Raw genomic sequence first — 55,989 nt, 5'->3', positions numbered from 1 at the left:
GCAGCGCGGATGACAAAGGCAATCTGCAGCGCAACCTCAACGACAACGGCTTCAACCGTATGTGGGAATATAACAACCGCGGCGTGGGAAGCAGCGTGGTCGCCGAGCCGAAACAGTAACGCGCAACAAGCGTGAACCATAATAAAAGAGAGGGCGATGCCCTCTCTCAGACTGCTGACAACGTGCAATCTTCAGGAATTGCCCGGCGGCGCTGCGCTTGCGCGGGCCTACAGCTAACTGCATAACGGTTTGATATTGAAGTCTTTCGTAGGCCGGGTAAGGCGAATGCCGCCACCCGGCAGAAATGCGAGCACAATGACGAAACAGGTTTGTCGTCAGCCAGAGAGGGGGCGATGCCCCCTTTTCTCTTTTGCGTACTGCACGTCACGCCGTCAGGCGGTCCGCCATTTGCGGGTCAGCGGTTTTTCCAGCTCCACAATCAGGAACATGGCGAAGCCGATGATAAAGGTGATCACCCAGTAGCGGAACGGCAGCCCGGTGGTGCCGAACAGCATCTGCATAAACGGCGCATAGATAATCAGCAGCTGCAGCACCAGCAGCACGCCGCTGACGATCCAGATCCCTTTGTTAGCCAGCAGACCTTTGGTCAACGAGAAACCATCCGACACGCGGCAGTTCAGCATATAGAACCACTGGGCGGTGACCAGAGTCTGCAACAGCACGGTACGGATAAACTCCGGCGAATAGCCGCGCGGCTGCAGCCAGGCTTCGAGAATAAAAGCGCTGACCGCAATCATCGACCCCACAAACGCCACGCGCCAGATGGCAAAGCCGTCCATCACGTGCAGTTTCGGGTCGCGCGGCGGCCGCCGCATAATATTTTTCTCACCGGCTTCAAACGCCAGACCAAACGACAGCGTGGCGGAGGTGGCCATGTTCATCCACAGGATCAGCACCGGCGTCAGCGGCAGTACGTTGCCCGCCAGCAGCGCGATCACGATCAGTAACCCCTGCGCAAGGTTGGTCGGCATGACAAAAAGAATGGTTTTTTTCAGGTTGTCATACACCCGGCGCCCCTCGCGGACCGCGCTGGCGATGGTGGCGAAGTTGTCATCAGTCAGCACCATATCGGCGGCTTCCTTGGTCACCTCGGTCCCCTTGATCCCCATCGCCACGCCGACGTCAGCCTGCTTCAGCGCCGGGGCATCGTTCACCCCGTCTCCGGTCATGCCGACAATCTCTTTCTTGCTCTGCAGAGCCTGCACCAGACGGAACTTATCTTCCGGGCTGGTGCGGGCGAAGATATCGTACTGCTGCGCGGCCACGCTCAGCTGCGCGTCGTCCATCACCTCCAGCTCGCGCCCGGTAATGGCGTTCCCCGCATTGCCAATCCCCAGCATTTTGCCGATGCTCATCGCCGTTTGCGGGTGGTCTCCGGTGATCATCTTCACGCGGATCCCGGCCTGCAGGCAGTCGGCAATCGCCGTGATCGCTTCCGGACGCGGCGGATCCATCATCCCGGCAACCCCTAATAAAATGACCCCCTGCTGTAGATCCTGATGGGTCAGCTCGGTCTGGCCTGCGGCAGCCGGCTTCCAGGCCGCGGCCACCATTCGCAGCCCCTCCCGGGCGTACTCTTCAATTTTGCTTTCCCAGTACGGGAGATCCAGCGGCTGCAACCCGCTGTCGCTCTGCTGATACTGGCACAGGCGGAACAGAACATCCGGCGCGCCGGTGACCAGCACCACCTCCTCTTCGCCCAGCCGGTAAAGCGTCGACATGTATTTATATTGCGAATCAAAAGGAATTTTACTGCACAACTCGCTGGGCTGCGGCGGCAGGGTTATCTTCGCCGCCAGCACCTTCAATGCCCCCTCGGTGGGGCCGCCGGTGATTTTCCACAGCCCGCTTTCCTCTTTGATAAGCTGGCTGTCGTTACACAGATCGATGGTGCGCAGATAGCGCTCAAGAAGCGATCCTGGCGCCACCGCAACCGGCGTCGGGTCGTCGATAGCATGGATTTTACCGACCGGCTCATAGCTGTCCCCTTCCACCCGATAGACGCTGTCCGCGGTGATCACCGCCTTCACCGTCATTTCGTTCATGGTCAGGGTCCCGGTTTTATCCGAACAGATAACGGTCATCGCGCCGAGGGTTTCTACCGTCGGCAGCTTGCGAATAATCGCTTTCTGGCGGGCCATCGCCTGCACGCCGAGCGACAGAATAATCGAGATAATCGCCGGCAACCCTTCCGGGACCGACGCCACCGCGAGGCTAATCAACGACAGCATCAGTTCGGAGACCGGCATATCACGGAACAGCAGGCTAAAGACGAACAGCGCCGCCATCATCACCAGAATCAGGATGAAGATGGCTTTGCCCAGCTTGTCCATCTGTACCAGCAGCGGCGTGCGGTGCTTCTCAATGCCCGCCATCATTTGGTTGATGTGGCCCAGCTCGGTATCGCCGCCGGTGGCCACCACGATCCCTTTCCCCGCCCCTGAGCTGACGGTGGTCCCGGAAAACACCAGGTTGCTGCGATCGCCGAGCGGTAAATCGCCGCTTAGCGGCTCGGTGGTTTTTTCCACCACCGTCGACTCGCCGGTGAGGATCGCCTCTTCCACCCGCAGGTTGTGCGCCTCAATCACCCGTAAATCGGCGGGGATACGGTCGCCGGCGCGGATCACCACGATATCGCCGGGTACCAGCGAGGTGGTGGGGATGGTTTCATGGTTGCCCTGTCGGATCACCACCGCCTCGCTGGACAGCATATTGCGGATACTCTGCAGCGATTTTTCCGCATTACTCTCCTGAATGAAGCCGATCAGCGCATTGACCACCGCCACCGCGAGGATCACTGACATGTCGATCCAGTGGCCCATTACCGCCTTCAGCAGCGCCGCCGCCAGCAGGACGTAGATCAGCACATCGTTAAAATGCACAATAAAACGCAGCCAGGCGGGTTTACCCGGCTTCTGCGGCAGGGCGTTTTCGCCATACTGCTGCAGACGCGTGGCCGCCTCTGTTCCGCTAATCCCGTCCGGCGAACTCTGTACGCTGGCGAGCGTCTCCTCGACGGAGCGCTGATAATAGGGCGCCCCCGGTTTATCTGTATTCATACTCTCTCCCTCGATTTCTGAAGCGGAAGTCAGGACGACATCCCGCCGTCATCAGCGCACAACGAAAACCGGTACATGGGCATAGCGCACGATATTGGCCGCTTCCGAGCCCAGCAGGTGAGTCTGAATCCCCGGATTGCGCGAACCGACAATCACCACGTCCGCTTGTAGCTCATCGGCCAGAGCAATCACTTGATCGCGAACATTGCCACTGCGCACATAAAGATGGCTGGCGTCTTCCGCAAGGCCATTTTTTTTGACCAGCTCAGTCAGTTTTTCCTTAGCGGTATTAATCAAATGGTCTTCCATCTTTCGCGCATCAGAGATAAATCCGCGCGTTAACACCGGAGAGAATGCCGGAATGACATGGACAAGGTGAATTTGCCCGGAAGAATGCTGGGCGAGGAATTTCGCATGAGAGAGGGCTTTGTCGGCCAGGCCTGCATCAAACACGTCAACGGGAACAACGATATTTTTATACATGAGATAATCCTTTTATTACCAATACAATGCGTAGTGATGAATAACCCCATACTTGGGGAGGAACGAAATCTCAACAACAGAAGCGGCGAGCGGAATAGATGTTATTAAACGTAGCACAGGAAAATTAACATTAGAAAATGACGGATTAATAGACTGAAAAATATTATAAAAACCACATATTCCCTGCAGATCTCCTGCGTTTTCCCCAACAGTGCCGCTGCCGCTCGCGGTATGCTCTTTTTTAACACTTCACCTTTTCTCCGACTATGCTGATTACAAGCAGGAGTGCCGCTCCGAATGTCCGGTGGTCACCGTGGGGGCCGAATTAAATGACATTCGCGGTTCGGGTGGGAGTAAAGGGAGAAAATCATGTTTGGTTATAGCCTGTTACGTCTGGGATTATTTGTCGCGCTGGCCATTGTCGCCTGCACGCTGGTGGGACTATTCACCTATCTGGTTGTCGCCGCCCTCGCCGAATAAGCGTGCGCCGCGTAATAAAAATGTAAAATAAATCCTGAATCTGAGGGGAATACTGTGAACCGTTATTTTTCTCTCATCCCGGTTGTTATTTTATTTACAACCGCTTGCGATCAGAAATCGCCGTCCGTCGAGTCCGCCCCGCGCATGGTCAAGGTGGCGCAGGTGACCGCCGTGGGCAATACCCAGCAGCGAACGTTTCCGGCACGTATCGAGTCTGGCGACTCCACCGAGCTGTCGTTTAAGCGGGGGGGCCAGGTGGAATCGCTGGATATTCGCCAGGGGGCGACCATCGCCCAGGGGCAAACGCTGGCGCGCCTGAATGCCCGCGAGGCCCAACAGCGGGTCAATGAGCGACAAACGGCGGCCACCCTCGCCCAGCGTCAGTTTGATCGCTTCCAAACCCTGGCGGGACGTCAGGCGATTTCCCAGGCGGAGATGGACGTGCAGCGCGCCAATCGCGATGCCGCCAACGCGGCCTTAAAAATCGCCCGTGAAGAGCTGGCGCAAATGAGCCTCACCGCGCCCTTCGGCGGGATTGCCGCCGGCGTGCATATCCGCAACCATCAGGTGGTCGCCGCCGGCCAGCCGGTGATCACCCTGACGCGTACCGACCTGCTGGATGTGGTCTTCAGCATTCCCGAAAATCTGTTCACCTCCCTGGATATCCGCAATACCGCCTACCGCCCCGTCGTCAGGATCAATACCCTGCCGGGCCGCGAATTTACGGCGGAATACAAAGAGCATACCGGCAGCAGCGACAACAGCACCCTTACCTGGCAGATCATTTTAACCATGCCGCGGCCGGATGATTTTCCCACCGTCGGCGGGGTCAGCGGCACCGTGACGGTCAATCTCGGCAATTTACCGGCCAGCGCCGGAAGGGAAACGCTCATGGTGCCGGTAGAGGCGGTGTTTAACCCGGATAACCGGCCGAAGAATGAACCGGTCGTCTGGGTGGTGAAAGGCGACAACGCGCATCGGTTTCTTGAGGAGCGCAAGGTCACGGTCGGCGAGGTGACCTCGCAGGGAGTGGCCATCACCGACGGTCTCCGCGCGGGTGAAGAGGTGGTCGCGGCGGGCGTGAGCGAGCTGCATGCCGGGCAGCCGGTGCGGATCTGGACGCGTGAACGAGGATTATAAATGGACATTTCCCGTCAGTTTATTAATAACCCGACCCGCGTCTGGTTAGCCATTCTGCTGCTGGGGGTGGGTGGTCTGTTCGCCCTGCTCAATATCGGCCGTCTGGAAGATCCTGCCTTCACCATTAAAACGGCAGTGATCGTGACCCACTACCCGGGCGCGTCCGCTCAACAGGTGGAGGAGGAGGTGACCCTGCCGCTGGAAAACGCGATTCAGCAGCTTCCCTCACTGGATAACGTCAGCTCCATCTCCTCAAATGGCTTATCGCAAATTACGGTGAATATCGCTTCGCAGTACCATTCCAGCGAGCTGCCGCAAATCTGGGATGAGCTACGTCGCCGCGTTGGTGACGCCAGCCGACTTTTCCCCCCTGGCGTAGTGACCCCCTTCGTCAACGATGACTTTGGCGATGTGTTTGGCTTTTTCTTCGCTATCTCGGGCGACAGTTTTACCAACCCCGAGCTGGTGCGCTATGCCGAACAGCTGCGTCGGGAGCTGGTGCTGGTTCCTGGGGTCGGTAAAGTCGCTATCGGCGGCGTCATTCCGCAACAGATCAATGTTGATATCTCGCTGGCGAAAATGGCGGCGCGCGGGATCACGCTCAACCAGCTCGCCGCTATCCTGACCCGGCTCAACGTGGTGTCCAGCGCCGGAGAGATCCGCATTGGCAGCGAATCGATCCGCCTACACCCCACCGGGGAGTTTCAAAGCATCGATGAACTGGGGGATCTGCTGGTCAGCCCTCACGGCGCCAGCGCCACCACTCGACTGCGGGATATTGCCACGCTGTCGCGCGGGCTGACTGACTCGCCGTCCAGTATTTATCATGCCAACGGCCGCCAGGCGGTGACCATGGGGGTCTCTTTTATTCCTGGCGTCAACGTCATTGACGTCGGGCACGCCCTTGAAGCCCGCCTCCAGCAGATGGCCGCCGACAAACCGGCGGGTATCGACATCGCCATTTTTTACGATCAGGCGGCTGAGGTCGCCCACTCGGTCAATGGCTTTATTACCAACTTCCTGATGGCCCTGGCGATCGTGGTCGGCGTGCTGCTGGTGTTCATGGGAGTACGCAGCGGGATCATTATCGCCCTGTCGCTGGCGCTCAACGTCCTCGGCACCCTGCTTATCATGTTTGTCTGGGGGATCGAGTTACAGCGGATCTCCCTCGGGGCGCTGATCATCGCCCTGAGTATGCTGGTGGATAATGCCATTGTCATTGTCGAAGGGGTGCTGATCGCCCGCCAGCAAGGATCGCCGCTGCTGGGCGCCATTAACTATGTGATCCGCCGCTCCGCCCTGCCGCTGCTCGGCGCCACGGTCATCGCCATCCTCGCCTTCGCGCCGATTGGCCTCTCGCAGGACTCCACCGGAGAGTATTGCAAATCCCTGTTCCAGGTGCTGCTGATCTCCCTGATGCTCAGCTGGTTCTCCGCCCTGACCATCACTCCGGTGCTCATTAAGTGGTGGTTGTTTAAACACGCCCCGCCGGCCGCCGCGCCGGAGGAAAAAGCCGATCCCTACCGCGGCCGCTTTTACCGTGGCTATCAGCAGACGCTGCGAATACTGCTGCAGCAAAAGACCCTGACCCTGGTGCTGATGGGCGCCCTGCTGGCCGCGGCGATCTGGGGCTTCACCTTCGTGCGGCAGAATTTCTTTCCGTCATCGAATACGCCCATTTTCTTTGTCGACCTGTGGCTGCCCTACGGTACCGATATTAACGCCACCGAGCAGATGACCCGCGATATTGAGCGGTCGATCGCCGGCCAGCCGGGGGTGGTCACCACCGTCGCCACCATTGGCCAGGGCAGTATGCGTTTTATTCTTACCTACAGCGGTCAGCGGCAGTACAGCAACTACGCGCAGATTATGGTGCGGATGGACGACCAGCGCGGCATCGCCCCCATCACCCGCCACGTCGAAACCTGGATCGCCAGAAACTACCCGCAGGTGAACGCCAGCACCAAACGCATTATGTTCGGCCCCTCCGGGGATAGCGCGATTGAAGTGCGCATTAAGGGCCCTGACCCGGATACGCTGCGCGCGCTGGCCAGTCAGGTGAGCGATATTCTCGCTGAGGATCCGGCGACCGACAGCGTGCGTAACGACTGGCAGAACCGCAGCAAGGTGATCCGCCCGCAGTACTCCCTAGCGCTGGGGCGCGAGCTGGGGGTGGATAAACAGGACATAGATAACGCGCTGGAGATGAATTTCTCCGGCAGTCGCGCCGGGTTATATCGCGAGGGCGCCGATCTGCTGCCGGTGATCGTCCGGCCGCCGGCAGCGGAGCGACAGGATGCCAACCATCTGCATAACGTGCTGGTCTGGAGCCAGAGCCGCCAGCAGTATATCCCGTTGAGTAACGTCATCCATGGCTTCTCCCTGGAGTGGGAAGATCCCTTGATTCTCCGCCGGGATCGCACCCGGGTGCTGACGGTCCAGACGGATCCCAGCCCGCAAAGCGGCCAAACCTCGGGTGATATTCTCGCCCGGGTGAAACCGCGCATTGACGCATTGACGCTGCCGCATGGCTATCGCATCGAATGGGGCGGCGATGCCGAGAACTCCAGTGAAGCACAGCAAGGGCTGTTCACGACCCTGCCGCTTGGCTATCTGGTGATGTTTATCATTACGGTGCTGATGTTCAGTTCGCTGAGAAACGCTGTCGCCATCTGGCTGACCGTCCCGCTGGCGCTGATCGGCGTCACGCCCGGCTTTTTGCTGACCGGCATCCCCTTCGGCTTTATGGCCTTAATCGGCCTTCTCAGCCTCAGCGGCATGCTGATCCGCAACGGCATTGTGCTGGTGGAAGAGATAGAGCAACAAAAACAGGAGAAAGATCAACGACAAGCGATCATTGATGCGGCAACATCTCGTCTGCGGCCGATCCTGCTGACCGCCTTCACCACCGTGCTTGGCCTTGCCCCGCTGCTGCGCGATGTTTTTTTCCAAAGTATGGCAGTGGTGATTATGTTCGGTCTGGCCTTCGCCACCGTGCTAACGTTGCTGGTTCTGCCGGTGATTTACGCCTGCTTTCACCATAAGGATATGACGCCTCAACGATGAACAGTACCGGCCTGAGCATTATTAAGACACTCGGCTGTATGACAGCGGTGACTTTTTTCACCATCTATAATACCTGGGATCGCTTTGATTATGACTATCACTGGATCCTCGGGCTGCTGACCTTTGTCTCGACCATCGCCACGCCGCTGTTTTTTGTGGTGGCCGGCTATCTTGATGCGCAAACGCGACACGACGCCAACTGGCAAATTGGTAAAATTAAAAGCGTGGTGATCGTCTTTCTGTTTTGGGTGACGGTCTATTATGTCTGGGAGCCTTACCAGCGCGGCTACCTGATCCAGCCCTGGTTTATTTTCGCCCTGATTGTCATCTATACCTTCCATCCCCTGATTGCCTGGCTCAGCCAGCGGCGCGGTCTGTTTTTCACCGTGGTCCTGACGCTACTGTGCTGCTCTTATGGTTACGACCTGCTCTCGGTGCTCTACCCGGAAAGACATCTTTTCAGCCTGGCGCCGCAGTATCGTCTGTGGACGTGGCTACTTTTTTATTTAACCGGGCAGTTGTTTAACGATCCGCGGGTCACGGAGTGGATACGCGACCCGCGGGTGATTAAAGCCGCCATTATCGCCCTGCCCTTTGTCTATTTATTTACCTGGTTTTATGAACGCCACTTTTTCTTCGCGCTGTTTAAAGCCGATCGCAATGCGTTCATTCTCACGGGGTCGCAGATTTATATTCTGATCGTCCTGCTGGTGATCGCCGCTAACGCCGTACAGTTTAAAAAGAACCGCGAGCTGAAGGAGGCCGTGCTGGCGACGGTTAGCAAAGCGATGACCGGGGTCTATATCCTGCACTACTCCGTTTTTCACCTGCTGGTGATGCTGATTCCTATTCACTCGTTAGCCACCAAGCTGGGAGTGATTGCCCTAACGTTTGTCCTGTCGGTGCTCATTTCCCTCGCCGCGCTCTCCAGTACGCTGCTCAGGAAGGTGATAACCCTGTAACAAACGACGCCGTAACTTAGCGGAAGCTCCACTGGATGCTGATCACAAACACGCTGGGAATAATAATGCCGCTCTCAAGGGCGAAATAGTCGGTAAAGTTGTACTGGATAGCATGGTAGATATAGGGTGAAAAGCCGATCCCGGTGGCGTCCTTAAAATCTTTATAGGAGCCATGATCGCCGCAATGCTCGAAGGCATCGAAGAAGAATTCGCCGGTATAGCCGTAAACGCCTTTGAAGGTCCACCCGCTGCCGTTGTGGTACCAGTCTCTTCTCACCCCCAGCGCCAGACAGCGATCGTCGAAACTGTTATTCATGGTGCCAATCAGCAGGCTATATTTCGAGTCGTCAGAGAATTTCCGCTCCACCGAGAAAAAGTGGTTCTCGAAATTCTCAGTATATTGACCGTGATTATTGGTCAGATGGTAAACATAGGAACCGGTATTCACCGAATAGAGGTTAATCTCTTTCGCCTGCGCGAAAGTCGCTAACCCGGCCAAGAGCATCACGCTTTTACCGCGCATTTCCCCTCCTCACACCTCTACGCCTGTCCATAAACAGACTGCCTTTGCCGTATTTACCGGTCGTGACAGGGGTAAAAGACCCGACAGGGAAATGGGAGAAAGATAACGATGCCGAACCCCCGCATCGCTAGTAAAAAGCGTAGCACACGCCTTATCCGCCAACAAACCGACGAAGGGTTAACGAAATGGCCGATGTATTGCCATTTACCTGATTGTGCAAAAAACAGACAAAACCTCACCTGATATCCGCTATGATCAGCGTCCGACGCGGAAGAAAGCCACCTGTCGACGACAGAGTTGCTGTGTACCTCTTCCTGCGTCGGCGCGATTTCATCCAACACGCCAGCCTGCACAATACCTTCCCATTGAGCTCACGCCTGTCGTCAGCCTCTTCCCGCTAGTTTTACAAGTGGATCCTGCACAAACCGGCTTTTATGTACAAGTTATACAGGAAATAGAATCCTTTAAAATCAACCACTAAAAACAAACATTAAAAATAAGCCGTTGCGTTGTACATATAGTTCTAAAAAAAGTTGTACATAGTGGGATCACCGTCTATAGTTTGGAGTGTTAACTGCTTGTTGCGCAACGAAGCGGGGATGTTTAACGGTGGCGCGGCAAGTCAGGCGGTGGTTCCTGGTTTTGCATTTCCTGTTCGTGACTTGGCGCGTACCAATGGTACGTAGCGACTTTTATTGTCAGTTTGCGTTATACGTGGGAGAGTTCGAGCTATGCATATTAAAAATACCATTCCAGCAGAGTTTGTCTTCAATTCGGCCCTGATGAAGAATATTGAAAATACGCTCATTAAGCAGCACAGAACGATAAATAATGAGCGGATGATTACGGAAATTCAGCATCGCCTGCAAACGGAAAGTAATGAAATACTCTCCGACCTCTATTTGCAGGCGCTGGATATGCTGTACAGCAAACCTCATCATTAATTAAACTCGCGGAGCTGGCAGCAGACTTAAGCCTGCGGTGCCGGCACGCCTGGGTCTCTATCGGCTAACTGAGGCAAATAAAATGTCACACCATAATACCTGCTATCGTACTGAACATTACGATCTGTGGTTTGATAATCGTTTTCTTCTCTATGGGATGTCGCTGATCCTGAATAGTCTGCCGGCATCTTACTTTCGCAAAAAACATGTTTTCTTTACCAGCGACAATTATTTCGCGGTACTGCAGCACAACTATAATCGTCGGGATACGTTATTTATTTTGTTAACCGAAGGCAACGATCTTAATTTTCTTAGTGAACTGCCTATGCTGCGCTTACCGGCCAATTCAACGCCGGAAGAGTTAAAGATATTTCTGCACCAGCCAACCCGCTACTATAAAACCCACCCGGCGCCGGGCGCCTCGGTGCAGTTTACCGAGCGGGAAAAGAAAGTTATTCAACTTATCAGCAATGGCGAAGCGGTCGCCAGCATTGGCCGGTCGCTGAATCTGCATATTAAAACCATTTATCAGATCCGGCTGAATCTGATTAAAAAGCTCGGCTGTAGCGGTAGGACCGATTTTTTTAATATCAGCCGCAGCGAAACCTTTAAATCCTGGAGCCAGATCCACCTGTAACCCGGCGCGTTAGCCCCGGTCTGCTTTGCGGATCGGGGCGATTAATTATTACCGTGAAAATGGATGCTGAAGCCCTGCTCCTGCCAGTGGCTGAGCAGCTCTTCCTGGAGAGGGGTGGCGGCGCGTCCGGTCCAGACGAAGATATGCTGCCCGGGGAACAGCTCGGGCCGCGGCGACTCCAGCGGTTCGGCGAGGACGTTGACGTGCCAGCCGCGCTGGGAAAGACGCCATGCCTCCAGCCACAGACGCGTCCTGTCCTCATTGCTCCAGCCCACCAGCAGCGTCTCCCTGCCGTTCTTCTTACGCGCTTCGGCGAGAAACAGCGCCACGCAGTCAATCAGCAGACCATCCAGCAAACTACTAATCACCAGAGAGGTATTCTGATCGAGCTTCAGACGCTGACGTACCGGCACTAACAGGCTGTCGATGAGCGTGTCGACGGGGTGTTGATGGCTTAGCGCCAGTAATTTGGCACGGATTCTGGCGGGCTGCATATAACGCAGAATGGACATCATCTCTTCCTGAAGATGCGCGGATTCGTCGCGCGCCGCCGGCAGGTTACCCTCCAGCAGCGCTTTGACTTTCCCGACGGATACGCCGCGCTCTATCCAGCGCTTGATCTCTTCAATGCGCAGGATATCTTCTTCATCAAATTGCCGATGCCCGCCTTCGCTACGCTGCGGTTTCAGTAGACCGTAACGACGCTGCCAGGCGCGCAGTGTGACCGGATTGATTCCGCAACGTTCGGCGACTTCACCGATACTGTAAAACGCCATAGCAGCCTCACATCAACCTGATACTTTAATACCTAAACTAACGAATTCAGGCATCCTGTACAACTCTATTTTCTTGTACAGATAAAGATAACAGGTTGTGGCTCACAGCGCTTGGGAAAAAGATGAAAAAATAGTTGGCTGATTTCGCGGTGGATTATTTTTTTTCCGGCCAGGCGACGGCGGGTAAGCCCCCCAGGCGCGCGCTGGCGAACAAATTCCCCTGAAACTGCGAAATACCGGCTGATTCCAGCCACATCCACTCTTCAGCACGCTCAACGCCGACGGCAGAGACCGCAATCTCCAGCGAAAAACAGCATTTGATAATCGCCTGTACAATTGACTGGCGCGGTCCATCCTGGTGGATATTGCGGATCAGCTCATGGTCGATTTTAATTCTGTCGGGCTGGTATTGCGCCAGCAGCGACAGCCCGGCAAACCCGGCGCCGAAGTGATCGATGGCAAGATTGATACCCGCCCCTTTTAGCTTTCGCACCGCATCGGTAAAATCATCCATCCGCGAAATCACTTCCCGTTCGGTAAACTCGACAATAATCTGTTCAGGAATAAGATCATTACGCTGAATTTGATCGAGCAGGAAACCCACCGCGTTCGGCGCTTTAACCAGCGTCATCGGCAGTAAATTAATACTTAACGCCTTATTACGTAAGCCTAATTGCCCGGCCAGCGACAGCGCGACGCGTTTACTGTGCAGATCGGCGAGATAAATATCGTCCCCGGAAAGCCCGGCAAAATAGGCGCCAGGCGACTGGCCGTCCGGTGTGCGTAACAGCGCTTCCCACGAAATAATTTCGCAGGCGAAAGGGTCGACAATCGGCTGGAAGGCAAAGGACCAGCTTTCCTTATTATCAATTATCGGCGTATCAGGATAGAAAGTATTCTGATCGGGGATAAATACCCAGCTGTCAGCGGAAGGAATCTCAAAATAGTTCGCTTTTTCTGTTGATTCGACAAAGGTGCGGAAAAATTGCAGTGCCCGGTCATCATAGGTGAGCTGATATTTTGTGGTCCCGCGGTCCATCACCGTCTGCAGCACCTCCTCGCGATCATGTTCCCGTAAATCAAACAGTTCCATGCCGACCTTACCGAAACGGCGGGACGGCGCACAATCGCACAGAAGCTCCACCAGGTTATAATGGCGGGGATCGCGGCAAATATGCTGATAAATATCCTGAACCTTTTCTTCAGGCCCCTCAATGAGTTGAAAAAAATGCGTCCCGTTAAAAAGTAAAATACCGGTGACGTCCGCCTGCCCATTTCTTTCGTTTGCCCTGGCAACCATGGCCTCGATCGATTTGAATGAGACATTGTCGCATATATGGCTGCGATAAATGATGGTGGTTAGCATAGTGATTCCAGATGGGAGGGTAAGCATTCACAGTAGCAGTTATCAGGCTAATCGTCTTGTAAAACTACGTTTTGTCTTAACAAAAAAGATACACTAAAAATCCCTTTTTTGTGCAAGGCTTTTTCATTTTTCTTTTCTTGTACAACGTGCACCGTTAAACCCTACCTTTACAAGCCAGAACCGCCCCAAACACATAAAAATAAATTATTAAAAATCAATGAGTTAACCGCGCCTGAATCATTATTGTTCAACTTTGTGTGTACAGGTTAACAATTATTGTATAAGTTTAATGGCAGTTAACAGATGAGTGAAATGTAAGGAGCAGATATGCAGCAGAATGGTTACATTCCAGATACAGCGAACGCAATTGCCCAGTATTTCAACAAAGCATCGTTACCTTCCCAGCAGGAAACGCTGGGTCAGATTGTGATGGATATTCTCAACGAAGGGCCTCATCTCAACCGCAAGGCGCTGTGCACTAAACTGTTGAGCCGCCTCGACCGGGCCCGTGCCCCCGAGGAAGAGAGTCACTATCAGACCTTAATTGGTCTGCTGTTTGCCGATCAGGAATAACGTCATCGATCGTCGCCTGTTGCAACCGCAGTAGCAGATGAGGGGCGATCGCTTCCATAAACCTGCTGCTGACCTGAATGCCCGTTCGCAGATTCAGGGAGAGAGTGGCATGCAGTGAGACGGTTATGAATAGCAGTGAAACTGAGGAAATCACCGATGAGATCATCGGCGAGGCGGTACTCGCGCTTCTGAAAACGAATCGCCCTATTACCACCCCGACCCTGCTGGTTCGACTTCGGTTGATGCAGGCGACAGAGTCAGACCGACAGCGAAGAAAGGTTATCGCTGCCGTGATTGAAGAAATTTGCGCGAAGCTTGCCCGTCAGCGGAAGCAAGCGCCTTTGCAGGTAAAGAAAATCAATGGCCGTTGGGAAACCCGAGGATCGCCGGCGCAAAGCGCCATGGCGCCGGAAGGTAAAAAGATCCACTGAGTATCCTAACCGTGGTGAATAACACAGAGTGAGAATGTGATGAGACAGACTATGCATCAGCAACCCGATATTTACGCAGGACTGCAGGACACCGCGCTCTCCGACTATTTCCGTAACGCCGGTGATAAGCTGGTTGATGAGTCCGCCGTGATGTCGCTGGCCATCAACAGTATTCTCCAGTCAGAAGGTCACCTGAACAATAAGGCCATTATTTTATGGCTGATTCAGGCGCTGGAAAGCACCGATGACGTGGTGACCGCAGACGTGATCCGTAAAACGCTGGAGATTGTCGTCGGCTACACCATGGACGATATCTAAGGCCGTCACGCTTCAGGCCCGCCAGGGCAACCCCTTTCCGACAGAGCCTGTCCGCTCTGTTAAAAAAAACCTCGCTGACGCGAGGTTTTTTCATTTACGCCTGACGGATCAGTGGGCGTTGACTACCACCCACATCGGCCCCTGCCCGACCGCATAGCGACCTTTCTCCTGCAGCAGCCCCTGCTCGCCGGTAATTTCGTACACCGCGATATGGTGCGACTTCTGCCCGGCGGCAATCAGATACTTACCGCTGTGATCGAGATTAAAGCCGCGCGGCTGGGTTTCGGTCGGCTGATAGCCCTCCACCGCCAGCACGCTGCCATCTTCCGACACGCTGAACACCGTGATGATGCTGGCGGTACGATCGCAGGCGTACAGGTGACGACCGTCCGGAGTGATATGAATATCCGCCGCCCAGCGCACGCCGGTGAAATCAGACGGCATCATATCCAGCGTTTGTACACATTCGATATTGCCATTCGGGTCTTTCAGCTCCCAGACGTCAATTGAGCTGTTTAGCTCATTGACGCAGTAACCATACTGCTGGTTCGGATGGAACACCATGTGGCGCGGACCCGCCCCTTCGACGGTGGTGACTTCCGCTGGCTCCTGGGCGGAGAGGAAACCATCCTCGCTGAGGGTAAACAGGCAGATGCGATCCTGCTTCAGCGCCGGCACCCACAGGGTACGATTGTCCGGGGAGATATTGGCCGAGTGGCAGCCTTCCAGCCCGTCCACCACGGTGATGGTTTCGCCCGGCAGGCCATCCTGCAGCGGGGTCACGCTGACGCAGCCCTGATTGTAGGAGGCGCTGAAGACAAAGCGACCATAATGATCGGTAGAGATGTGGGTCGGGCTGCCCGGCAGCGCCGCTTCCCCTGCGAAGGTCAACGCCCCGTTATCCGGCGTGATGCGATAAGCTAACACGCGAAACTCCGGACGAACGCCAACGTACAGATACTCCTTATTGGGGCTGACCACCATCGGCTGGACCTGCCCCGGGGCATCAACCACCTGCACCAGCGTCAGTTTGCCGTCCGCTTCAAGATTCCAGACGTGGATTTGTTGGCTTTCCGGGCTGGCGGTATAAACGGTTTGTTTCATGACTACTCCTTCCCTCACTGCACGTGGATTTTTCATTTTCAGGATAACTGCACCCTGAAAATTATAAGACATCCGCCCATGATACTCGCATCGCGCGCCGAATTACCGACGGACGGCGGCACAAAGGGCATACAGACATTCACGGCAGATGTGGAAAAATTGGTCCTGACGCCACGGCGGTGTACCATCATGGCCAGGTCACTTTTCAACATCAACCGGAAATAACACATGACAACACGCGTGATTGCCCTGGATTTAGACGGCACCCTGCTCACCAGCAAAAAAACCATCCTGCCCGCTTCGCTGGAAGCGCTGGCCCGCGCCAGAGAGGCGGGCTACCAGGTGATCGTCGTTACCGGACGTCATCACGTCGCTATTCATCCTTTTTATCAGGCACTGGCTCTCGATACACCTGCAATTTGTTGTAATGGCACTTATTTGTATGATTATCACGCAAAAAAGGTTTTGGCGGCCGATCCTATGTCGGTGGAACACGCGGTAAGCCTCACCGCCATGCTCGCCGAACAGCAGATCCACGGCCTGGCCTATGTGGATGACGCGATGCTTTACGAACAGCCCACCGGGCATGTGATCCGCACCCGCAACTGGGCGCAGGCGTTACCGGAGGATCAGCGCCCGGTCTTCAGCCAGGTCGACTCGCTGGCGCAGGCGGTCCGCGAGGTCAAGGCGGTATGGAAATTCGCCCTCACCGACGACGACATTCCCCGTCTGCAGCGCTTTGCGCAGGAGGTCGGCGAGACGCTGGGCCTCGAGTGCGAATGGTCGTGGCACGACCAGGTGGATATCGCTCGCGCCGGCAACAGCAAAGGCAAACGCCTGGCGCAGTGGGTCGCTGACCAGGGGCTGTCGATGCAGAATGTGGTGGCCTTCGGCGATAACTACAACGATCTGAGTATGCTGGAAGCGGCAGGCACCGGGGTGGCGATGGGTAATGCGGTGGACGACGTCAAAGCCCGCGCCAACGTGGTCATCGGCGACAATGAGTCCGCCAGCATCGCCGAGTTTATCTACCGTCAGTTGCTGTGATCAGGCGGCAATCGACACGCTTTTGATCTGGGCAAATACCTGCTGGCCTGGCGCTATCGCCAGGTCATCCCGCGCCCACGGACTGATTCGAGCCCACAGCGGATGGCCGCTCACCCTGAGCTGAACCTCAATCTGCCCGTTGACCTCCAGACACTGAACCACCTCGGCGCGTAAGATATTGCGGATGCTGGTTGCGGACGGCTGGGCCAGCACCAGCGAGACGTCCGACGCCTGGATGCGGATCCGCGCGCTCTCCCCGGCGGGACGATCGAGCCGGTTAACCCACAGCATTTGATCCCCCAGCGTCAGCGCGGTCATCGCGTACTGCGGATGCTGCGCGGCGACGGTGGCGCTGAGGATCGTACTCTGCTGTTCCGCCGGCAGCCAGGGGTGCATCACGCTGCTGCTCCAGACCTCCTCCAGCGGACCGAAAGCCTTCACCTTACCGGCCTCCAGCACCAGCACGCGATCGGCCAGATGCTGGATCTCGTCCAGCGAGTGGCTAACGTAGAGCATCGGAATATGGATCTCCTGCGCCAGCCGCTGCAGATAGGGCAACAGTTCGCGTTTGCGCGGAATATCCAGCGAGGCCAGCGGCTCGTCCAGCAGCAGCAGCTCCGGCGCGGTCAGCAGGGCGCGACCAATGGCCACGCGCTGCTTTTCGCCGCCGGATAACCGGCCCGGCAGCCGATCCAGCAAGGGCGCAATTCCCAGCAGTTCCACCAGTTTATCGAACTGGCTGACCATGGATTTCGCCATTCCGTACTGCAGATTGCCGCGCACTTTATAGTGGGGAAACAGGCGCGCATCCTGAAATACATAGCCGATCCGCCGCTGCTCCGGCGCCAGGCAGATACGCTGCGCGGTGTCGTTCAGCACCCTTCCATTGAGGACAATCCGCCCCGCCTGCGGCCGGGTCAGGCCGCTGATAGCGTTGATCAACGACGTTTTCCCGGCGCCTGAGACGCCAAAGATGGCGGTGATCCCGCTGCTGGGCAGCGTTTCACGGATCTGCAGACAGTGGCTGCCGAGGGTCTGGGTAAAGTCCAGCTCGAGCATCATGATCCTCCCATTCGCTGGCGGCTCACGCGGGCCAGCCATTCTGAAATCAAGAGCGAGACCAGCGCCAGACCGATAGCGATGAGGCAGAGGCGGGCCGCCGCCCCCTCCCCGCCCGGGGTCTGGATCAAGGTGTACATCGCCGAAGGCAGGGTGCGCGTTTCACCGGGAATATTGGAGACGAACGTGATGGTCGCGCCAAACTCCCCTAACGAGCGGGCGAAGGCCAGCACCGTGCCGACAATAATTCCCGGCAGAGTCAGCGGCAGCGTAATGGTGAAAAATACCCGCCAGCGGCTGGCCCCGAGGGTTCTCGCCGCCTGCTCCAGTTTGATGTCCACCCCCTCCAGCGCCAGGCGGATGGCGCGCACCATCAGCGGGAAAGACATCACCGCCGCCGCCAGCACCGCCCCGCGCCAGCTGAAGGCAAAGCTGATGCCGAACCAGTCATACAGCCAGCTGCCAATAAACCCGCGCCGCCCCATGGCCACCAGCAGCAGATACCCCACCACCACCGGCGGCAGCACCAGCGGCAGATGGAGAAGGCTGTCGAGCAGCGCCTTGCCGGGGAAGGTGCGCCGGACCAGCAGCCAGGAAAAAAAGATGCCAAAGGGCAGGCTCAGGGCCACCGCCAGGGAGGAGACTTTCAGGCTCAGCAGCACCGCCTGCCATTCGGGTTCGCTCAGAAACATCAGCGGGTGGTAAATCCGTAACGTTGAAAAATCGCCGACGCTTCCGGCCCTTTCAGGTAGTCATAGAAAGCGCTCACGGCCGCGTTGCGGTGGCCATCGACAATCGCCAGCGGGTACTCGACTTTCTGATGCGACGCCTCCGGGAAAGTGCCAACCACTTTCACCCCTTTGCTGGCCACGGCATCCGATCCGTAGACGATGCCCAGCGGCGCTTCGCTACGCTCCACCAGCGCCAGCGCGCCGCGCACGTCTTCCGCCGGGGCGAGCTTCGGCGACAGGGTCTCCCAGGCGCCCAGTTTCTGCAGCGCTTCTTTGGCGTAGATACCTGCCGGAACGTGCTGCGGATCGCCCACCGCCAGACGGCCCCCTTTCAGCAGGCTGGTCCAGTCGGTTTTCTCATCAATGGTTATCGGCCCCTGCGCGCTGGCTTTCGGCGCCACCACGACCAGGCTGTTGCCAAGCAGGGTGGCGCGGGTCGCCGGATCGATGGCCTTTTTGTCTGCCGCGTAATCCATCCACTTTTGATCGGCGGAGATAAACAGGTCCGCCGGGGCGCCTGCTTCAATCTGCCGCGCCAGCGTCGACGACGAGGCAAACGACGAGACGACCTCGACGTTTTTCGCTTTCTTATACGCCTGGGCGATATCCTGCATCGCGTTGGTTAACGACGCGGCCGCGAAAACGGTCACTTTCCCCTCTGCCGCCAGCGCCTGACCCGCGACGCACAGCGTGAGCGATACCCCGACCACCCCGCGTAACCAAGAACCTGTCATCTGAATCTCCTGTCAATGCGTTATGTACTCGATAATATAACGATATGCGAAGCGTTTTTATAGTGACGCAGGACAATAAAATGAAGGGAAATGATACAGGAGGGAAATAGCACAGCGCCCGGTTAAACCGGGCGCCGGGAAATCAATGATTTTGCTGGCTGCGATCTTTGTGGCCGACGCCGGAGAAGAGGTTGAACACTTCGCCAAGACCGTAAATCAATCCCAGGATGACCGCCATCACCACCGGTACCATGATGACCGCAAAAACCAGACTTTTCAAAAGCTCTAACATGGTTCACTCCAGATAGTATGATTCCCTGATTGTAACGGTTTCAGCCGAAAAAACACGCCCCATTTGTGCGGTGGTTAATGACAAACCGCGCAGAGAGGTTTTGCAACGGGGTGACTATCGGTCACAATACGCTTTTTTGTCAGGAAACGATTATGCAGGCCGAAATTCTTCTCACCCTTAAGCTTCAGCAGCGCCTGTTTGCCGACCCCCGGCGGATCGCCCTGCTCAAACAGATTGACCAGACCGGTTCGATAAGCCAGGGGGCGAAGCACGCGGGTATCAGCTATAAAAGCGCGTGGGATGCCATCAACGAGATGAACCAGCTCAGCGAACAGCCGCTGGTGGATCGCGCCACCGGCGGCAAAGGCGGCGGCGGCGCGCTGCTGACCCGCTACGGGCAGCGTCTGATCCAACTGTACGATCTGCTGGCGCAGATCCAGCAGAAAGCGTTTGATGTGCTCAGCGATGACGACGCCCTGCCGCTGGACAGCCTGCTGGCGGCCATCTCGCGCTTTTCCCTGCAAACCAGCGCCCGCAACCAGTGGTTCGGCACTATCACCGGCCGCGATCGTCAGCAGGTGCAGCAGCACGTCGAGGTGCTGCTGGCCGACGGGCAGACCCGCCTGAACGTCGCCATTACCGCCCAAAGCGCTGAAAAGCTGGGGCTCGATGAGGGCCAGGAGGTGCTGGTCCTGTTGAAAGCGCCCTGGGTTGGCATCACCCTCGACCCGGCGGTGGCCCGCCAGGCCGAGAACCAGCTGTCGGGTCGCATCAGCCATATCGAATGCGGCTCCGGGCAGTGCGAAGTGCTGATGACCCTTGCGGACGGCCAGACCCTGTGCGCCACCCTGCCGCAGGCCCAGACCTCTGGCCTGACCGAAGGGACGGAGGCGATCGCTTACTTCAACGCCGATCGCATCATTCTCGCTACGTTATGCTGACCCCATTGACATTGCGCGCCTGAAGTCGTATCCCTGATGCACATCGCTGCAAAAAATGGGATACATCATGTCATCATTGCAAATTTCGCAAGGCACGTTTCGCCTGAGCGATACAAAAACCTTAAAAATAGACCACCTGAGCGTGGCGGCGGGTGAAAGCTGGGCGTTCGTCGGCAGCAACGGCAGCGGCAAATCCGCCCTCGCACGGGCCCTGGCCGGCGACCTGACCCTGCTCAGCGGCCAGCGCGAAAGCCTCTTCTCCCGCGTAACCCGCCTCTCCTTCGAACAGCTGCAGAAGCTGGTCAGCGACGAGTGGCAGCGCAATAACACCGACCTGCTCAGCCCCGGAGAAGAAGATACCGGACGCACTACCGCGGAGATTATTCAGGATGAGGTGAAAGATCCGACCCGCTGCGCGCAGCTTGCCGAACAGTTTGCCATCAGCGCCCTGTTGGACCGCCGCTTTAAGTATCTGTCCACTGGCGAAACGCGTAAGACCCTGCTGTGCCAGGCCCTGATGAGCGATCCGCAACTGCTGATCCTCGACGAGCCGTTCGACGGCCTCGACGTCAACTCCCGCCAGCAGCTGGCCGCCCTGCTGGCCGACCTGCATCGCGCCGGCATCACCCTGGTGCTGGTGCTCAACCGTTTCGATGAGATCCCGGACTTTGTGCAATACGCCGGCGTGCTGGCTGACTGCCTCCTCAGCGAGACCGGCGAGAAGCACGCTCTGCTGCAGCAGGCGCTGGTCGCCCAGCTGGCGCACAGTGAAAAACTGGACGGTATCACCCTCCCGGAGCCGGATGCCCCACCGGCCCGCCATACGCTGACGGAGACGGCGCCGCGTATCGTCCTCAATGACGGGGTGGTCTCCTACAACGATCGCCCGGTCATCAACCACCTCTCCTGGACCGTAAACCCCGGCGAACACTGGCAGATCGTCGGCCCCAACGGCGCGGGTAAATCCACCCTCTTAAGCCTTATCACCGGCGATCACCCCCAGGGCTACAGCAACGATCTCACCCTCTTTGGCCGTCGGCGCGGCAGCGGCGAGACCATCTGGGATATTAAAAAGCATATCGGCTACGTCAGCAGCAGCCTGCATCTGGACTACCGGGTCAGCACCAACGTCCGCAACGTCATCCTGTCGGGCTATTTTGACTCGATCGGCATTTATCAGGCGGTGTCGGATAAACAGCATAAGCTGGTGCAGCAATGGCTGGATATTCTCGGCATCGATAAGCGCACCGCCGACGCGCCGTTTCACAGCCTGTCGTGGGGCCAGCAGCGGCTGGCGCTTATCGTCCGCGCGCTGGTGAAGCATCCAACCCTGCTGATCCTTGATGAACCGCTGCAGGGGCTGGATCCCCTCAATCGCCAGCTGGTGCGCCGCTTCGTCGACGTCCTGATTGGCGAAGGCGCCACGCAGCTGCTGTTTGTCTCGCACCATGCGGAAGATGCCCCGGACTGTATTACCCATCGCCTGGCGTTCGTTCCCAGTGGAGACGGTTACACTTATCAGCTCGGCCCCGTGGCCTGACGCCCCCTGCCGGGGATCGCAAGATCCCTGGTATTTTTCAGAAAAATAGCGCCTTACTCACCTAACAAGATGTATTTTAAACAAAATATATTAAACGATGCCGTTTCACTCTTGAGTGTAAACGATTCCACTAACTTGTTCTGTGTCACACTTTTCACTTCTTTGATATGCTATCTTCCTCATACACGATAAGCCGAATGGAGCGAATCATGAAAGTTCTGGTTACAGGTGGTAGCGGTTACATTGGAAGTCATACCTGCGTTCAACTGCTGCTGCAGGGGCATGAGGTGGTGATCCTCGACAATCTCTGCAACAGCAAGCGCAGCGTACTGCCGGTGATTGAGCGTCTCGGCGGCAAAGAAGCCACCTTTATTGAAGGCGATATTCGTAACGAAGCGCTGATGACCGAGATCCTCCACGATCACGCCATTGAAGCGGTGATCCACTTCGCCGGGCTGAAAGCCGTCGGGGAGTCCGTCGCCAAGCCGCTGGAATATTACGACAATAACGTCACCGGCACACTGAAATTAGTCTCCGCCATGCGCGCCGCGGGCGTGAAGAACTTCATCTTTAGCTCCTCCGCCACCGTCTACGGCGACCAGCCGAAAATCCCGTATGTCGAAAGCTTCCCGACCGGCACCCCGCAAAGCCCCTACGGTAAAAGCAAACTGATGGTGGAGCAGATCCTGACCGACCTGCAAAAAGCGCAGCCGGAGTGGAGCATTGCGCTGCTGCGCTACTTCAACCCGGTCGGCGCCCACCCGTCGGGCGACATGGGCGAAGACCCGCAGGGGATCCCGAATAACCTGATGCCGTATATCGCCCAGGTCGCCGTTGGCCGTCGCGAATCGCTGGCCGTGTTTGGTAACGACTACCCGACCGAAGATGGCACCGGCGTGCGCGATTATATCCACGTCATGGACCTTGCCGACGGCCACGTCGCGGCCATGGAAAAACTGGCTGACAAAGCCGGGGTCCATATCTACAACCTTGGCGCCGGCGTCGGCAGCAGCGTGCTCGACGTGGTCAATGCTTTCAGCAAGGCCTGCGGCAAACCGATTAACTACCATTTCGCGCCGCGCCGCGATGGCGACCTCCCGGCCTACTGGGCGGATGCCGCCAAGGCCGACCGCGAGCTGAACTGGCGCGTGACGCGCAACCTGGACGAAATGGCGCAGGACACCTGGAACTGGCAGTCCCGCCATCCGCAGGGTTATCCAGACTAAGGAACCTTCATGAGCGTATTTAACCCCGTTGACCATCCGCATCGTCGTTATAACCCGTTAACCGGGCAGTGGATTCTGGTTTCTCCGCATCGCGCCAAGCGCCCCTGGCAGGGAGCGCAGGAGACGCCGGCAAAACAGACCTTGCCGGCCCACGATCCGGACTGTTTCCTGTGCCCGGGCAACACCCGGGTCACTGGCGACACGAATCCGAATTACACCGGCACCTACGTGTTTACCAACGACTTTGCGGCCCTGATGACCGACACCCCGGATGCCCCGGAAAGTGACGATCCGCTGATGCGCTGCCAGAGCGCGCGCGGCACCAGTCGGGTGATCTGCTTCTCGCCAGACCACAGCAAAACGCTGCCGGAACTGAGCCTTGAAGCGCTGGAAGGCGTGGTTAAAGCGTGGCAGGAACAGACCGCGGACCTCGGGAAAAGCTACCCGTGGGTGCAGGTCTTTGAAAACAAAGGCGCAGCGATGGGCTGCTCCAACCCACACCCGCACGGTCAGGTATGGGCCAACAGCTTCCTGCCTAATGAAGCGGAACGGGAAGACCGTCTGCAGAAAGCGTATTACGCCAGCCAGGGCCAGCCGATGCTGCTGGACTATGCCCGGCGCGAACTGGCCGACGGCAGCCGCACGGTGGTCGACACCGATCACTGGCTGGCGGTCGTGCCCTACTGGGCCGCATGGCCGTTCGAAACGCTGCTGCTGCCGAAAGCGCCCGTGCAGCGTATTACCGATTTAACCGACGCCCAGCGCAGCGATCTGGCGCTGGCGTTGAAAAAGCTGACCAGCCGTTACGACAACCTGTTCCAGTGCTCATTCCCCTACTCCATGGGCTGGCACGGCGCGCCGTTTAACGATGAAGACCATAACCACTGGCAGCTTCACGCCCACTTTTATCCGCCGCTGCTGCGCTCCGCGACGGTCCGCAAGTTTATGGTTGGCTACGAAATGCTGGCCGAAACGCAGCGCGATCTCACCGCCGAGCAAGCTGCCGAACGACTGCGCGCCGTCAGCGACGTCCATTTTCGTGAATCCGGAGTGTAATGATGAGTCTGAAAGAGAAAACCCAAACCCTGTTTGCTGAGGCCTTCGGCTACCCGGCCAGCCATGTCATTCAGGCACCAGGCCGCGTCAACCTGATCGGCGAGCATACCGATTACAACGACGGCTTTGTGCTGCCCTGCGCCATCGACTACCAGACGGTGATCAGCTGTGCGCCGCGCGACGATCGTACCGTGCGGGTGATTGCCGCCGATTACGACAATCAGACCGACGAATTCTCTCTCGACGCGCCGATTCTCAGCCACGACACCCAGCAGTGGTCGAACTATGTCCGCGGCGTGGTGAAGCATCTGCAACAGCGGAACAGCCACTTCGGCGGCGCGGATCTGGTGATCAGCGGCGATGTGCCGCAGGGCGCGGGCTTAAGCTCCTCAGCCTCGCTGGAGGTCGCCGTCGGCACCGTGTTCCAGCAGCTCTACCATCTGCCGCTGGACGGCGCGCAAATCGCCCTCAACGGCCAGGAGGCGGAAAATCAGTTCGTCGGCTGCAACTGCGGGATCATGGATCAGCTGATTTCGGCGCTGGGCAAAAAAGACCATGCGCTGCTGATCGACTGCCGCTCGCTGGGCACCAAAGCCGTCTCGATGCCGAAAGGCGTCGCGGTGGTGATCATCAACAGCAACTTTAAGCGCACCCTCGTCGGCAGCGAGTACAACACCCGTCGTGAACAGTGCGAGACCGGCGCGCGCTTCTTCCAGCAGCCCGCTCTGCGCGATGTCACCCTTGAGCAATTCAACGCTGTCGCCCATGAGCTGGATCCGGTGGTGGCGAAGCGGGTACGTCATGTGCTGACGGAGAATGCCCGCACCGTGGAAGCCGCCAGCGCCCTTGAAAAAGGCGACCTGAAGCGGATGGGTGAGCTGATGGCCGAATCCCACGCCTCGATGCGCGATGATTTCGAGATCACCGTCCCGCAGATCGACACCCTGGTGGAGATCGTCAAGGCGACCATCGGCGATAAGGGCGGCGTGCGCATGACCGGCGGCGGTTTTGGCGGCTGTGTGGTAGCGCTGGTCCCGGAAGATCTGGTCGATACCGTTCAGCAGGCCGTTGCCAACGAGTATGAAGCGAAAACCGGAATTAAAGAGACGTTTTATGTCTGCAAACCGTCACAGGGGGCTGGTCAATGGTAACGCAAACTACCGCGCTGGCGCCGGACGGCCAGCCATGGCAGCAGGTAACCCTGCGCAATAAGGCGGGGATGACCGTCACCGTGGCGGACTGGGGCGCGACGCTGCTCAGCGCCGAGGTGCCGCTGGCCGATGGCAGCGTGCGCCATCCGCTGCTGGGCTGCGCGAAGCTGGAAGACTATGCCCGCCAGGCCGCGTTTCTTGGCGCCTCGGTAGGCCGCTACGCCAACCGTATCGGCAATAGCCGCTTCCCGCTTGACGGCCAGCTCGTCACCGTCACGCCGTCAAACGACGCGGGCCACCAGCTTCACGGCGGCCCGGAAGGGTTTGATAAACGCCGCTGGCGCATCGTCCGCGCCGACGAGCAGGAAGCGCTGTTCGCCCTGACATCGCCCGATGGCGATCAAGGCTTTCCGGGCACTCTGCAGGCCACCGCGCACTATCGTCTGACCGACGATAACCGCATCGCGATTACCTATCGCGCCACCGTGGACCAACCCTGCCCGGTGAACATGACCAATCACGTCTATTTCAACCTCGACGGTGACCAGGGCGACGTGCGCCAGCACCAGCTGCAGATCCTCGCCCATCGCTATTTGCCGGTGGAAAGCGATGGTATCCCTGGCGGCGGACTCAAAGACGTCGCCGGCACCAGCTTTGATTTCCGCCAGCCGAAAACCATCGCCGCCGACTTCCTCGCGGATGCCGATCAGCAAAAGGTGAAGGGTTATGACCATGCCTTCCTGCTGGACGCCAGAGGCGACGCCACTCAACCTGCGGCGCAGGTCTGGTCGCAGGACGGCAAGCTGCAGATGACGGTCTATACCTCCGCTCCGGCGCTACAGTTTTATTCCGGCAACTATCTCGGCGGCACCCCGTCGCAGACGACGGAACCCTACGCCGACTGGCAGGGGCTGGCGCTGGAGAGCGAATTCCTGCCGGATTCGCCGAATCATCCGGAATGGCCGCAGCCGGACTGTGTGTTACGTCCGGGCCAGGAGTACGTCAGCCTGACGGAATATCAGTTTATCGCCCGCTAATCGCCAGCGCCCTCCGCCGGGGGGCGCTGAGTTTCGTCCCCGCCCTCCTCTCTGCCGCCTCTTTTTTCAGCAACCTGCTCTAATTTCCGTCACCAAAGGACAAAAAAATAACCTGTGTTTTACAAGCACCTTACACTGAGCCACTATTTTCGCTATGGTTAGGGATAAGCATTGCCGTGAGCCAAATCACGGCAATATAATGAGAATAGTTATCAATCAATAACACATACACCAACATATTCAGCGCACCGTTCGCGGCGCGAGGGATGGCGTGTAGAGAGGAGTAAGAGAATGGCTGTAACTAAGCTGGTACTGGTTCGTCATGGCGAAAGCCAGTGGAACAACGAAAACCGCTTCACCGGTTGGTACGACGTTGATCTGTCCGAGAAAGGCGTTAGCGAAGCGAAAGCAGCAGGTAAACTGCTGAAGGCTGAAGGCTTCAGCTTTGATTTTGCTTATACCTCCGTGCTGAAACGTGCCATCCACACCCTGTGGAACGTGCTGGACGAACTGGATCAGGCCTGGCTGCCGGTTGAGAAATCCTGGAAGCTGAACGAGCGTCATTACGGCGCGCTGCAGGGCCTGAACAAAGCGGAAACTGCTGAGAAATACGGTGACGAGCAGGTTAAACAGTGGCGTCGCGGCTTCGCCGTTACTCCGCCGGAGCTGACCAAAGACGACGAGCGCTACCCGGGCCACGATCCGCGCTATGCAAAACTGACCGACGCGGAACTGCCGACCACTGAAAGCCTGGCGCTGACCATCGACCGCGTCGTGCCTTACTGGAACGAAACCATTCTGCCGCGCCTGAAAAGCGGTGAGCGCGTGATCATCGCCGCTCACGGTAACTCCCTGCGCGCGCTGGTTAAATACCTCGACAACATGGGCGAAGACGAGATCCTCGAACTGAACATCCCGACCGGCGTACCGCTGGTGTATGAGTTCGATGAAAACTTCAAGCCGATCAAACATTACTATCTGGGCAACGCGGAAGAGATCGCGGCGAAAGCGGCTGCCGTCGCCAACCAGGGTAAAGCGAAGTAATTTCCCCCGGTGAAAATAAAAAAGCGTGGAAATCTCCACGCTTTTTTTATGACCTGCGCGAGCGCAACGTAGCTTAGCCGCGGCGGGTTTTCACCGCTTCCGCCAGCTGACGCAGGATCGCTTCGGTATCCTCCCAGCCGATGCAGGCGTCGGTGACGCTCTTGCCGTAGGTCAGCGGTTCACCGCTCTCGAGGCTCTGGTTGCCTTCCACCAAATGGCTTTCAATCATCACGCCCATAATGGCGCGCTCGCCGCCGGCAATCTGCTGGCATACGTCGGCGCCTACTTCCATCTGCTTCTTGAACTGCTTGCTGGAGTTGGCGTGGCTGAAGTCGATCATCACCTGGGCCGGCAGGCCCGCTTTCGCCAGACCGATTTTCACCTCCGCCACGTGCTTCGCGCTGTAGTTCGGCTCTTTGCCGCCGCGCAGAATAATATGGCAGTCGCCGTTGCCGCTGGTATTGACGATAGCGGAGTGGCCCCACTTGGTGACCGACAGGAAACAGTGCGGCGCGCCGGCGGCGTTAATCGCGTCGATAGCCACCTTGATGGTGCCATCGGTACCGTTTTTAAAGCCCACCGGGCAGGAGAGCCCCGAGGCGAGCTCGCGGTGCACCTGGGATTCGGTGGTGCGCGCCCCGATGGCGCCCCAGCTCATCAGATCGGCGACATACTGCGGGGTGATCATATCGAGGAATTCCCCTGCCGCCGGCAGGCCGCTGTCGTTAATGTCCAGCAGCAGTTTGCGCGCAATGCGCAACCCGTCGTTGATGCGGAAGCTGTTATCCATATGGGGATCGTTGATTAGCCCTTTCCAGCCGACGGTGGTGCGCGGTTTCTCAAAATAGACGCGCATGACGATCTCGAGCTCGCCCTTCAGCGCCTCGCGCAGGGTCAGCAGACGGGAAGCGTACTCTTTCGCCGCCGCCGGGTCGTGAATAGAACAGGGCCCAATCACCACCAGCAGGCGGTCATCATCACCTTTGAGGATCTGGTGGATCGCTTTGCGAGCATGTGCAACGGTGTTTGCAGCATTTTCGGTAGCAGGGAATTTTTCCAGGAGCGCAACGGGAGGTAATAATTCGTTGATCTCTTTAATGCGTAAATCGTCGTTCTGATAATTCATCTTCTTTCCAGCGTTGCCATACTTATTCAATGAAATGCAATCCCTCCAATCTATCTCTTCGCTGAAATAGTGTAAACGTGATTTTACAGTAGTGATGGAATAATCCTGGAAATAGGCAAAAATACGCCATAAAGTAGCGAAACCAGACTCATGAACTACAATATTTAACTGTTAAAGCTAATTAAGTCTTACGTTTCAGGATTATATAGTGACACTGCGATCGTCTGCGGAGTCTTTAACCATAGCGAGTCAGATCCCTGGCACACTTACCGCTGGAGGCGTAGTTACCGCTTCCCGACCCAACAGGAGTATCCGATGAACATGAAAAAACTGACGACCCTTTTGCTCACCGCCACCTTATGTCTTGCCAGCGGCGCGGCCCTGGCGGCAGACGCCGGCGCCCAGTCCAACAATGGCCAAGCCAACTCTTCCGCTGATGCCGGTCAGGTGGCGCCGGACGCCCGTGAAAACGTGGCGCCGAATAACGTCGATAATAGCCAAATCAATTCTGGCTCTGGCACTGGCACTGGCACTGGCGGCACCATGCTTCATCCTGACGGCTCGACGATGAGCCAGGACAATATGTCGAGCGATGAGGTCCATAAAAACTCGATGTGTAAAGACGGCCGCTGTCCGGACACCGGTAAGAAGCTGGACAACGGCGACAGCATGAACCATGACAACAGCAAAACCGACGGCACCACCCAATAATTGATGCGGTGAGTGCAAACAGAGAAAAGGCGAGCCGGGCTCGCCTTTTCTCTGTTTGTTATCGTTCTCTGTTTATGATGTCATAGCGTGATAATGATAACTATCAAGGGACGACACTATGGCGCACTCGCATTCGCACTCCTCCGCCCAGGCTCCGGATAACGGCAACGCCCGCCGGCTGCTCTGGGCGTTCATCGTCACCGCTGGTTTTATGCTGGTAGAAGCCATCGGCGGCGCGATCTCCGGCTCGTTGGCCCTGCTGGCGGATGCCGGCCATATGCTCACCGACTCCGCCGCCCTGCTGTTTGCGCTGCTGGCGGTTCGCTTCGCCAGCCGTCCCCCGAATGCCCGCCATACCTTTGGCTGGCTCCGTTTGACCACCCTGGCGGCGTTTCTCAATGCCATTGCTCTGGTGGTGATCACCATGCTGATTGTCTGGGAGGCCATTCAGCGCTTCCAGCACCCGCAGCCGGTTGCCGGCGTGACGATGATGGTGATTGCGGTCGCTGGCCTGCTGGCCAACGTGCTGGCTTTCTGGATCCTGCATCGTGGCAGCGAAGAGCGGAACCTCAACGTGCGCGCCGCAGCGCTACACGTGCTCGGCGATCTGCTGGGCTCGGTTGGCGCGATTGTGGCCGCCGTGGTGATCCTCACCACCGGCTGGACACCTGTCGACCCGATCCTTTCCGTGCTGGTTTCCTGCCTGGTGTTACGTAGCGCCTGGCGTCTGCTGAAGGAGAGTCTGAATGAGCTGCTGGAAGGCGCGCCGCGTTCGCTGGATGTGACGGCCCTGCAGCGGGATATCCGCCGCTCTATCCCGGAGGTGCGCGATGTTCACCACGTCCACGTCTGGCTGGTGGGGGAAAAACCGGTGATGACGCTGCATGTGCAGGTTGTACCGCCGCACGATCATGATGCGTTACTCAACCGTATCCTGCATTTCCTGGAACATAAATATGAAATTGAGCATGCCACGGTGCAGATGGAGTACCAGCCCTGCAGCGGCCCGGAGTGCCATCTCAACACGATGCACGCCGGGCACGATCATCATCACCACCATTAGCCAGAAAACGCGTGAGAACCTCGCTCACGCGCGCTGTTTATCCACATCCGGCTGCCGTTCAGCGCAATGAACGTCAGCAAGAGATATTCCAGCGACATCGCATAGACGCCCTGACGGGCAAAAATCACCACGCTGATGACGTTGACGATGACCCACAGCAGCCAGTTCTCAACGTATTTGCGGGTCATTAAGATCATCGCCACTACCGACAGCACCGTCATACAGGAGTCCCAGAACGGGAAGGCGTCCGGCTGCAGTTCCGGCATAGTGACCTGCAAACCGAGCGCTTGCATCAGGCTGACCGCGATCCGCGTCAGGAAAGCAAAAAACGGATTGATAAACAGGGTCAGCAAGCCGATCGCCACCACGCAGGCCGCCAGCCAGCCCAGAGCTTTACTGCGCGGTAGCCAGCGGATCTGCAGCTCAGCCTCATGGTTGCTGCTTTGCCGCGACCAGGCATACCAGCCGTAAACGTTAGCGGCAAAGAAGAACAGCTGCAGCAACAGGCTGGCGTACAGCTGGATCTGAAAGAAGATGATGGCGAACAGCGTGACGTTGACCAGACCGAAGGCATAGTTACTGATCTTCTCCAGGCTCGCCAGCCAGATGCACAACAGCCCGGCGATGGTCCCCACGGCCTCTATCCAGGAGAGATCGTACCCCCCGGCGCCGATGGGTATATGTACTAAAATATTCTGCGTGCTAAAAAAATCCATTTTATCCTCTCAGCGCCAGATGACGCGGCAATAGGTTATCCCCGTAGTGTAGCCGCAAAATCCAGCATCCGGTTAAGGGGAATTAATGCGCCAGTCCGCAGCGCTTCGTCGACGTGGATTTCATGTTCAGCGCCGCCCTGCTCGAGACCCTCGGCAATGGCTTTCAGGCCGTTCATCGCCATCCACGGACAATGCGCGCAGCTGCGGCAGGTCGCCCCTTCACCGGCGGTGGGCGCTTCCAGCAGCGTTTTCTCCGGCACCGCCTGCTGCATTTTATAAAAGATACCGCGATCGGTCGCCACGATCAGCTGGCGCTGGGGCAGGCTTTTTGCCGCCGCAATCAGCTGGCTGGTGGAGCCTACGGCATCGGCCATCTCGACGATCGCCTGCGGCGACTCAGGATGGACCAGCACAGCCGCTTCGGGATGCAGAGCCTTCATCCGCATCAACGCCTGGGTTTTAAACTCGTCGTGCACGATGCACGCCCCCTGCCAGCAGAGCACATCTGCGCCGGTCTGACGCTGAACGTAACGACCAAGATGGCGGTCCGGCGCCCAGAGGATTTTTTGACCAAGGCTATCCAGATGGTCAATGAGTTCCACGGCGATGCTGGAGGTCACCACCCAATCAGCGCGAGCCTTCACTGCGGCAGACGTATTGGCATAGACCACCACGGTGCGGTCAGGATGAGCGTCGCAAAAGGCGTTGAACTCCTCAATCGGACAGCCCAGATCCAGGGAACACTCGGCGTTCAGGGTCGGCATCAGAATGGTCTTTTCCGGGCTGAGGATTTTGGCGGTTTCCCCCATAAAACGCACCCCGGCGACCAGCAGCGTAGAGGCCGAATGGCGGGCGCCAAAGCGCGCCATCTCCAGCGAGTCGGCAATACAGCCGCCGGTCTCTTCCGCCAGCTGCTGAATTTCAGGATCGGTGTAGTAATGCGCCACCATCACGGCATCGCGCTCGCGCAGCAGACGCTTGATTTTTTCGCGGTAAAACTGCTTTTCATCGACGGTCAGCGGCTGCGGTTTCGGTGGGAAGGGATAAATCGCCGTTTCAGGATCAAACATTACGCTCATCATGCAATCTCGTTTTACTGGCTTAACTCTAAGACCGTCAGTATGGCCTGCCCGCGCCATGATACGGTCATGGTGTTTTATATGCTAAACAAGATAGCCGATTACGCGCCAAAAGTCGTGATGAATTTTGTACATCAGCGCCTGTTCCAGGGGACGATGCTGCGTCGCTGTCCGGGCTACCGGTTCGCGCCCTGTGCAGGCGTGGTAAGCGCAGCGCGAGCGTGGGAAAGCGCTGAATACAATATTGTGGCAATTGATGGGCGGGCAGATAGCAAAAAGGCGCCTTTAGGGCGCCTTTTTACATTGGTGGGTCGTGCAGGATGACTCGGCTTCGCCTCGCCCTTCGGGCCGTCGCCGCAAGCGGCTCCGTTGTCTCACTGCGTTCGACCCGAACCTGCTGCAGAGACACTCGTCTCATCCTGAGACTCGCCCTGCGGGCCAACGCCACCGCGTTGTTCAAAATTGTTCCCGACAATTTTGTCGAATCGTTGAGTTCCGCGGATAGCAAAAAGGCGCCTTTAGGGCGCCTTTTTACATTGGTGGGTCGTGCAGGATGACTCGGCTTCGCCTCGCCCTTCGGGCCGTCGCCGCAAGCGGCTCCGTTGTCTCACTGCGTTCGACCCGAACCTGCTGCAGGTTCGAATCGTTGAGTTCCGCGGATAGCAAAAAGGCGCCTTTAGGGCGCCTTTTTACATTGGTGGGTCGTGCAGGATTCGAACCTGCGACCAATTGATTAAAAGTCAACTGCTCTACCAACTGAGCTAACGACCCCTTGCGGGATTTTGCTACTGTCACCATTCAGGATGGTGGGTCGTGCAGGATGACTCGGCTTCGCCTCGCCCTTCGGGCCGTCGCTGACGCAACGTTATCCTTCACGTTTCTACCAGTTACCATCATTAAAGATTGGTGGGTCGTGCAGGATTCGAACCTGCGACCAATTGATTAAAAGTCAACTGCTCTACCAACTGAGCTAACGACCCGCTCTGGTACTACCTGAATAATTTCACTCGACACCAATATTGGAATTGGTGGGTCGTGCAGGATGACTCGGCTTCGCCTCGCCCTACGGGCCGTTGCTGACGCAACGCTATCCTTCACGTTCAACATCTGAGTTAAATGCTGAAATTGGTGGGTCGTGCAGGATTCGAACCTGCGACCAATTGATTAAAAGTCAACTGCTCTACCAACTGAGCTAACGACCCGAGTGGTGGGTGATGACGGGATCGAACCGCCGACCCCCTCCTTGTAAGGGAGGTGCTCTCCCAGCTGAGCTAATCACCCGAAACTGCGCTGGATACTGCTGATACTGCCTCCACCGCCCCCATCATTAACATGGTGGGTCGTGCAGGATGACTCGCTTCGCTCGCCCTTCGGGCCGTTGCTGAAACAACGTTATCCTTCACGTTTAACACCGACGTGCGATGTTAAAGATGGTGGGTCGTGCAGGATTCGAACCTGCGACCAATTGATTAAAAGTCAACTGCTCTACCAACTGAGCTAACGACCCGGTGGTGGGTGATGACGGGATCGAACCGCCGACCCCCTCCTTGTAAGGGAGGTGCTCTCCCAGCTGAGCTAATCACCCGATACTACGCTGGATACTGCTAATTGGTGGGTCGTGCAGGATGACTCGGCTTCGCCTCGCCCTATGGGCCGTTGCTGTCGCAACGTTATCCTTCACGTTTTACTATCGCGTTCCACCAGAACGATTGGTGGGTCGTGCAGGATTCGAACCTGCGACCAATTGATTAAAAGTCAACTGCTCTACCAACTGAGCTAACGACCCACTCTGGCGTCGCTTTGGGCTTGTTTGATATCCCTTGGCAACGGCGGCATATATTACTGATTTCAGAATTCAGCGCAACTAAAATTTCGATAAAGATCACTTAACTGCTGGCGATTCAGGCGACAAGACCAGAAATAACGCGATTTCTGGTCATGCCGTAATCAACCAAGAGCATTAAGTCGTTTTTGCGCTTGTTTCGCACCGTCGGTGCCGGGGAATTTGCTGATCACCTGCTGGTAAACCGCTTTCGCTTTCGCGGTATCACCTTTGTCCTGCATGATCACGCCGACCTTAAACATGGCGTCCGGCGCTTTTGGCGATTTCGGGTAGTTCTTCACCACCGAGGCGAAGTAAAACGCCGCATCGTCTTTTTTCCCCTTATTGTAGTTCAACTGTCCGAGCCAATAGTTGGCGTTCGGCTGATAAGTTGAATCCGGGTACTTTTTAACGAAGTTCTGAAACGCCGCCATGGCGTCATCCTGGCGTGAAGCATCCTTCACCAGGGCAATAGCCGCATTGTAATCGGTGTTCGCATCGCCGGTCATCGCCGGCGCGCCTGACGAGGCCGCTGGCGCTGCGCTGGCGGTAGCCGCGCTCTGATCGCCGGAAGACGACGACTGGGCGCCCGCCGCCGCTGCGCCACCTCCGCTCGTCAGCCCGTCAATCTGCAGCAGAATCTGCTTCTGACGTTCAACGATCTGATTCAGCTGATACTGGTTCTCCTGGATCTGACCACGGAGAGAATCAATGTCAGTCTGGTTATCAGAGAGTTGTTGCTGGAGTTGGGTTAAAAGCTGGCTGTGAGCATTGGAAATACGCTCGAGTTGAGTGACACGGTCTTCGACCGAGCCTGAGCCGACACTACTGATTGGCGCCTGAGCAAAAGCGGCCCAGGGGGCCGCTATGCCAACCAGTAACGACAGACTCAATAAATGATGTCTGAAGTTACTGCTCATGCAATTCTCTTAGTAAACCAGTACGGCGCGACGGTTTTTGGCATATGCCGCTTCGTCATGACCCAGTACTGCTGGTTTTTCTTTACCGTAAGAAACGATGGAGATCTGATCGGCCGAAACACCTTTGCCCTGCAGATACATCTTAACGGCGTTAGCACGACGCTCACCCAGCGCGATGTTGTATTCCGGGGTACCGCGCTCATCCGCGTGACCTTCTACAGTCACTTTGTAGGACGGGTTGCTGCGCAGGAAGTTAGCGTGCGCGTCCAGCATTGCAGCGAAGTCAGAACGGATATCGTACTTGTCCAGATCGAAGTAAACGATGTTGTTCTGCTGCAGCTGCTGCATCTGCAGACGAGCTTGCTCTTCAGAAGACATGTTGCCGCCGTTACCGTTAGCGTCCATACCAGTGCCGGCACCCAGCATGCCTTCACCGCTCTGGTCGTTGCTGGCGTTCTTGTTAGAAGAACATGCCGCGATTGCCATAACCGGCAGAGCGATCATCAGCCCTTTCAGCACTTTGTTCAGTTGCATTTCTTTGATTCCTTTAATAATCAATTATTTATTATCACAGATACGGCGACCAGGCAGGCGATTTTACCTGTCCATCAGTTGCCGGAAGACGCGCTTTGAAACGCCCATCTGTAGAAACCAGATTCAGCACGGATCCCATCCCCTGAGAAGAGCTGTAGATTACCATAGTGCCGTTAGGTGCCAGACTTGGCGTTTCGTCTAAAAACGTTGATGACAGAACCTGTACACCACCCGCTTCCAGATCTTGTTTGGCAATGTGCTGCTGGCCGCCGGCCGAGCTGACCATTACCATCGTTTTACCATCCGCGCTCACGTCAGCGTCCTGGTTCTGCGAACCTTCCCAGGTGATACGCTGCGGCGTGCCGCCATTAATATTGACTTTATACACCTGCGGACGACCGGCCTGGTCAGAGGTAAAGGCCAGGTTCTGGCTGTCCGGGAACCAGCTTGGTTCGGTGTTGTTGCTGCGACCGTTGGTCACCTGACGAATCTGACCCGAGCCCAGATCCATCACGTACAGGTTCAGGCTACCGGTTTTCGACAGCGCGAAGGCCAGTTTAGAACCATCCGGCGAGAACGCCGGCGCGCCGTTGTGCTGCGGGAAGGAGGCAATCTGACGCACAGCGCCGTTCGCCAGAGTCTGCACCACCAGCGCAGAGCGACCGCTCTCGAAGGTGACGTAAGCCAGTTTTGAACCGTCCGGTGACCAGGCCGGGGACATCAGCGGCTGGGAGGAGCGGTGAACCACAAACTGGTTGTAGCCATCATAATCGGAAACGCGCAGCTCATACGGGAACTGACCGCCATTGGTCTGCACCACGTAGGCGATACGAGTCCGGAAGGCGCCTTTAATACCGGTCAGCTTTTCAAATACCGCGTCGCTGGCAGTGTGCGCGGCATAGCGCAGGTACTGTTTAGTGACTTTGAAAGAGCCTTGCGCCAGCGTTGTGCCCGGCGCACCGCCGGTATCCACCAGCTGATACGCTACCTGATAAGAACCATCCGGGTTTGACGTCACCTGGCCGACAACCACGGCGTCAATACCCAGCGCAGACCAGGCAGCAGGCTGCACTTCCTGGGCACTGGTCGGCTGCTGCGGCAGACGCGAGCGATCCAGCGGGTTGAATTTACCGCTGTTGCGCAGGTCAGCCGCCACGATACCGCCAACATCTTCCGGCGCAGCGCCCTGGCCGGCCCACTGGAACGGTACCACGCCGATGGGGCGCGCCGAGTCCACCCCCTGGGTGATCTCGATACGTACTTCTGCGTGCAGCACCGCCGCCCACAGCATTAAAAAACCAAATGCTACTCGTAATGCCTGCTTCATCATATCTCCCTTATCCGGGCGAAAAGCCCACGATAATTTAGCAGAATGTTAACAAACTCAAATACACAAAACTACCAAAACCCATGACCGCCCTATTTTCTTTCCCCCCGCTGACGCGGGGGGAAAAGCGCTTAAGGTTTGAAGTCCAGTGGCGCATTTTTGAACGTTTCATAAACAGCCTGCGACGGCGGTTTAGGGAATTTGCTCATCCGACTGGTGGCCGCCAGCATTTGCTGGCAGAACGCCGGATCGCCGCCTTCCGATTTCACACTCAACAACGTTCCATCCTGAGCCAGGTTTACGCGCAACGTACATACTTTACCCTTGTACGTATCCCAGTCATAGAGATGTCCTTTAATCGCGGCCTGCACCTGCGAAATATAGCTGGCAATCTCCGCCTGAGACGCACCGCCCTGCCCCGGTTTACTTCCTTTAGCAGGTGAAGAGCCCCCTGTGCTACCGCTGGTGCTACCTTTCGGCGCATTCTTACCTGAACTCAGATCGCCGAGCAGGTCGTCAACGCCGTCCGCTTCTTTCGCGGCAGCCGCTTTCTTCGCTGCCGCGGCTTTTGCTGCTGCCGCTTTGGCCGCTTTATCGGCCGCCGCCTTCTCAGCAGCAGCCGCTTTGGCTGCCGCGGCTTTTTCAGCTGCGGCGGCTTTCTCGGCGGCGGCCTTCTCCGCGGCCGCTTTTTGCGCGGCGGCTTTTTCGGCGGCTTTTTCTGCTGCCGCTTTTTCAGCCGCTGCCTGCTTAGCCGCTTCCTGCTGGGCCTTCTTCTCCGCTTCCTGTTGCGCTTTCTTCGCCGCTGCCGCTTCCGCTTTCTTCTGCGCCTCTGCCGCGGCTTTCGCCGCTTCGGCTTCCGCCTGTTTCTTCGCATCGGCAGCCGCTTTCGCGGCGGCAGCTTCGGCCTGTTTCTTCGCGTCAGCAGCCGCTTTCGCTGCCGCCAGTTCAGCCGCTTTCGCCTGGGCATCCGCCTTCGCTTTCGCCTCGGCGGCCGCTTTGGCCGCCGCTTCCTGCGCTTCTTTGGCCTGCGCATCCGCTTTAGCTTTCGCCGCCGCGGCAGCCTTGGCAGCGGCTTCCTCAGCCTGCTTCTGTTGTTCCTTCGCTTCTTTCGCCGCTTCCTGCGCCTGCAGCCGCTCCTGTTCGAGCTGTTTCAGCCGTTCCTGTTCCGCCGCCTGCTTCTCACGTAACTCTTCCGCCTGCTGCTGCGCCTGTTTTTCACGCTGTTCAGCGGCGCGACGTGCGCTGGCCTGCTGCTGTTGCTGACGGTTATAATTGTTTACCACCGCCCCCGGATCGACCATGACGGCATCAATCGACGATCCCCCGCCGCCGCCGGCAGAGGCATCCAGATGCTCGTCAAACGAACTCCATATCAGCAGCGCGATCAGTATGATGTGCAGCGCGACTGAAATGATGATCGCTCGTTTAAGCTTGTCGTTTTGTTCGGTTGCCTTTGACACTATCGGTTCCCAAAAACTGTTCGCCTGTACCCGCGATGCGCACCGACGGCGAGCGATACTCGCCGCCGAACGCCGTGCGGACGCACCTACCTGAAGCGATTAAATAGGTTTGGTCATCAAGCCGACCGATTTAACCCCTGCGCTATGCAACAGGTTCAGCGCTTTAATAATTTCATCGTAAGGGACGTCTTTCGCACCGCCGATCAGGAATACCGTTTTCTCATTGGCTTCAAGACGACGCTTCGCTTCGGCAATCACCTGCTCCGGCGGCAGCTGGGACAGCGTCTCCTGCCCCACTTTCACGCTGTACTGCCCTACCCCGGAGACTTCCACAATCACCGGCGGATCGTCATTGCTTTTCACCGCTTGCGATTCCGTGGCGTCCGGCAGATCGACCTCCACGCTCTGCGTAATGATCGGCGCCGTTGCCATAAAGATCAGCAACAGCACCAGCAGGACATCCAGCAGCGGAACGATGTTGATCTCGGACTTCAGTTCGCGACGTCCGCGTCCACGTGCTCTGGCCATGGCTTACCCCTTATTGCTTTCGCTGGTGGTAAAGGCCTGACGGTGCAGAATAGCGGTGAACTCTTCCATAAAGTTGTCGTAATTCAGTTCAAGCTTGTTCACCCGCTGGTTCAGGCGGTTGTACGCCATCACCGCCGGGATAGCGGCGAACAGACCGATCGCGGTGGCGATCAGCGCTTCGGCGATACCCGGCGCCACCATCTGCAGGGTGGCCTGCTTCACCGCGCCAAGGGCGATAAAGGCGTGCATGATCCCCCAGACGGTGCCGAACAGACCGATATACGGGCTGATGGAGCCTACGGTGCCGAGGAACGGAATATGGGTCTCCAGCGTTTCCAGCTCGCGGTTCATCGAAATACGCATCGCGCGCGATGCCCCTTCGACGATCGCCTCCGGCGCATGGCTGTTGGCCCGATGCAAGCGCGCAAACTCTTTGAAGCCGCTGTAGAAGATCTGCTCCGAACCGGTCAGATTATCGCGACGCCCCTGGCTCTCCTGATACAAACGGGACAGTTCAATCCCGGACCAGAATTTGTCCTCGAACGCTTCAGCTTCGCGCGCGGCCGAGTTAAGGATACGCGTTCTCTGAATAATGATAGCCCAGGAAGCGATAGAAAAACCAATCAAAATCAACATGATAAGTTTAACCAGAAGGCTCGCCTTCAGGAACAAATCAAGGATATTCATGTCAGTCACTGCTTAAACTCCGCGACAATAGACTTGGGAAGCGCACGTGGCTTCATTAAGAGTGGATCAACGCACACAATGAGAACCTCAGCTTCGTTTAACACTGTATTCTCGGCGTTGACGATTCGCTGCGTGAAAACCAAAGAGGTGCCGCGCATCGAGGTAATTTCCGTCTGGACTTCGAGCATGTCGTCGAGTCTGGCGGGGGCAAAATACTCCAGCGTCATTTTGCGAACCACGAAGGCAACGCGTTCAGCCAACAGAACCTGTTGACTAAAGTGATGGTGGCGCAGCATCTCTGTGCGTGCTCTTTCATAAAAAGCGACGTAACTGGCGTGGTAAACCACACCACCGGCGTCGGTATCTTCGTAGTAGACCCGAACCGGCCATCGAAACAGCGTTGTATTCACTTTACATCCCGGTAATGCAAAAAAAGGTTAGAGCTTTCAAACTTCGCTACTATACGCGCGGGAAAGGTGGTTTGGAATGGGGGAAAGTAAACGGGGAGTAAATTTTTATGGGCTTATGCAAGCCCATAGCATTAACAGAGATCTCTTATTCAAAAGAAGAAAAAGAAGAGACCTAAAGCGAGCACGATATCAGCGATAAGCGGACAAAAAATCCCCTGCCAGTGAACGGCACGCGGGCGGAAGCCCACGCCGTGAATTACGCCGCTGCAAACCGCCCACATCAGCAAGAAACCGTGCCAGATTTCCAGCTCGCTGGTCTTCGCGGCAAAGCGCGACGGATCCCAGAAAATGCAGCCTGCCAGCAGCAGCGCCATCAACAAGGAAAGCGCCCTTAACGGGCGCTTGTCCATTATCGCATACATATACTTTATCATTCACGTCGCCTCTTTGTTGGCTCCGTCTGCTTACCCCAGTCACTTACTGGTGTAAGCTCCTGGGGATTCACAGACTTGCCGCCTCGATGCAACCCGAATGATTTCGTATATCGCATCACGATAATACTCATCAGTGTTCTTCTTTACCTGCTTTGGTGGCTTCCACGTGCTCAAGCGCCAGCGCGGTAATCACCCCAAAGGCACAGGCAAGAAGCGTTCCCAAAATCCATGCGAAGTACCACATATATAGCTCCTTACCTTAGTACAGCGAGTGGGTGTTCTTTTCGATGTCTTCACGGGTGATGCGGCCAAACATCTTCCAGTAACACCAGCTGGTGTAGCCCAGAATGATCGGCACGAAGACAATCGCCACGTAGGTCATCAGGTTCAGCGTCCGCTGGCTGGAGGTCGCGTCCCACATCGTCAGGCTGGCGTTCAGCATGGTGCTGGACGGCATGATGAACGGGAACATCGCGATACCGGCAGTCAGAATGATGCAGGCCAGGGTCAGCGAGGAGAACAGGAATGCCCATGCGCCTTTATCCGCTTTGGTCGAAACGACGGTCAGCAGCGGCAGCACCACGCCCAGGGCAGGGATCACCCACAGCGCTGGCATATTGTTAAAGTTCACCATCCACGCGCCAGCTTCACGCACCACTTCTTTGGTCAGCGGGTTAGACGGGCCGGTATGGTCAATTACCGATTTCACCACATAGCCGTCGATGCCGTAGTAGACCCACACGCCCGCCAGCGCGAAGCAGACCAGCGTCACCAGCGCCGCCACCGTGGAGACGGTGCGGGTGCGCAGATGCAGTTCGCCTACGGTACGCATCTGCAGGTAGGTCGCGCCCTGGGTGAGGATCATCGCCACGCTGACAATACCGGCCAGCAGACCAAACGGGTTCAGCAGCTGGAAGAAGTTACCGGTATAGAACAGACGCAGGTATTCGTCGACATGGAACGGCACGCCCTGCAGCAGGTTGCCGAAGGCCACGCCAATCACCAGCGGCGGCACGAAGCTGCCGATGAAGATGCCCCAGTCCCACATGTTGCGCCAGCGGGTGTCCTCGATCTTGGAACGGTAGTCGAAACCGACCGGACGGAAGAACAACGAGGCCAGCACCAGAATCATCGCCACATAGAAACCGGAGAACGCCGCGGCGTAGACCATCGGCCAGGCAGCGAACAGCGCGCCGCCGGCGGTGATCAGCCACACCTGGTTACCGTCCCAGTGCGGGGCGATGGCGTTGATCATAATCCGACGCTCGGTGTCGTTACGGCCGAGGAAGCGGGTGAGCATGCCCACCCCCATGTCGAACCCGTCGGCGACGGCGAAGCCAATCAGCAGGATGCCAATCAGCAGCCACCAGATAAAACGCAATACTTCATAATCGATCATTTGACGACTCCTGTCTTAGCGTGCCGACTGAATAGCCGCAGAGGACTGTTCAAAGTGATAGCGGCCGGTTTTCAGGCTGCTAGGTCCTTTGCGGGCAAACTTGAACATCAGGAACAGTTCAGCCACCAGGAACAGCGTGTACAGACCGCAGATCAGCAACATAGAGAAGATCAGATCGCCCGCGGTCAGCGACGAGTTGGCCACCGCCGTCGGCAGGACTTCACCAATCGCCCACGGCTGACGGCCGTATTCGGCAACAAACCAGCCCGACTCCACGGCAATCCACGGCAGCGGCAGGCCATAGAACGCGGCGCGCAGCAGCCATTTTTTCTCGCCGATACGGTTACGAATCACGCTCCAGAAGGAGGCGCCGATAATCAACAGCATCAGGATGCCGCACGCCACCATGATACGGAAGGCGAAGTACAGCGGTGCGACGCTTGGAATAGAGTCTTTGGTGGCTTTGGCGATCTGCTCTTCCGTGGCGTCAGCGACGTTCGGGGTATAGCGTTTCAGCAGCAGACCATAGCCGAGATCTTTCTTCACGTTATTGAACTGGTCGCGAACGGCCTGGTCGGTGGAACCGGCGCGCAGTTGCTCCAGCAGCGCGTAGGCTTTCATGCCGTTACGGATACGCTCTTCGTGCTGAACCATCAGATCCTTCAGACCGATAACCGGCTTATCCACCGAGCGGGTGGCAATGATGCCCAGCGCGTAGGGGATCTGGATGGCGAAGTGGTTGGTTTGCGCATTCTGATCGGGAATACCAAACAGGGTAAAGGCCGCCGGCGCAGGCTGGGTTTCCCACTCTGCTTCGATAGCCGCCAGTTTGGTTTTCTGCACGTCACCCATTTCGTAACCGGATTCGTCACCCAGCACAATAACGGACAGGATCGCCGCCATACCGAAGCTGGCTGCGATGGCGAAGGAGCGCTTAGCAAAGGCAAAGTCACGGCCTTTCAGCATGTACCAGGAGCTGATAGCCAGGATAAACATCGCACCGGTGACATAACCAGACGCCACAGTGTGAACGAATTTCACCTGAGCAACCGGGTTGAGCACCAGCTCGGAGAAGCTGACCATCTCCATACGCATGGTTTCAAAGTTGAAGTCCGATGCGATAGGGTTCTGCATCCAGCCGTTAGCGACGAGGATCCACAGCGCGGAGAGGTTGGAGCCCAGAGCGACCAGCCAGGTGACGGCCATGTGCTGAACTTTACCCAGACGATCCCAACCGAAGAAGAACAGACCTACAAAGGTGGATTCGAGGAAGAAGGCCATCAGACCTTCAATGGCCAGCGGCGCACCGAAGATATCGCCCACGTAGTGTGAGTAATACGACCAGTTAGTCCCGAACTGGAACTCCATGGTCAGACCGGTCGCCACACCCAGCGCGAAGTTGATACCAAACAACTTGCCCCAGAATTTGGTCATATCTTTATAAATCTGTTTGCCGGAAAGGACGTAGACCGTTTCCATGATGGCCAGCAGGAACGCCATACCGAGCGTCAGTGGCACAAACAGGAAGTGGTACATCGCGGTCAAGGCAAACTGTAAGCGCGACAGTTCGACTATATCTAACATCATGACTCCTTGCTCATCGCATGAAGACTCCGAAAATGAACCGAGAAGCTCTGGCTCATACGCATGCCCCAATACAAATTTTTATTTGTCGCCCGCCCGGAGCGGGTTTCAACCGAAAGTGAAACCACGCCAGGACAAGGTTACAAATACGTTAACGAAAAACCCAATTGATTCCCCAATATATTACGCCGCAATAACCTTACAATAAATATGTTTTTATTGTTCCAGTTTTACATTTTTCGACGGTGATCAATATATAGCGAAGATGGCCGGTTTAGGCCAATTTGACTTGAGACAATTTAACGTTTTTTGAAGGATTTTTCCAAGCATTAAGTATTGATATAAATCAATTTTTACTCTACGTGTTAATTATGTAGCTCAATAAAGAATATTGGTAAACCCAATGTTAATGCTGTGTTTAAAGTATGCCTTGGTTGGTTACTAAAAAGGGAAAGATGAGAATCATAGGTAATATTATTTAACGCCACAGGAAAAAAATAAAAAAAAGAGCCGATCCGATTAATGCTAGACCGCTCACAGTATTTTTTCCTGCTTTCTTCTCCCCTCCCCCACTCTTTTTTTTACTGTCTGTTTCGTTACCCTGCGGTACGACCAGGGCAAATTTTCATTTCCGACAACCGCGCGTCGATAATATTTATGAAATAATTCATAAAATCAATATGATAGATAAGGTTTTTGCCAAACGCAGAGTTTACTGACGCAGCGGCGTACGGAAGAAGCGGACAACGGCCAAAAAAAAGGCCACCTGACGGTGGCCAACCATGTCGAAATCGGACAGATTTCTGCTTGCGGATAAGCAGAGAGGGTTTACTTGATGATAGCTTTCAGCGCTTCGCCGATATCGGCCAGGCTGCGAACGGTTTTCACACCGGCTGCTTCCAGGGCTGCGAATTTCTCATCGGCAGTACCTTTACCGCCAGCGATGATGGCGCCAGCATGGCCCATACGCTTGCCCTTCGGCGCGGTCACGCCGGCGATGTAACCGACAACCGGCTTGGTCACGTGCTCTTTGATGTAGGCAGCCGCTTCTTCTTCCGCGCTACCGCCGATCTCACCGATCATCACAATCGCTTCGGTCTGCGGGTCTTCCTGGAACAGCTTCAGGATATCGATGAAGTTAGAGCCCGGGATCGGGTCGCCGCCGATACCGACGCAGGTAGACTGACCGAAGCCATAGTCGGTGGTCTGCTTAACTGCTTCATAGGTCAGGGTACCGGAACGGGAAACGATGCCCACTTTACCCGGCTTGTGAATGTGACCCGGCATGATGCCGATTTTGCATTCGCCCGGCGTGATCACGCCTGGGCAGTTCGGGCCGATCATACGCACGCCCGCTTCGTCCAGTTTCACTTTCACGGTCAGCATATCCAGCGTCGGGATACCTTCGGTGATGGTGATAATCAGCTTAATGCCCGCGTCAATCGCTTCCAGAATGGAATCTTTGCAGAACGGCGCCGGAACGTAGATCACGGTCGCGGTGGCGCCGGTCGCTTCAACGGCTTCGCGCACGGTGTTGAACACCGGCAGGCCCAGGTGAGTGGTGCCGCCTTTGCCTGGCGTCACGCCGCCAACCATTTGCGTACCGTAAGCGATCGCTTGTTCAGAGTGGAAGGTCCCCTGGCTACCGGTGAAGCCCTGGCAGATAACCTTGGTATCTTTATTAATTAAAACTGACATTATTTCCCCTCCACTGCGGCAACAACCTGCTGTGCTGCGTCCGTCAGACTTTTCGCTGCAATAATATTCAGGCCGCTGTCAGCCAGTTTTTTCGCGCCCAGTTCGGCGTTGTTACCTTCCAGACGAACCACGACCGGAACGTTAACCCCAACTTCCGCTACCGCACCGATGATGCCGTCAGCGATCAGGTCGCAACGCACGATACCGCCGAAGATGTTCACCAGCACCGCTTTCACGTTGTCATCAGAGAGGATGATTTTGAACGCTTCGGTGACGCGCTCTTTGGTCGCACCGCCGCCCACGTCGAGGAAGTTAGCCGGTTCGCCGCCGTGCAGTTTAACGATGTCCATGGTACCCATCGCCAGGCCTGCGCCGTTAACCATGCAGCCGATGTTGCCGTCCAGCGCGACGTAGTTCAGTTCCCACTGCGCCGCCTGCGCTTCACGCGGATCTTCCTGCGACTGGTCGCGCATTTCGCGCAGATCCGGCTGGCGGAACAGCGCGTTGCCGTCAGCGCCCAGTTTGCCGTCGAGGCAGATCAGGTCGCCCTGCTTAGTGATAACCAGCGGGTTGATTTCGATCAGCGCCAGGTCGCGCTCCAGGAAAATGGTCGCCAGGCCCATGAAGATCTTGGTGAACTGCTGAACCTGTTTACCTTCCAGACCCAGTTTGAACGCCAGTTCACGACCTTGATAAGGCATCGGGCCCGCCAGCGGATCGATGGCGATCTTGTGGATCAGGTGCGGGGTCTCTTCCGCCACTTTTTCGATTTCCACGCCGCCTTCGGTAGAGGCCATGAACACTACGCGACGGGAGCTACGGTCCACGACCGCGCCCAGGTACAGCTCTTTGTCAATATCGGTCGCCGCTTCAACCAGGATCTGGTTAACCGGCTGGCCGTTCGCATCTGTTTGATAGGTCACCAGACGTTTGCCCAGCCAGTGCTCGGCAAATGCGCGGATCTCTTCTTTGCTCTTCACCACTTTCACACCGCCCGCTTTGCCGCGGCCACCAGCGTGAACCTGACATTTCACTACCCACGGACCCGCGCCGATTTTTGAAGCGGCTTCTTCTGCTTCACGCGGAGTAGTACAGGCATAACCCACCGGCGCCGGTAAGCCATAGCGGGCAAAAAGTTGTTTTGCCTGATATTCATGTAAGTTCATGTGTTCAGTCCATCCTTCAGGGTGTAATTATCTTTAAACCTGTAGGCCTGATAACGGCGTTAACGCGTGTTATCCGGCCTACGGTAGGTAATACGCTTGCTGACTACACGTCCAGCAGCAGACGGGTCGGATCTTCCAGCAGCTCTTTAATCGCCACCAGGAAGCCTACCGATTCACGTCCGTCGATCAGACGGTGGTCGTAGGAGAGCGCCAGGTACATCATCGGCAGGATCTCTACCTTGCCATTCACCGCCATCGGACGGTCTTTAATGGCATGCATACCCAGGATGGCGCTCTGCGGTGGGTTGATGATCGGCGTGGACATCAGGGAACCGAACACGCCGCCGTTGGTAATGGTGAAGTTACCGCCGGTCAGGTCGTCTACGGTCAGCTTGCCGTCACGGCCTTTCACCGCCAACTCTTTAATATTCTTTTCGATATCCGCCATGCCCAGCAGGTCAACGTCACGCAGAACCGGGGTGACCAGGCCGCGTGGAGTGGATACGGCCATGCTGACGTCGAAGTAGTTGTGGTACACCACGTCGTCGCCATCGATAGAGGCGTTCACTTCCGGATAGCGTTTCAGCGCTTCCACCACCGCTTTCACGTAGAAGGACATAAAGCCCAGACGGATGCCGTGACGTTTTTCGAACGCGTCGCCGTACTGCTTACGCAGATCCATGATTGGCTTCATGTTGACTTCGTTGAACGTGGTCAGCATGGCGGTGGAGTTTTTCGCTTCCAGCAGACGCTCGGCCACACGTTTACGCAGGCGGGTCATCGGGACGCGTTTTTCAGAGCGGTGGCCCAGCTGCGGCGCCGGCGCGGCTGCCGGGGCAGCGGCTGGCGCTTTGGCTTCTGCCGCCGCCGGGGCTTTCGCCAGATGTTTCTCGACATCTTCGCGGGTCAGGCGGCCGCCGACACCGGTGCCTTTGATGGCCGCCGCGTCGAGGTTGTGTTCAGCCAGCAGACGACGGATCGCCGGGCTCAGCGCATCGTTGTTCTGCTCTTCCAGAGAGGCCTGCTGACGCTGCGCCGGCGTGGACGCTTTCGCATCGGCTTTTTCGCTGCTTTCTTTACCTGCGCTGTTACCTTCGCGCAGGCGGCCAAGGATCTGGCGAGACAGGACGGTAGCGCCCTCGTCTTCCAGCACTGCATCCAGAATGCCGTCCGCTGATGCCGGTACTTCCAGTACCACTTTGTCAGTTTCGATTTCGACCAGGACTTCGTCACGGACGACCGCGTCGCCCGGTTTTTTGTGCCAGGTGGCGACGGTTGCGTCAGCTACGGACTCAGGCAGGTCGGGAACCAGAATATCTACGCTACTCATTGTGTATCCTTTAATTAATCGACGTTCAGCGCGTCATTGACCAGATCTTGTTGCTGTTTCTGGTGAACGGACATATACCCTACCGCCGGAGAGGCGGAGGCCGGGCGGCCTGCATAACGCAGAGAGGCCCCAAACGGAATCACTTCACGGAAGTGATGCTGGCTGCAGTACCATGCGCCCTGGTTGAGCGGCTCTTCCTGGCACCAGACAAAATCATGTACGTGCGCATACGCTTTCAGCGCATCCTGCACCGCCTGATGCGGGAACGGATAGAGCTGCTCGATACGAACGATAGCGACATCTTTTTGCTCGTTTTTACGGCGCTGTTCCAGCAGGTCGTAGTAAACCTTACCAGAGCACAGCACCACGCGCTTCACAGCCTGCGGATCAAGTTGATCGATTTCACCGATGGCCGGCAGGAAAGTGCCGTTTGCCAGCTCATCCATGCTGGAGACCGCCAGCGGATGACGCAGCAGCGACTTCGGCGACATCACCACCAGCGGACGACGCATACCGCGCAGCGCCTGACGACGCAGCATGTGGTACACCTGCGCCGGCGTGGACGGCACGCATACCTGCATATTCTGCTCAGCGCACAGCTGCAGATAACGCTCCAGACGGGCGGAGGAGTGCTCCGGGCCCTGGCCTTCGTAGCCGTGCGGCAGGAGCATCACCAGGCCGCACATCCGGCCCCACTTCTGCTCACCGGAGGAGATGAACTGGTCGATCACCACCTGCGCGCCGTTAGCAAAGTCGCCAAACTGCGCTTCCCAGATGGTCAGGGTGCGCGGCTCTGCGGTGGCGTAACCATATTCAAACGCCAGCACCGCTTCTTCAGACAGCACGGAGTCCCAAACGCGGAACTGGCCCTGACCGTTATGGACATGCTGCAGCGGGGTGTAGGTTGAACCATTGGTCTGGTTATGGATCACCGCATGACGGTGGAAGAAGGTGCCGCGACCGGAGTCTTCCCCGGACAGACGCACCGGAATACCTTCGTCAACCAGCGTGGCGTAGGCCAGGTTTTCAGCGCCGCCCCAATCGAACAGCTTCTCACCTGCCGCCATCGCCTGGCGGTCGGCGTAAATTTTCGCCACGCGGGACTGCATTTCGATACCTTCCGGCACCGTGCTGATGCGTTTGGCCAGCTCCTGCAGACGCTTCGGCTCCACTTTATCCGGATAGCTCTCGTCCCACTCATGGTTGAGGTACGGCGACCAGGTAAAGGAGTGCATGTTCATCGGACGCCATTCCTTCACCACGCATTCGCCGGCATCCAGCGCATCGCGGTAGAGGTTAACCTGCTCGGTAGCATCTTCCAGGGTCGCGACCTTGTCCTGCTCCAGCTTGTCAGCATAGATTTTGCGCGGGGTCGGGTGCTTTTTGATCTTCTGATACATCAGCGGCTGGGTTGCGCTCGGCTCATCGGCTTCGTTATGGCCGTGACGGCGGTAGCACACCAGGTCGATGAAGACATCGCGTTTGAAGGTATTGCGGAAATCCAGCGCCAGACGGGTGACGAAAGCGACCGCTTCCGGATCGTCGGCGTTGACGTGGAAAATCGGCGCCTGCACCATTTTACCGATGTCGGTGCAGTACGGGGTCGAACGCGCATCCAGCGGGTTAGAGGTCGTGAAGCCCACCTGGTTGTTGATAACGATGCGCACGGTCCCGCCCACTTCGTAACCGCGGGCTTTGGACATGTTCAGGGTTTCCTGAACCACGCCCTGGCCGGTCACCGCGGCGTCGCCATGGATAGTGATCGGCAGAACCTTGTTGCTGCTCGGCTCGTCCAGACGATCCAGACGGGCGCGTACGGAACCGATCACCACCGGGCTGACGATCTCGAGGTGCGACGGGTTAAACGCCAGCGCCAGGTGCACCAGACCGCCTTCGGTTTCTATATCGGAAGAGAAGCCCATGTGGTACTTCACATCGCCGGTACCGAGGTGTTCTTTATGTTTGCCGGCAAACTCGTCGAACAGGTCCTGCGGTTTTTTACCCAGCACGTTGACCAGCACGTTGAGACGGCCACGGTGCGCCATGCCCAGCACCACTTCACGGGTGCCGCTCTTACCCGCATGGCGGATCATCTCTTTGAGCATGGGGATCAGGGCGTCGCCACCCTCCAGCGAGAAGCGCTTCGCCCCCGGGAATTTGGCGCCGAGGTAGCGCTCCAGCCCTTCCGCGGCAGTCAGTTCGCCGAGGAAACGTTTTTTCTCTTCCGCGGTAAAGCTCGCTTTGCCGGCTACCGATTCAATGCGCTGCTGGATCCAGCGTTTTTCTTCGGTAGAGGTGATATGCATATATTCCGCGCCGATGGAGCCGCAGTAGGTTTGCTTAAGGGCGGCAATCAGCTCGCCCAGCTTCATCGTGTCTTTACCGATGGCAAATGAACCTACGTTATAGCTTTCCTGGAAATCGGCCTCGGTCAGATCGTGGTAGGCCGGATCGAGATCCGCCACTCTCTCTTGCTTCCACAGCCCCAGCGGATCGAGATTCGCATGCTGGTGGCCACGGAAACGGTATGCGTTGATAAGCTGCAGGACTTTAACCTGCTTCACATTGGTGTCTGGGTCGGAAATCGAAGAAGTGTAACGTGAGGCATCCTTCGCCAGTCGACGGAAATAATCACGCGTTTTGGAATGAAATTGATCCGGTTTAACTCCGGTGCCAGGTAACTGCTGGAACATTGAACGCCAGTTGGCGTCAACAGAGTCAGGATCGGTTAAGAAGTCTTCATAGAGCTGTTCTATCCAGCTCTGGTTCGAACCAGAGAGGTAAGAAGAGTCCAGCCAGGCTTTCATTGCGCCGTTCTGCATCGTGATCCCTTAAGCATTCATATGCTTATTTCGCCGTAGAAACTACCACGTACACCGAGTGCACGTGCCGGGGTTCACTTGTTGCGGACGAGTTGTGGTTTCTATCCGCTAAGGAACCTTTAAAAACTGCCATTAATCTTCGGCGTTCAGGCTGCGGTTGCGTTAGCTGCCTTCACTTACCCCGGTCACATAGTTCACTATGCTCCCTGGGATGCGTTCAGTTGCCGCCTTACCTCGCTCTGAACGCCTTGATTACTGGTACATATTTGGCGGTTTTTAAAGATTTCCTGCTATATCTATTGCCTGATGGCGCTTCGCTTATCAGGCCTACAAAATATGCTCCTGTAGGCCGGATAAGACGTTTACGTCGCCATCCGGCAACTAAAACAACTTACGCACTGCGCTGCAGCAGCATCGACTTAATATGGCCGATGGCGCGCGTCGGGTTCAGCCCCTTAGGACACACACTGACGCAGTTCATAATGCTGTGACAGCGGAATACGCTGAAAGCATCGCTCAGGCCGTCCAGACGCTCGCTGGTTTCGGTATCGCGACTGTCGATCAGGAAGCGATACGCGGCCAGCAGGCCTGCCGGGCCGATGAACTTGTCCGGGTTCCACCAGAACGACGGGCACGAGGTCGAACAACATGCGCACAGAATACACTCGTACAGGCCATCGAGCTTCTCACGCTGCTCAGGCATCTGCAGATGCTCGCGAGCCGGAGGATTTTGCCCATTATTCAACAAGTAAGGCTTAATCTTCTCATATTGTGCATAGAATTGCCCCATGTCCACCACCAAATCACGGATAACCGGTAATCCTGGCAGCGGGCGGATAACAATCTTCTTGCCCGGCTGATTCAGCGCGGAGATCGGCGTGATGCACGCCAGACCGTTTTTCCCGTTCATGTTCAGGCCATCGGAACCGCAGACCCCTTCACGGCAGGAGCGGCGGAACGACAGCGACGGATCTTTTTCTTTCAGCTGGATCAGCGCATCCAGCAGCATCATGTCACGACCTTCTTCCGCGTCGAGGGTGTAATCCTGCATGTGCGGAGCGTCGTCAACATCCGGGTTATAGCGATAAATTGAAAACTCGAGTTTCATTTTCCTGTCTCCGCATTAATAAGTACGAATCTTCGGCGGGAATGCCGGACGCAGTTTCGGTTCCATGTTGACGCTACGACGCGTCATGGATTCCGACTCTGGCAGATACAGGGAATGGCACAGCCAGTTTTCATCATCACGATCCGGGAAGTCGAAGCGGCTGTGGGCGCCACGGCTCTCGGTACGGAAGTTAGCGGATACGGCGGTCGCGTACGCGGTTTCCATCAGGTTATCCAGCTCCAGGCACTCAACGCGCTGGGTGTTGAACTCGCTGGAGGTATCGTCGAGACGGGCGTTTTTCAGGCGCTCGCGGATCACTTTCAGCTGTTCCAGACCTTTGTGCATCGCATCACCTTCGCGGAACACCGAGAAGTTATGCTGCATACATTCCTGCAGCGCTTTGCGGATCGCCACCGGATCTTCACCGGAACGGGTGTTGTTCCAGCGGTTGAGGCGGTCCAGCGAGCCTTCGATATCGGATTCGCTGGCGTCGCGCAGCGTGCCCTGCTCGGCGATAGACTCCTGCAGATGCAGGCCCGCCGCGCGGCCGAAGACCACCAGGTCGAGCAGCGAGTTGCCGCCCAAACGGTTGGCGCCGTGGACCGATACGCAGGCGATTTCGCCCACCGCGAACAGACCCGGGATCACCACGTCTTCGCCCTTCTCATTGACGGTCAGCGCCTGGCCGGTCACTTTGGTCGGAATACCGCCCATCATGTAGTGGCAGGTTGGGATAACCGGGATCGGCTCTTTCACCGGATCGACGTGAGCAAAGGTGCGGGACAGCTCAAGGATACCCGGCAGACGAGATTCCAGAACCTCTTTACCCAGGTGATCCAGTTTCAGTTTCGCGTGCGGGCCCCACGGGCCGTCGCAGCCGCGGCCTTCGCGGATCTCGATCATGATGGAACGCGCCACCACGTCACGACCCGCCAGGTCTTTCGCGTTCGGCGCATAACGCTCCATAAAGCGCTCGCCGTGTTTATTCAGCAGATAACCGCCTTCGCCGCGGCAACCTTCGGTGACCAGAACCCCGGCCCCGGCGATACCGGTCGGGTGGAACTGCCACATTTCCATATCCTGCACCGGCACGCCGGCGCGGATGGCCATCCCGACGCCGTCACCGGTGTTGATGTGGGCGTTGGTGGTGGACTGATAGATACGGCCTGCGCCGCCGGTCGCCAGCACGGTGGCGCGGGCTTTAAAGTAGACCACTTCGCCGGTCTCGATGCACAGGGCGGTACAACCCACCACCGCGCCGTCCTGGTTTTTCACCAGATCGAGGGCATACCATTCGGAGAAGATAGTGGTGTGGTTTTTGAGGTTCTGCTGGTACAGGGTGTGCAGCAGGGCGTGGCCGGTACGGTCAGCCGCCGCCGCGGTACGCGCCGCCTGCTCGCCGCCGAAGTTCTTCGACTGGCCGCCGAACGGGCGCTGATAAATACGGCCGTCGTCAAGACGGGAGAACGGCAGGCCCATGTGCTCCAGCTCGAGAATCGCTTCCGGGCCGGTCTTACACATATATTCGATGGCGTCCTGGTCGCCGATATAGTCCGACCCTTTTACGGTGTCGTACATATGCCATTCCCAGTTATCTTCATGGGAGTTACCGAGCGCGACGGTGATACCACCCTGCGCGGATACGGTGTGCGATCGGGTCGGGAAAACTTTGGAGAGCAGCGCACAGGTCTGTCCGCTCTGGGAAATTTGCAGCGCCGCGCGCATACCTGCGCCGCCGGCACCGATGACAACAGCATCAAACTCTCTGACTGGCAATTTCATTACACACCCCACACCACAACAAATCCATAAAGAACGTAAGCCACCAGCGCCACAACGATAGCCAGTTGCAGAACCAGGCGCAGAGCCAGTGGTTTAACGTAGTCCGTTAACACCTGCCACATCCCGATCCAGGCATGGATAAGAATGGAAACGAGAGCCAGCAGAGTGAAGACTTTAGTGAAGCCGGAGGCAAAGAATCCGGTCCACACTTCCCATGAGATTTCACCGGTGGTAGCGAAGAAGCCAACCATGTAGATGATGTAGAGGGTCAGAACGATGGCGGTAGCACGGACCAGAATAAAGTCATGTACGCCGTTGCGTCCCAGTGCTGAGGCGTTGCTTACCATACGAGGACTCCTGCGAGAAGTGAAAGCACGACAGTAATAACAAAAGAAATCTTGGCGGAACGTTTCCCTGCTTCGAGGGTTTCGTCCAGGTAGCCAAAGTCCATCATCAGATGGCGGATACCAACAACGACGTGATAGGCCAGCGCGGTGAGAATGCCCCACATGATGAACTTCACAAAGAAGCTATCCATGATCGAGGCCGCCGTCAGAAAACCTTCAGGGGAGGAGAGGCTGGTGCCCAGCAGCCAAAGCAGAATTCCGACCGCCACGAAGGTGATGACACCGGAAACGCGATGGAGAATGGACGCTATCGCCGTGATTGGGAACCGTATCGTTTGTAGATCCAGATTGACAGGTCTTTGTTTTTTCACATTTCTTACCATGAATAACGCCCACATGCTGTTCTTATTGTTTCCTTCCTCCGGTCTGCTTGCGGGTCAGACAGCGTCCTTTCTATAACCAGAAGTCATGTTAAAACGTCTTTTCAGGCATTAAAACATCACTAAACAACGCTGGGTGGCTCGGGATTGCAGGGTGTTCCGGAGACCTGGCCGCAGTATAGGCCGTTCACAAAATCATTACAATTAACCTACATATAGTTTGTTGGGTTTTCTCCGGAACAGTGATCAAGGTCACGATAACAACATTTTTTTAATTTTTAATCACCTGATTTGACAAATATTAAACATTCTTGTTACAACCATTACCAGTTAAATGCAATAATGCTCAAAAGTTATGAGGTCATGCTTTCACCTGAGAATAAGTTATGTAACAGTGTGTCAGTATTGACCGATGTAATCAGGACAGTTATTAGTGGTATACAGGTTTTAATATTCGGACTGCTAAAACGCTGATTTGCTGTTGTTTCACCGCAGCCCTGAAGAACGTGCCATCAAGCGCCGTTGCTCTGTACCCTGTCCTTTTCGCTGACGCAGAGCTGTGTGCAACATAACAAACTGGTAACGTATACGGGCGCGGGCCGAAAGCAAATCCACCACCCGGCAGTCTTAAGCAATAAAGGCGCTAAGGAGACCATAAATGTCTGATGCTAAAGCAAAAATCACCCTGGGTGGTGACACTGCTATTGAACTGGATGTGCTAAAAGGCACGCTCGGTCAGGATGTTATTGATATTCGTAGTCTTGGTTCAAAAGGCGTATTTACCTTTGACCCAGGTTTCACATCTACCGCTTCCTGTGAATCTAAAATTACGTTTATCGATGGTGACGAGGGGATCCTGCTGCACCGTGGCTTCCCGATCGACCAGTTAGCGACCGAATCAAACTATCTTGAAGTTTGTTACATTCTGCTAAACGGTGAAAAACCGACCCAGGCCGAATATGACGAATTCAAAACCACCGTCACCCGCCACACCATGATCCATGAGCAGATTACTCGTCTGTTCCATGCGTTCCGTCGCGATTCTCACCCGATGGCCGTTATGTGCGGGATCACCGGCGCCCTGGCGGCGTTCTATCACGACTCCCTCGACGTGAATAACCCGCGTCACCGTGAAATTGCCGCCTATCGCCTGCTGTCCAAAATGCCGACCATGGCAGCCATGTGTTACAAGTATTCTATCGGCCAGCCGTTTGTTTATCCGCGCAATGACCTCTCCTACGCCGGCAACTTCCTGCGCATGATGTTCGCCACGCCGTGCGAAGAGTACGAAGTCAATCCGGTGCTGGAGCGCGCAATGGACCGTATTCTGATCCTGCACGCCGATCACGAACAGAACGCCTCGACCTCGACGGTACGTACCGCGGGCTCTTCCGGCGCTAACCCGTTCGCCTGTATCGCAGCCGGCATCGCCTCCCTGTGGGGACCGGCGCACGGCGGCGCCAACGAAGCGGCGCTGAAAATGCTGGAAGAGATCAGCTCCGTTGAGCACATTCCGGAATTTGTTCGTCGTGCGAAAGACAAGAATGACTCTTTCCGCCTGATGGGCTTCGGCCATCGTGTCTACAAAAACTACGACCCGCGCGCCACCGTGATGCGTGAAACCTGCCATGAAGTGCTGAAAGAGCTGGGCACCAAAGACGACCTGCTGCAGGTGGCCATGGAGCTGGAGCATATCGCGCTGAACGACCCGTACTTCATCGAGAAGAAACTCTACCCGAACGTCGACTTCTACTCCGGTATCATCCTGAAAGCGATGGGTATTCCGTCCTCCATGTTTACCGTTATCTTCGCCAT

At 56.7% G+C, this 55,989-nt stretch carries 53 protein-coding genes, 7 tRNA genes, 2 other RNA genes and 1 pseudogene (2 of these 63 cut by a window edge); 22 read left to right on the top strand and 41 right to left on the bottom strand.

Features of this window, described 5'->3' with window-relative positions; genetic code table 11:
* Positions 1-119 carry the end of a putative acyl-CoA thioester hydrolase gene (locus tag ACOI7Z_RS01625; RefSeq protein WP_048334461.1) on the top strand. 1,165 nt of this gene lie to the left of the window's left edge, so the window shows 119 of its 1,284 coding nt (coding positions 1,166-1,284); its start codon lies off the left edge, out of view; the stop codon is at positions 117-119.
* Positions 120-392: 273 nt separating this feature from the next.
* Here the strand turns inward: ACOI7Z_RS01625 and ACOI7Z_RS01620 are convergent, their stop codons facing one another.
* On the bottom strand, positions 393-3,080 hold the full coding sequence (locus tag ACOI7Z_RS01620) for a cation-transporting P-type ATPase (RefSeq protein ID WP_086076254.1): 2,688 nt from the start codon (positions 3,078-3,080) through the stop codon (positions 393-395).
* 51 nt (positions 3,081-3,131) lie between these two features.
* Positions 3,132-3,563, bottom strand: coding sequence for a universal stress protein (locus ACOI7Z_RS01615; RefSeq protein ID WP_023288902.1), 432 nt, complete (start codon positions 3,561-3,563; stop codon positions 3,132-3,134).
* Positions 3,564-4,097: 534 nt separating this feature from the next.
* Here ACOI7Z_RS01615 and ACOI7Z_RS01610 point away from each other — a divergent pair.
* From ACOI7Z_RS01610 to ACOI7Z_RS01600, 3 genes are read left to right on the top strand one after another with little or no spacing between them, the layout of a single operon-like run.
* A complete protein-coding gene (locus ACOI7Z_RS01610; RefSeq protein ID WP_023288901.1) occupies positions 4,098-5,183 on the top strand; it encodes an efflux RND transporter periplasmic adaptor subunit in 1,086 nt (361 codons plus the stop codon).
* Positions 5,184-8,249 (top strand): efflux RND transporter permease subunit, encoded by a 3,066-nt coding sequence (locus ACOI7Z_RS01605; protein ID WP_087849163.1) that lies wholly within the window; start codon positions 5,184-5,186, stop codon positions 8,247-8,249.
* Between the two features lie 38 nt (positions 8,250-8,287).
* Positions 8,288-9,211: an acyltransferase gene (locus ACOI7Z_RS01600; protein WP_072096501.1), complete on the top strand. Its 924-nt coding sequence runs from the start codon at positions 8,288-8,290 to the stop codon at positions 9,209-9,211.
* A 16-nt stretch (positions 9,212-9,227) separates the two neighbouring features.
* On the opposite strand, the gene ACOI7Z_RS01595 is transcribed toward ACOI7Z_RS01600, so the two are convergent.
* Positions 9,228-9,734 carry a hypothetical protein gene (locus ACOI7Z_RS01595; protein WP_087849162.1) on the bottom strand — a complete coding sequence of 169 codons (507 nt, stop codon included), beginning with the start codon at positions 9,732-9,734 and terminating at the stop codon, positions 9,228-9,230.
* A gap of 731 nt (positions 9,735-10,465) precedes the next feature.
* Here ACOI7Z_RS01595 and ACOI7Z_RS01590 point away from each other — a divergent pair.
* On the top strand, positions 10,466-10,678 hold the full coding sequence (locus tag ACOI7Z_RS01590; RefSeq protein WP_023288897.1) for a biofilm development regulator YmgB/AriR family protein: 213 nt from the start codon (positions 10,466-10,468) through the stop codon (positions 10,676-10,678).
* A gap of 82 nt (positions 10,679-10,760) precedes the next feature.
* Positions 10,761-11,315: a helix-turn-helix transcriptional regulator gene (locus ACOI7Z_RS01585; protein ID WP_017899620.1), complete on the top strand. Its 555-nt coding sequence runs from the start codon at positions 10,761-10,763 to the stop codon at positions 11,313-11,315.
* A 41-nt stretch (positions 11,316-11,356) separates the two neighbouring features.
* Here ACOI7Z_RS01585 and ACOI7Z_RS01580 read toward each other — a convergent pair whose 3' ends face one another.
* Together ACOI7Z_RS01580 and ACOI7Z_RS01575 are read right to left on the bottom strand one after the other, a co-directional pair.
* On the bottom strand, positions 11,357-12,091 hold the full coding sequence (locus tag ACOI7Z_RS01580; RefSeq protein ID WP_023288896.1) for a MerR family transcriptional regulator: 735 nt from the start codon (positions 12,089-12,091) through the stop codon (positions 11,357-11,359).
* A 154-nt stretch (positions 12,092-12,245) separates the two neighbouring features.
* Positions 12,246-13,457 (bottom strand): diguanylate phosphodiesterase, encoded by a 1,212-nt coding sequence (locus ACOI7Z_RS01575; RefSeq protein ID WP_087849161.1) that lies wholly within the window; start codon positions 13,455-13,457, stop codon positions 12,246-12,248.
* Between the two features lie 327 nt (positions 13,458-13,784).
* Between ACOI7Z_RS01575 and ycgZ the strand changes: the two genes are divergently transcribed.
* From ycgZ to ACOI7Z_RS01560, 3 genes are all read left to right on the top strand, one after another.
* A complete protein-coding gene (gene ycgZ, locus ACOI7Z_RS01570; RefSeq protein ID WP_420701908.1) occupies positions 13,785-14,030 on the top strand; it encodes a regulatory protein YcgZ in 246 nt (81 codons plus the stop codon).
* Positions 14,031-14,155: 125 nt separating this feature from the next.
* Positions 14,156-14,461 (top strand): hypothetical protein, encoded by a 306-nt coding sequence (locus ACOI7Z_RS01565; RefSeq protein ID WP_023288893.1) that lies wholly within the window; start codon positions 14,156-14,158, stop codon positions 14,459-14,461.
* Positions 14,462-14,512: 51 nt separating this feature from the next.
* On the top strand, positions 14,513-14,779 hold the full coding sequence (locus ACOI7Z_RS01560; RefSeq protein ID WP_004886050.1) for a biofilm development regulator YmgB/AriR family protein: 267 nt from the start codon (positions 14,513-14,515) through the stop codon (positions 14,777-14,779).
* A gap of 108 nt (positions 14,780-14,887) precedes the next feature.
* On the opposite strand, the gene pgl is transcribed toward ACOI7Z_RS01560, so the two are convergent.
* A complete protein-coding gene (gene pgl, locus ACOI7Z_RS01555) occupies positions 14,888-15,883 on the bottom strand; it encodes a 6-phosphogluconolactonase (RefSeq protein WP_087849160.1) in 996 nt (331 codons plus the stop codon).
* A 228-nt stretch (positions 15,884-16,111) separates the two neighbouring features.
* Here pgl and ACOI7Z_RS01550 point away from each other — a divergent pair, with 228 nt between their 5' ends.
* Positions 16,112-16,930, top strand: a complete 819-nt coding sequence (locus tag ACOI7Z_RS01550) for a pyridoxal phosphatase (RefSeq protein ID WP_044521692.1) — start codon at positions 16,112-16,114, stop codon at positions 16,928-16,930.
* On the opposite strand, the gene modC is transcribed toward ACOI7Z_RS01550, so the two are convergent.
* The 4 genes from modC to ACOI7Z_RS01530 all read right to left on the bottom strand — a co-directional run bounded on the left by modC (position 16,931) and on the right by ACOI7Z_RS01530 (position 19,746).
* The gene (modC, locus tag ACOI7Z_RS01545) at positions 16,931-17,989 is read right to left on the bottom strand and encodes a molybdenum ABC transporter ATP-binding protein ModC (protein ID WP_044521712.1); all 1,059 of its coding nucleotides are present in this window, start codon (positions 17,987-17,989) and stop codon (positions 16,931-16,933) included.
* A complete protein-coding gene (gene modB, locus ACOI7Z_RS01540) occupies positions 17,989-18,681 on the bottom strand; it encodes a molybdate ABC transporter permease subunit (RefSeq protein WP_023288889.1) in 693 nt (230 codons plus the stop codon). Before modB ends, modC begins: the two co-directional genes overlap by 1 nt.
* Positions 18,681-19,454: a molybdate ABC transporter substrate-binding protein gene (gene modA / locus ACOI7Z_RS01535; RefSeq protein WP_087849159.1), complete on the bottom strand. Its 774-nt coding sequence runs from the start codon at positions 19,452-19,454 to the stop codon at positions 18,681-18,683. The genes modB and modA overlap by 1 nt, the downstream gene beginning before the upstream one ends.
* Positions 19,455-19,596: 142 nt before the next feature.
* Positions 19,597-19,746, bottom strand: a complete 150-nt coding sequence (locus ACOI7Z_RS01530) for an AcrZ family multidrug efflux pump-associated protein (RefSeq protein ID WP_002895156.1) — start codon at positions 19,744-19,746, stop codon at positions 19,597-19,599.
* A gap of 152 nt (positions 19,747-19,898) precedes the next feature.
* Here ACOI7Z_RS01530 and modE point away from each other — a divergent pair, with 152 nt between their 5' ends.
* From modE to gpmA, 7 genes are all read left to right on the top strand, one after another.
* Positions 19,899-20,687 (top strand): molybdenum-dependent transcriptional regulator, encoded by a 789-nt coding sequence (gene modE, locus ACOI7Z_RS01525; RefSeq protein WP_087849158.1) that lies wholly within the window; start codon positions 19,899-19,901, stop codon positions 20,685-20,687.
* A 67-nt stretch (positions 20,688-20,754) separates the two neighbouring features.
* On the top strand, positions 20,755-22,227 hold the full coding sequence (gene modF / locus ACOI7Z_RS01520; protein WP_087849157.1) for a molybdate ABC transporter ATP-binding protein ModF: 1,473 nt from the start codon (positions 20,755-20,757) through the stop codon (positions 22,225-22,227).
* A 209-nt stretch (positions 22,228-22,436) separates the two neighbouring features.
* Positions 22,437-23,453, top strand: a complete 1,017-nt coding sequence (gene galE, locus ACOI7Z_RS01515; RefSeq protein ID WP_023288886.1) for a UDP-glucose 4-epimerase GalE — start codon at positions 22,437-22,439, stop codon at positions 23,451-23,453.
* A 9-nt stretch (positions 23,454-23,462) separates the two neighbouring features.
* On the top strand, positions 23,463-24,509 hold the full coding sequence (galT, locus tag ACOI7Z_RS01510; RefSeq protein WP_044521687.1) for a galactose-1-phosphate uridylyltransferase: 1,047 nt from the start codon (positions 23,463-23,465) through the stop codon (positions 24,507-24,509).
* 2 nt (positions 24,510-24,511) lie between these two features.
* On the top strand, positions 24,512-25,660 hold the full coding sequence (gene galK / locus ACOI7Z_RS01505; protein WP_065882480.1) for a galactokinase: 1,149 nt from the start codon (positions 24,512-24,514) through the stop codon (positions 25,658-25,660).
* A complete protein-coding gene (galM, locus tag ACOI7Z_RS01500) occupies positions 25,654-26,697 on the top strand; it encodes a galactose-1-epimerase (RefSeq protein WP_065882482.1) in 1,044 nt (347 codons plus the stop codon). The genes galK and galM overlap by 7 nt, the downstream gene beginning before the upstream one ends.
* Before the next feature lie 291 nt (positions 26,698-26,988).
* Complete coding sequence (gpmA, locus tag ACOI7Z_RS01495) at positions 26,989-27,741, top strand: 2,3-diphosphoglycerate-dependent phosphoglycerate mutase (protein WP_002895089.1); 753 nt, start codon at positions 26,989-26,991, stop codon at positions 27,739-27,741.
* A 73-nt stretch (positions 27,742-27,814) separates the two neighbouring features.
* On the opposite strand, the gene aroG is transcribed toward gpmA, so the two are convergent.
* Complete coding sequence (aroG, locus tag ACOI7Z_RS01490) at positions 27,815-28,867, bottom strand: 3-deoxy-7-phosphoheptulonate synthase AroG (protein ID WP_023288882.1); 1,053 nt, start codon at positions 28,865-28,867, stop codon at positions 27,815-27,817.
* A gap of 315 nt (positions 28,868-29,182) precedes the next feature.
* Between aroG and ACOI7Z_RS01485 the strand changes: the two genes are divergently transcribed.
* Both ACOI7Z_RS01485 and zitB read left to right on the top strand, forming a co-directional pair.
* The gene (locus ACOI7Z_RS01485) at positions 29,183-29,578 is read left to right on the top strand and encodes a YbgS-like family protein (RefSeq protein ID WP_087849156.1); all 396 of its coding nucleotides are present in this window, start codon (positions 29,183-29,185) and stop codon (positions 29,576-29,578) included.
* A gap of 118 nt (positions 29,579-29,696) precedes the next feature.
* Positions 29,697-30,641 carry a CDF family zinc transporter ZitB gene (gene zitB, locus ACOI7Z_RS01480; protein WP_087849155.1) on the top strand — a complete coding sequence of 315 codons (945 nt, stop codon included), beginning with the start codon at positions 29,697-29,699 and terminating at the stop codon, positions 30,639-30,641.
* Here zitB and pnuC read toward each other — a convergent pair.
* Positions 30,638-31,357, bottom strand: coding sequence for a nicotinamide riboside transporter PnuC (gene pnuC / locus ACOI7Z_RS01475; protein ID WP_004151689.1), 720 nt, complete (start codon positions 31,355-31,357; stop codon positions 30,638-30,640). The two genes, zitB and pnuC, sit on opposite strands and share 4 nt — an antisense overlap.
* Before the next feature lie 35 nt (positions 31,358-31,392).
* Positions 31,393-32,436: a quinolinate synthase NadA gene (gene nadA / locus ACOI7Z_RS01470; RefSeq protein ID WP_023288879.1), complete on the bottom strand. Its 1,044-nt coding sequence runs from the start codon at positions 32,434-32,436 to the stop codon at positions 31,393-31,395.
* A 69-nt stretch (positions 32,437-32,505) separates the two neighbouring features.
* On the opposite strand from nadA, the pseudogene ACOI7Z_RS01465 reads away from it, so the two are divergent.
* Positions 32,506-32,652 (top strand): annotated as a pseudogene (locus tag ACOI7Z_RS01465) (hypothetical protein); the annotation flags it as partial.
* Positions 32,653-32,740: 88 nt separating this feature from the next.
* On the opposite strand, the gene ACOI7Z_RS01460 reads toward ACOI7Z_RS01465, so the two are convergent.
* The 28 genes from ACOI7Z_RS01460 to sdhC form a co-directional block, all read right to left on the bottom strand.
* Positions 32,741-32,878, bottom strand: a non-coding RNA gene (locus tag ACOI7Z_RS01460) — RtT sRNA.
* A gap of 95 nt (positions 32,879-32,973) precedes the next feature.
* A non-coding RNA gene (locus ACOI7Z_RS01455) (RtT sRNA) lies at positions 32,974-33,107 on the bottom strand.
* A gap of 24 nt (positions 33,108-33,131) precedes the next feature.
* A tRNA-Lys gene (locus tag ACOI7Z_RS01450) sits at positions 33,132-33,207 on the bottom strand.
* Positions 33,208-33,340: 133 nt separating this feature from the next.
* Positions 33,341-33,416: transfer RNA gene (locus tag ACOI7Z_RS01445), tRNA-Lys, on the bottom strand.
* Positions 33,417-33,562: 146 nt separating this feature from the next.
* Positions 33,563-33,638 (bottom strand) — tRNA-Lys (locus ACOI7Z_RS01440).
* Positions 33,639-33,641: 3 nt separating this feature from the next.
* A tRNA-Val gene (locus tag ACOI7Z_RS01435) sits at positions 33,642-33,717 on the bottom strand.
* Between the two features lie 150 nt (positions 33,718-33,867).
* Positions 33,868-33,943 (bottom strand) — tRNA-Lys (locus ACOI7Z_RS01430).
* Positions 33,944-33,945: 2 nt separating this feature from the next.
* Positions 33,946-34,021: transfer RNA gene (locus ACOI7Z_RS01425), tRNA-Val, on the bottom strand.
* Between the two features lie 125 nt (positions 34,022-34,146).
* Positions 34,147-34,222: transfer RNA gene (locus ACOI7Z_RS01420), tRNA-Lys, on the bottom strand.
* A 161-nt stretch (positions 34,223-34,383) separates the two neighbouring features.
* Positions 34,384-35,178 carry a cell division protein CpoB gene (gene cpoB, locus ACOI7Z_RS01415; protein ID WP_086075268.1) on the bottom strand — a complete coding sequence of 265 codons (795 nt, stop codon included), beginning with the start codon at positions 35,176-35,178 and terminating at the stop codon, positions 34,384-34,386.
* 9 nt (positions 35,179-35,187) lie between these two features.
* A complete protein-coding gene (gene pal / locus ACOI7Z_RS01410) occupies positions 35,188-35,712 on the bottom strand; it encodes a peptidoglycan-associated lipoprotein Pal (protein WP_002895068.1) in 525 nt (174 codons plus the stop codon).
* A 34-nt stretch (positions 35,713-35,746) separates the two neighbouring features.
* Positions 35,747-37,039, bottom strand: coding sequence for a Tol-Pal system beta propeller repeat protein TolB (gene tolB / locus ACOI7Z_RS01405; RefSeq protein WP_023288877.1), 1,293 nt, complete (start codon positions 37,037-37,039; stop codon positions 35,747-35,749).
* 131 nt (positions 37,040-37,170) lie between these two features.
* Positions 37,171-38,499, bottom strand: a complete 1,329-nt coding sequence (tolA, locus tag ACOI7Z_RS01400; protein WP_086075267.1) for a cell envelope integrity protein TolA — start codon at positions 38,497-38,499, stop codon at positions 37,171-37,173.
* A 99-nt stretch (positions 38,500-38,598) separates the two neighbouring features.
* On the bottom strand, positions 38,599-39,027 hold the full coding sequence (gene tolR, locus ACOI7Z_RS01395) for a colicin uptake protein TolR (RefSeq protein WP_002895061.1): 429 nt from the start codon (positions 39,025-39,027) through the stop codon (positions 38,599-38,601).
* A 3-nt stretch (positions 39,028-39,030) separates the two neighbouring features.
* Complete coding sequence (tolQ, locus tag ACOI7Z_RS01390) at positions 39,031-39,723, bottom strand: Tol-Pal system protein TolQ (protein WP_004152221.1); 693 nt, start codon at positions 39,721-39,723, stop codon at positions 39,031-39,033.
* Positions 39,720-40,124 carry a tol-pal system-associated acyl-CoA thioesterase gene (ybgC, locus tag ACOI7Z_RS01385; RefSeq protein ID WP_002895056.1) on the bottom strand — a complete coding sequence of 135 codons (405 nt, stop codon included), beginning with the start codon at positions 40,122-40,124 and terminating at the stop codon, positions 39,720-39,722. Before ybgC ends, tolQ begins: the two co-directional genes overlap by 4 nt.
* Positions 40,125-40,273: 149 nt before the next feature.
* Positions 40,274-40,558, bottom strand: a complete 285-nt coding sequence (gene ybgE / locus ACOI7Z_RS01380) for a cyd operon protein YbgE (RefSeq protein WP_008805691.1) — start codon at positions 40,556-40,558, stop codon at positions 40,274-40,276.
* Positions 40,559-40,688: 130 nt separating this feature from the next.
* Entirely contained in the window at positions 40,689-40,802 is a 114-nt protein-coding gene (cydX, locus tag ACOI7Z_RS01375) for a cytochrome bd-I oxidase subunit CydX (protein WP_004100325.1), read from the bottom strand.
* A gap of 15 nt (positions 40,803-40,817) precedes the next feature.
* Complete coding sequence (gene cydB / locus ACOI7Z_RS01370) at positions 40,818-41,957, bottom strand: cytochrome d ubiquinol oxidase subunit II (RefSeq protein ID WP_087849754.1); 1,140 nt, start codon at positions 41,955-41,957, stop codon at positions 40,818-40,820.
* A gap of 15 nt (positions 41,958-41,972) precedes the next feature.
* Positions 41,973-43,541, bottom strand: a complete 1,569-nt coding sequence (gene cydA / locus ACOI7Z_RS01365) for a cytochrome ubiquinol oxidase subunit I (protein ID WP_002895047.1) — start codon at positions 43,539-43,541, stop codon at positions 41,973-41,975.
* 828 nt (positions 43,542-44,369) lie between these two features.
* Positions 44,370-45,239, bottom strand: coding sequence for a succinate--CoA ligase subunit alpha (sucD, locus tag ACOI7Z_RS01360; protein ID WP_004885990.1), 870 nt, complete (start codon positions 45,237-45,239; stop codon positions 44,370-44,372).
* A complete protein-coding gene (gene sucC, locus ACOI7Z_RS01355; protein ID WP_002895039.1) occupies positions 45,239-46,405 on the bottom strand; it encodes an ADP-forming succinate--CoA ligase subunit beta in 1,167 nt (388 codons plus the stop codon). The genes sucD and sucC overlap by 1 nt, the downstream gene beginning before the upstream one ends.
* Positions 46,406-46,508: 103 nt before the next feature.
* Positions 46,509-47,735 carry a 2-oxoglutarate dehydrogenase complex dihydrolipoyllysine-residue succinyltransferase gene (gene odhB / locus ACOI7Z_RS01350; RefSeq protein WP_023288876.1) on the bottom strand — a complete coding sequence of 409 codons (1,227 nt, stop codon included), beginning with the start codon at positions 47,733-47,735 and terminating at the stop codon, positions 46,509-46,511.
* Positions 47,736-47,749: 14 nt separating this feature from the next.
* Entirely contained in the window at positions 47,750-50,557 is a 2,808-nt protein-coding gene (gene sucA, locus ACOI7Z_RS01345; RefSeq protein ID WP_023288875.1) for a 2-oxoglutarate dehydrogenase E1 component, read from the bottom strand.
* 391 nt (positions 50,558-50,948) lie between these two features.
* Positions 50,949-51,665, bottom strand: a complete 717-nt coding sequence (gene sdhB, locus ACOI7Z_RS01340) for a succinate dehydrogenase iron-sulfur subunit SdhB (protein ID WP_023288874.1) — start codon at positions 51,663-51,665, stop codon at positions 50,949-50,951.
* Between the two features lie 15 nt (positions 51,666-51,680).
* Positions 51,681-53,447, bottom strand: coding sequence for a succinate dehydrogenase flavoprotein subunit (gene sdhA, locus ACOI7Z_RS01335; RefSeq protein ID WP_004179067.1), 1,767 nt, complete (start codon positions 53,445-53,447; stop codon positions 51,681-51,683).
* Entirely contained in the window at positions 53,447-53,794 is a 348-nt protein-coding gene (gene sdhD, locus ACOI7Z_RS01330; protein ID WP_002894949.1) for a succinate dehydrogenase membrane anchor subunit, read from the bottom strand. The genes sdhA and sdhD overlap by 1 nt, the downstream gene beginning before the upstream one ends.
* Complete coding sequence (sdhC, locus tag ACOI7Z_RS01325; protein WP_004142216.1) at positions 53,788-54,192, bottom strand: succinate dehydrogenase cytochrome b556 subunit; 405 nt, start codon at positions 54,190-54,192, stop codon at positions 53,788-53,790. Before sdhC ends, sdhD begins: the two co-directional genes overlap by 7 nt.
* Before the next feature lie 324 nt (positions 54,193-54,516).
* Between sdhC and ACOI7Z_RS01320 the strand changes: the two genes are divergently transcribed.
* Together ACOI7Z_RS01320 and gltA are read left to right on the top strand one after the other, a co-directional pair.
* Positions 54,517-54,648 (top strand): hypothetical protein, encoded by a 132-nt coding sequence (locus tag ACOI7Z_RS01320; RefSeq protein ID WP_418272143.1) that lies wholly within the window; start codon positions 54,517-54,519, stop codon positions 54,646-54,648.
* Positions 54,649-54,832: 184 nt separating this feature from the next.
* Positions 54,833-55,989 carry the 5' portion of a citrate synthase gene (gene gltA, locus ACOI7Z_RS01315; protein ID WP_023288873.1) on the top strand. 127 nt of this gene lie beyond the right edge of the window, so 1,157 of the gene's 1,284 nt are visible here — the first part of the coding sequence; it begins with the start codon at positions 54,833-54,835; its stop codon lies off the right edge, out of view.

This window comes from Klebsiella sp. C283 (assembly GCF_048822555.1).
GTDB lineage: Bacteria > Pseudomonadota > Gammaproteobacteria > Enterobacterales > Enterobacteriaceae > Klebsiella > Klebsiella quasipneumoniae.
This window is presented reverse-complemented; position numbering and strand designations above follow the sequence as displayed.

What these genes read in the sequence shown, in the direction of transcription:
- ACOI7Z_RS01620 (WP_086076254.1), bottom strand. Translation starts at nt 3,080, where the DNA reads ATGAATACAGATAAACCGGGGGCGCCCTATTATCAGCGCTCCGTCGAG.
- ACOI7Z_RS01615 (WP_023288902.1), bottom strand. Translation starts at nt 3,563, where the DNA reads ATGTATAAAAATATCGTTGTTCCCGTTGACGTGTTTGATGCAGGCCTG.
- ACOI7Z_RS01605 (WP_087849163.1), top strand. Translation starts at nt 5,184, where the DNA reads ATGGACATTTCCCGTCAGTTTATTAATAACCCGACCCGCGTCTGGTTA.
- ACOI7Z_RS01600 (WP_072096501.1), top strand. Translation starts at nt 8,288, where the DNA reads ATGACAGCGGTGACTTTTTTCACCATCTATAATACCTGGGATCGCTTT.
- ACOI7Z_RS01595 (WP_087849162.1), bottom strand. Translation starts at nt 9,734, where the DNA reads ATGCGCGGTAAAAGCGTGATGCTCTTGGCCGGGTTAGCGACTTTCGCG.
- ACOI7Z_RS01590 (WP_023288897.1), top strand. Translation starts at nt 10,466, where the DNA reads ATGCATATTAAAAATACCATTCCAGCAGAGTTTGTCTTCAATTCGGCC.
- ACOI7Z_RS01585 (WP_017899620.1), top strand. Translation starts at nt 10,761, where the DNA reads ATGTCACACCATAATACCTGCTATCGTACTGAACATTACGATCTGTGG.
- ACOI7Z_RS01580 (WP_023288896.1), bottom strand. Translation starts at nt 12,091, where the DNA reads ATGGCGTTTTACAGTATCGGTGAAGTCGCCGAACGTTGCGGAATCAAT.
- ACOI7Z_RS01575 (WP_087849161.1), bottom strand. Translation starts at nt 13,457, where the DNA reads ATGCTAACCACCATCATTTATCGCAGCCATATATGCGACAATGTCTCA.
- ycgZ (WP_420701908.1), top strand. Translation starts at nt 13,785, where the DNA reads ATGCAGCAGAATGGTTACATTCCAGATACAGCGAACGCAATTGCCCAG.
- ACOI7Z_RS01565 (WP_023288893.1), top strand. Translation starts at nt 14,156, where the DNA reads ATGAATAGCAGTGAAACTGAGGAAATCACCGATGAGATCATCGGCGAG.
- ACOI7Z_RS01560 (WP_004886050.1), top strand. Translation starts at nt 14,513, where the DNA reads ATGCATCAGCAACCCGATATTTACGCAGGACTGCAGGACACCGCGCTC.
- pgl (WP_087849160.1), bottom strand. Translation starts at nt 15,883, where the DNA reads ATGAAACAAACCGTTTATACCGCCAGCCCGGAAAGCCAACAAATCCAC.
- ACOI7Z_RS01550 (WP_044521692.1), top strand. Translation starts at nt 16,112, where the DNA reads ATGACAACACGCGTGATTGCCCTGGATTTAGACGGCACCCTGCTCACC.
- modC (WP_044521712.1), bottom strand. Translation starts at nt 17,989, where the DNA reads ATGCTCGAGCTGGACTTTACCCAGACCCTCGGCAGCCACTGTCTGCAG.
- modB (WP_023288889.1), bottom strand. Translation starts at nt 18,681, where the DNA reads ATGTTTCTGAGCGAACCCGAATGGCAGGCGGTGCTGCTGAGCCTGAAA.
- modA (WP_087849159.1), bottom strand. Translation starts at nt 19,454, where the DNA reads ATGACAGGTTCTTGGTTACGCGGGGTGGTCGGGGTATCGCTCACGCTG.
- ACOI7Z_RS01530 (WP_002895156.1), bottom strand. Translation starts at nt 19,746, where the DNA reads ATGTTAGAGCTTTTGAAAAGTCTGGTTTTTGCGGTCATCATGGTACCG.
- modE (WP_087849158.1), top strand. Translation starts at nt 19,899, where the DNA reads ATGCAGGCCGAAATTCTTCTCACCCTTAAGCTTCAGCAGCGCCTGTTT.
- modF (WP_087849157.1), top strand. Translation starts at nt 20,755, where the DNA reads ATGTCATCATTGCAAATTTCGCAAGGCACGTTTCGCCTGAGCGATACA.
- galE (WP_023288886.1), top strand. Translation starts at nt 22,437, where the DNA reads ATGAAAGTTCTGGTTACAGGTGGTAGCGGTTACATTGGAAGTCATACC.
- galT (WP_044521687.1), top strand. Translation starts at nt 23,463, where the DNA reads ATGAGCGTATTTAACCCCGTTGACCATCCGCATCGTCGTTATAACCCG.
- galK (WP_065882480.1), top strand. Translation starts at nt 24,512, where the DNA reads ATGAGTCTGAAAGAGAAAACCCAAACCCTGTTTGCTGAGGCCTTCGGC.
- galM (WP_065882482.1), top strand. Translation starts at nt 25,654, where the DNA reads ATGGTAACGCAAACTACCGCGCTGGCGCCGGACGGCCAGCCATGGCAG.
- gpmA (WP_002895089.1), top strand. Translation starts at nt 26,989, where the DNA reads ATGGCTGTAACTAAGCTGGTACTGGTTCGTCATGGCGAAAGCCAGTGG.
- aroG (WP_023288882.1), bottom strand. Translation starts at nt 28,867, where the DNA reads ATGAATTATCAGAACGACGATTTACGCATTAAAGAGATCAACGAATTA.
- ACOI7Z_RS01485 (WP_087849156.1), top strand. Translation starts at nt 29,183, where the DNA reads ATGAACATGAAAAAACTGACGACCCTTTTGCTCACCGCCACCTTATGT.
- zitB (WP_087849155.1), top strand. Translation starts at nt 29,697, where the DNA reads ATGGCGCACTCGCATTCGCACTCCTCCGCCCAGGCTCCGGATAACGGC.
- pnuC (WP_004151689.1), bottom strand. Translation starts at nt 31,357, where the DNA reads ATGGATTTTTTTAGCACGCAGAATATTTTAGTACATATACCCATCGGC.
- nadA (WP_023288879.1), bottom strand. Translation starts at nt 32,436, where the DNA reads ATGAGCGTAATGTTTGATCCTGAAACGGCGATTTATCCCTTCCCACCG.
- cpoB (WP_086075268.1), bottom strand. Translation starts at nt 35,178, where the DNA reads ATGAGCAGTAACTTCAGACATCATTTATTGAGTCTGTCGTTACTGGTT.
- pal (WP_002895068.1), bottom strand. Translation starts at nt 35,712, where the DNA reads ATGCAACTGAACAAAGTGCTGAAAGGGCTGATGATCGCTCTGCCGGTT.
- tolB (WP_023288877.1), bottom strand. Translation starts at nt 37,039, where the DNA reads ATGAAGCAGGCATTACGAGTAGCATTTGGTTTTTTAATGCTGTGGGCG.
- tolR (WP_002895061.1), bottom strand. Translation starts at nt 39,027, where the DNA reads ATGGCCAGAGCACGTGGACGCGGACGTCGCGAACTGAAGTCCGAGATC.
- ybgE (WP_008805691.1), bottom strand. Translation starts at nt 40,558, where the DNA reads ATGATAAAGTATATGTATGCGATAATGGACAAGCGCCCGTTAAGGGCG.
- cydX (WP_004100325.1), bottom strand. Translation starts at nt 40,802, where the DNA reads ATGTGGTACTTCGCATGGATTTTGGGAACGCTTCTTGCCTGTGCCTTT.
- cydB (WP_087849754.1), bottom strand. Translation starts at nt 41,957, where the DNA reads ATGATCGATTATGAAGTATTGCGTTTTATCTGGTGGCTGCTGATTGGC.
- cydA (WP_002895047.1), bottom strand. Translation starts at nt 43,541, where the DNA reads ATGTTAGATATAGTCGAACTGTCGCGCTTACAGTTTGCCTTGACCGCG.
- sucD (WP_004885990.1), bottom strand. Translation starts at nt 45,239, where the DNA reads ATGTCAGTTTTAATTAATAAAGATACCAAGGTTATCTGCCAGGGCTTC.
- sucC (WP_002895039.1), bottom strand. Translation starts at nt 46,405, where the DNA reads ATGAACTTACATGAATATCAGGCAAAACAACTTTTTGCCCGCTATGGC.
- odhB (WP_023288876.1), bottom strand. Translation starts at nt 47,735, where the DNA reads ATGAGTAGCGTAGATATTCTGGTTCCCGACCTGCCTGAGTCCGTAGCT.
- sucA (WP_023288875.1), bottom strand. Translation starts at nt 50,557, where the DNA reads ATGCAGAACGGCGCAATGAAAGCCTGGCTGGACTCTTCTTACCTCTCT.
- sdhB (WP_023288874.1), bottom strand. Translation starts at nt 51,665, where the DNA reads ATGAAACTCGAGTTTTCAATTTATCGCTATAACCCGGATGTTGACGAC.
- sdhA (WP_004179067.1), bottom strand. Translation starts at nt 53,447, where the DNA reads ATGAAATTGCCAGTCAGAGAGTTTGATGCTGTTGTCATCGGTGCCGGC.
- sdhD (WP_002894949.1), bottom strand. Translation starts at nt 53,794, where the DNA reads ATGGTAAGCAACGCCTCAGCACTGGGACGCAACGGCGTACATGACTTT.
- sdhC (WP_004142216.1), bottom strand. Translation starts at nt 54,192, where the DNA reads ATGTGGGCGTTATTCATGGTAAGAAATGTGAAAAAACAAAGACCTGTC.
- ACOI7Z_RS01320 (WP_418272143.1), top strand. Translation starts at nt 54,517, where the DNA reads ATGCTCAAAAGTTATGAGGTCATGCTTTCACCTGAGAATAAGTTATGT.